The 54,389-nt window shown below is 71.5% G+C and carries 63 protein-coding genes and 1 tRNA gene (2 of these 64 running past the window's edge); 15 read left to right on the top strand and 49 right to left on the bottom strand.

Annotated elements, in window-relative coordinates; translation table 11 throughout:
• From meaB to RQG84_RS09810, 6 genes are all read right to left on the bottom strand, one after another.
• On the bottom strand, positions 1–70 hold the beginning of the coding sequence (gene meaB, locus RQG84_RS09835) for a methylmalonyl Co-A mutase-associated GTPase MeaB (RefSeq protein WP_311209887.1). 890 nt of this gene lie to the left of the window's left edge; the window shows 70 of its 960 coding nt (coding positions 1–70); it begins with the start codon at positions 68–70; the stop codon falls past the left edge of the window.
• Between the two features lie 31 nt (positions 71–101).
• Positions 102–1,292 (bottom strand): acetyl-CoA C-acetyltransferase, encoded by a 1,191-nt coding sequence (locus RQG84_RS09830; protein WP_055967055.1) that lies wholly within the window; start codon positions 1,290–1,292, stop codon positions 102–104.
• An 83-nt stretch (positions 1,293–1,375) separates the two neighbouring features.
• Entirely contained in the window at positions 1,376–1,555 is a 180-nt protein-coding gene (locus RQG84_RS09825) for a hypothetical protein (RefSeq protein ID WP_311209886.1), read from the bottom strand.
• Complete coding sequence (locus RQG84_RS09820) at positions 1,552–2,193, bottom strand: hypothetical protein (protein ID WP_311209885.1); 642 nt, start codon at positions 2,191–2,193, stop codon at positions 1,552–1,554. Before RQG84_RS09820 ends, RQG84_RS09825 begins: the two co-directional genes overlap by 4 nt.
• Positions 2,194–2,356: 163 nt before the next feature.
• Positions 2,357–2,665, bottom strand: a complete 309-nt coding sequence (locus RQG84_RS09815) for a LysR family transcriptional regulator (RefSeq protein ID WP_311209884.1) — start codon at positions 2,663–2,665, stop codon at positions 2,357–2,359.
• A gap of 107 nt (positions 2,666–2,772) precedes the next feature.
• On the bottom strand, positions 2,773–3,111 hold the full coding sequence (locus RQG84_RS09810) for a LysR family transcriptional regulator (protein WP_311209883.1): 339 nt from the start codon (positions 3,109–3,111) through the stop codon (positions 2,773–2,775).
• Between the two features lie 90 nt (positions 3,112–3,201).
• Here RQG84_RS09810 and mce point away from each other — a divergent pair, with 90 nt between their 5' ends.
• From mce to RQG84_RS09795, 3 genes are all read left to right on the top strand, one after another.
• Positions 3,202–3,678 carry a methylmalonyl-CoA epimerase gene (gene mce, locus RQG84_RS09805; protein WP_311209882.1) on the top strand — a complete coding sequence of 159 codons (477 nt, stop codon included), beginning with the start codon at positions 3,202–3,204 and terminating at the stop codon, positions 3,676–3,678.
• A gap of 135 nt (positions 3,679–3,813) precedes the next feature.
• A complete protein-coding gene (ccrA, locus tag RQG84_RS09800) occupies positions 3,814–5,154 on the top strand; it encodes a crotonyl-CoA carboxylase/reductase (protein ID WP_055967040.1) in 1,341 nt (446 codons plus the stop codon).
• Between the two features lie 274 nt (positions 5,155–5,428).
• Positions 5,429–6,583 carry a DivIVA domain-containing protein gene (locus RQG84_RS09795; RefSeq protein WP_311209881.1) on the top strand — a complete coding sequence of 385 codons (1,155 nt, stop codon included), beginning with the start codon at positions 5,429–5,431 and terminating at the stop codon, positions 6,581–6,583.
• A 346-nt stretch (positions 6,584–6,929) separates the two neighbouring features.
• Here RQG84_RS09795 and RQG84_RS09790 read toward each other — a convergent pair whose 3' ends face one another.
• The 3 genes from RQG84_RS09790 to RQG84_RS09780 all read right to left on the bottom strand — a co-directional run bounded on the left by RQG84_RS09790 (position 6,930) and on the right by RQG84_RS09780 (position 9,027).
• Positions 6,930–7,313 (bottom strand): hypothetical protein, encoded by a 384-nt coding sequence (locus RQG84_RS09790; protein ID WP_311209880.1) that lies wholly within the window; start codon positions 7,311–7,313, stop codon positions 6,930–6,932.
• A gap of 87 nt (positions 7,314–7,400) precedes the next feature.
• Positions 7,401–7,748, bottom strand: coding sequence for a hypothetical protein (locus RQG84_RS09785; protein WP_311209879.1), 348 nt, complete (start codon positions 7,746–7,748; stop codon positions 7,401–7,403).
• Positions 7,749–7,833: 85 nt separating this feature from the next.
• Positions 7,834–9,027 carry a 3-hydroxyacyl-CoA dehydrogenase NAD-binding domain-containing protein gene (locus tag RQG84_RS09780; protein WP_311209878.1) on the bottom strand — a complete coding sequence of 398 codons (1,194 nt, stop codon included), beginning with the start codon at positions 9,025–9,027 and terminating at the stop codon, positions 7,834–7,836.
• An 82-nt stretch (positions 9,028–9,109) separates the two neighbouring features.
• On the opposite strand from RQG84_RS09780, the gene RQG84_RS09775 reads away from it, so the two are divergent.
• Positions 9,110–9,502: a lipocalin family protein gene (locus RQG84_RS09775; RefSeq protein WP_311209877.1), complete on the top strand. Its 393-nt coding sequence runs from the start codon at positions 9,110–9,112 to the stop codon at positions 9,500–9,502.
• Positions 9,502–10,179, top strand: coding sequence for an endonuclease NucS (nucS, locus tag RQG84_RS09770; RefSeq protein ID WP_055967019.1), 678 nt, complete (start codon positions 9,502–9,504; stop codon positions 10,177–10,179). Before RQG84_RS09775 ends, nucS begins: the two co-directional genes overlap by 1 nt.
• Positions 10,180–10,315: 136 nt before the next feature.
• Here the strand turns inward: nucS and RQG84_RS09765 are convergent, their stop codons facing one another.
• Together RQG84_RS09765 and RQG84_RS09760 are read right to left on the bottom strand one after the other, a co-directional pair.
• Complete coding sequence (locus RQG84_RS09765) at positions 10,316–10,750, bottom strand: SSI family serine proteinase inhibitor (protein ID WP_311209876.1); 435 nt, start codon at positions 10,748–10,750, stop codon at positions 10,316–10,318.
• On the bottom strand, positions 10,743–11,267 hold the full coding sequence (locus RQG84_RS09760; RefSeq protein ID WP_311209875.1) for a ferritin: 525 nt from the start codon (positions 11,265–11,267) through the stop codon (positions 10,743–10,745). Before RQG84_RS09760 ends, RQG84_RS09765 begins: the two co-directional genes overlap by 8 nt.
• 55 nt (positions 11,268–11,322) lie before the next feature.
• Here RQG84_RS09760 and RQG84_RS09755 point away from each other — a divergent pair, with 55 nt between their 5' ends.
• Entirely contained in the window at positions 11,323–11,622 is a 300-nt protein-coding gene (locus RQG84_RS09755) for a hypothetical protein (protein ID WP_311209874.1), read from the top strand.
• A gap of 60 nt (positions 11,623–11,682) precedes the next feature.
• Positions 11,683–12,456, top strand: a complete 774-nt coding sequence (locus RQG84_RS09750) for an isocitrate lyase/phosphoenolpyruvate mutase family protein (protein WP_311209873.1) — start codon at positions 11,683–11,685, stop codon at positions 12,454–12,456.
• Between the two features lie 54 nt (positions 12,457–12,510).
• On the opposite strand, the gene RQG84_RS09745 is transcribed toward RQG84_RS09750, so the two are convergent.
• Positions 12,511–14,502: a protein meaA gene (locus RQG84_RS09745; protein WP_055967008.1), complete on the bottom strand. Its 1,992-nt coding sequence runs from the start codon at positions 14,500–14,502 to the stop codon at positions 12,511–12,513.
• A gap of 106 nt (positions 14,503–14,608) precedes the next feature.
• On the opposite strand from RQG84_RS09745, the gene RQG84_RS09740 reads away from it, so the two are divergent.
• Entirely contained in the window at positions 14,609–15,181 is a 573-nt protein-coding gene (locus RQG84_RS09740; RefSeq protein WP_055967005.1) for a cob(I)yrinic acid a,c-diamide adenosyltransferase, read from the top strand.
• Positions 15,182–15,321: 140 nt separating this feature from the next.
• Here the strand turns inward: RQG84_RS09740 and RQG84_RS09735 are convergent, their stop codons facing one another.
• The 27 genes from RQG84_RS09735 to RQG84_RS09605 all read right to left on the bottom strand — a co-directional run bounded on the left by RQG84_RS09735 (position 15,322) and on the right by RQG84_RS09605 (position 37,925).
• Positions 15,322–15,495, bottom strand: a complete 174-nt coding sequence (locus RQG84_RS09735) for a hypothetical protein (RefSeq protein WP_311209872.1) — start codon at positions 15,493–15,495, stop codon at positions 15,322–15,324.
• Positions 15,496–15,661: 166 nt separating this feature from the next.
• Entirely contained in the window at positions 15,662–16,108 is a 447-nt protein-coding gene (locus tag RQG84_RS09730) for a DUF2550 domain-containing protein (RefSeq protein WP_311209871.1), read from the bottom strand.
• A gap of 35 nt (positions 16,109–16,143) precedes the next feature.
• Positions 16,144–16,518, bottom strand: a complete 375-nt coding sequence (locus RQG84_RS09725; RefSeq protein ID WP_055966999.1) for a F0F1 ATP synthase subunit epsilon — start codon at positions 16,516–16,518, stop codon at positions 16,144–16,146.
• Positions 16,518–17,960 (bottom strand): F0F1 ATP synthase subunit beta, encoded by a 1,443-nt coding sequence (gene atpD, locus RQG84_RS09720; RefSeq protein WP_055966996.1) that lies wholly within the window; start codon positions 17,958–17,960, stop codon positions 16,518–16,520. Before atpD ends, RQG84_RS09725 begins: the two co-directional genes overlap by 1 nt.
• A gap of 7 nt (positions 17,961–17,967) precedes the next feature.
• Complete coding sequence (locus RQG84_RS09715; protein WP_056553950.1) at positions 17,968–18,900, bottom strand: F0F1 ATP synthase subunit gamma; 933 nt, start codon at positions 18,898–18,900, stop codon at positions 17,968–17,970.
• Positions 18,901–18,905: 5 nt separating this feature from the next.
• Positions 18,906–20,546, bottom strand: a complete 1,641-nt coding sequence (gene atpA / locus RQG84_RS09710; protein WP_055966991.1) for a F0F1 ATP synthase subunit alpha — start codon at positions 20,544–20,546, stop codon at positions 18,906–18,908.
• Between the two features lie 59 nt (positions 20,547–20,605).
• A complete protein-coding gene (locus RQG84_RS09705) occupies positions 20,606–21,406 on the bottom strand; it encodes a F0F1 ATP synthase subunit delta (protein ID WP_055966988.1) in 801 nt (266 codons plus the stop codon).
• On the bottom strand, positions 21,406–21,945 hold the full coding sequence (locus RQG84_RS09700; RefSeq protein WP_055966985.1) for a F0F1 ATP synthase subunit B: 540 nt from the start codon (positions 21,943–21,945) through the stop codon (positions 21,406–21,408). The genes RQG84_RS09705 and RQG84_RS09700 overlap by 1 nt, the downstream gene beginning before the upstream one ends.
• A 22-nt stretch (positions 21,946–21,967) precedes the next feature.
• A complete protein-coding gene (locus RQG84_RS09695; protein WP_055966982.1) occupies positions 21,968–22,180 on the bottom strand; it encodes an ATP synthase F0 subunit C in 213 nt (70 codons plus the stop codon).
• Positions 22,181–22,257: 77 nt separating this feature from the next.
• The gene (atpB, locus tag RQG84_RS09690) at positions 22,258–23,064 is read right to left on the bottom strand and encodes a F0F1 ATP synthase subunit A (protein WP_082481874.1); all 807 of its coding nucleotides are present in this window, start codon (positions 23,062–23,064) and stop codon (positions 22,258–22,260) included.
• A 137-nt stretch (positions 23,065–23,201) separates the two neighbouring features.
• Complete coding sequence (locus tag RQG84_RS09685; RefSeq protein ID WP_311209870.1) at positions 23,202–23,639, bottom strand: hypothetical protein; 438 nt, start codon at positions 23,637–23,639, stop codon at positions 23,202–23,204.
• Entirely contained in the window at positions 23,636–24,763 is a 1,128-nt protein-coding gene (locus RQG84_RS09680; protein ID WP_311209869.1) for a glycosyltransferase family 4 protein, read from the bottom strand. Before RQG84_RS09680 ends, RQG84_RS09685 begins: the two co-directional genes overlap by 4 nt.
• On the bottom strand, positions 24,756–25,400 hold the full coding sequence (locus RQG84_RS09675) for an L-threonylcarbamoyladenylate synthase (RefSeq protein WP_055966975.1): 645 nt from the start codon (positions 25,398–25,400) through the stop codon (positions 24,756–24,758). Before RQG84_RS09675 ends, RQG84_RS09680 begins: the two co-directional genes overlap by 8 nt.
• 85 nt (positions 25,401–25,485) lie before the next feature.
• On the bottom strand, positions 25,486–25,971 hold the full coding sequence (locus RQG84_RS09670; protein WP_311209868.1) for a VTT domain-containing protein: 486 nt from the start codon (positions 25,969–25,971) through the stop codon (positions 25,486–25,488).
• A 72-nt stretch (positions 25,972–26,043) separates the two neighbouring features.
• The gene (locus tag RQG84_RS09665) at positions 26,044–26,571 is read right to left on the bottom strand and encodes a hypothetical protein (RefSeq protein WP_311209867.1); all 528 of its coding nucleotides are present in this window, start codon (positions 26,569–26,571) and stop codon (positions 26,044–26,046) included.
• Positions 26,568–27,659 (bottom strand): MlaD family protein, encoded by a 1,092-nt coding sequence (locus tag RQG84_RS09660; RefSeq protein ID WP_311209866.1) that lies wholly within the window; start codon positions 27,657–27,659, stop codon positions 26,568–26,570. Before RQG84_RS09660 ends, RQG84_RS09665 begins: the two co-directional genes overlap by 4 nt.
• Positions 27,656–28,861 (bottom strand): MCE family protein, encoded by a 1,206-nt coding sequence (locus RQG84_RS09655; RefSeq protein WP_311209865.1) that lies wholly within the window; start codon positions 28,859–28,861, stop codon positions 27,656–27,658. Before RQG84_RS09655 ends, RQG84_RS09660 begins: the two co-directional genes overlap by 4 nt.
• Positions 28,858–29,922: an MCE family protein gene (locus RQG84_RS09650; protein WP_311209864.1), complete on the bottom strand. Its 1,065-nt coding sequence runs from the start codon at positions 29,920–29,922 to the stop codon at positions 28,858–28,860. Before RQG84_RS09650 ends, RQG84_RS09655 begins: the two co-directional genes overlap by 4 nt.
• On the bottom strand, positions 29,919–30,893 hold the full coding sequence (locus tag RQG84_RS09645) for an MCE family protein (protein WP_311209863.1): 975 nt from the start codon (positions 30,891–30,893) through the stop codon (positions 29,919–29,921). The genes RQG84_RS09650 and RQG84_RS09645 overlap by 4 nt, the downstream gene beginning before the upstream one ends.
• A complete protein-coding gene (locus RQG84_RS09640; protein WP_311209862.1) occupies positions 30,890–31,894 on the bottom strand; it encodes an MlaD family protein in 1,005 nt (334 codons plus the stop codon). Before RQG84_RS09640 ends, RQG84_RS09645 begins: the two co-directional genes overlap by 4 nt.
• Entirely contained in the window at positions 31,891–33,120 is a 1,230-nt protein-coding gene (locus tag RQG84_RS09635; protein WP_311209861.1) for an MCE family protein, read from the bottom strand. Before RQG84_RS09635 ends, RQG84_RS09640 begins: the two co-directional genes overlap by 4 nt.
• 7 nt (positions 33,121–33,127) lie before the next feature.
• Positions 33,128–33,967 carry an ABC transporter permease gene (locus tag RQG84_RS09630; protein ID WP_311209860.1) on the bottom strand — a complete coding sequence of 280 codons (840 nt, stop codon included), beginning with the start codon at positions 33,965–33,967 and terminating at the stop codon, positions 33,128–33,130.
• Complete coding sequence (locus RQG84_RS09625; protein ID WP_311209859.1) at positions 33,964–34,815, bottom strand: ABC transporter permease; 852 nt, start codon at positions 34,813–34,815, stop codon at positions 33,964–33,966. The genes RQG84_RS09630 and RQG84_RS09625 overlap by 4 nt, the downstream gene beginning before the upstream one ends.
• Before the next feature lie 210 nt (positions 34,816–35,025).
• Positions 35,026–35,883 (bottom strand): peptide chain release factor N(5)-glutamine methyltransferase, encoded by an 858-nt coding sequence (gene prmC / locus RQG84_RS09620; protein ID WP_396135268.1) that lies wholly within the window; start codon positions 35,881–35,883, stop codon positions 35,026–35,028.
• Positions 35,880–36,947 carry a peptide chain release factor 1 gene (gene prfA, locus RQG84_RS09615; protein WP_311209858.1) on the bottom strand — a complete coding sequence of 356 codons (1,068 nt, stop codon included), beginning with the start codon at positions 36,945–36,947 and terminating at the stop codon, positions 35,880–35,882. The genes prmC and prfA overlap by 4 nt, the downstream gene beginning before the upstream one ends.
• A gap of 116 nt (positions 36,948–37,063) precedes the next feature.
• Positions 37,064–37,270, bottom strand: a complete 207-nt coding sequence (gene rpmE / locus RQG84_RS09610; RefSeq protein WP_055966938.1) for a 50S ribosomal protein L31 — start codon at positions 37,268–37,270, stop codon at positions 37,064–37,066.
• Between the two features lie 172 nt (positions 37,271–37,442).
• A complete protein-coding gene (locus tag RQG84_RS09605; RefSeq protein ID WP_311209857.1) occupies positions 37,443–37,925 on the bottom strand; it encodes a glutathione peroxidase in 483 nt (160 codons plus the stop codon).
• A 165-nt stretch (positions 37,926–38,090) separates the two neighbouring features.
• Between RQG84_RS09605 and RQG84_RS09600 the strand changes: the two genes are divergently transcribed.
• Both RQG84_RS09600 and RQG84_RS09595 read left to right on the top strand, forming a co-directional pair.
• Positions 38,091–38,276, top strand: a complete 186-nt coding sequence (locus RQG84_RS09600; protein ID WP_311209856.1) for a DUF1059 domain-containing protein — start codon at positions 38,091–38,093, stop codon at positions 38,274–38,276.
• Positions 38,276–39,349, top strand: coding sequence for an EAL domain-containing protein (locus RQG84_RS09595; RefSeq protein ID WP_311209855.1), 1,074 nt, complete (start codon positions 38,276–38,278; stop codon positions 39,347–39,349). Before RQG84_RS09600 ends, RQG84_RS09595 begins: the two co-directional genes overlap by 1 nt.
• A gap of 48 nt (positions 39,350–39,397) precedes the next feature.
• Here the strand turns inward: RQG84_RS09595 and rho are convergent, their stop codons facing one another.
• The 5 genes from rho to RQG84_RS09570 form a co-directional block, all read right to left on the bottom strand.
• Positions 39,398–41,290: a transcription termination factor Rho gene (gene rho, locus RQG84_RS09590; RefSeq protein WP_311209854.1), complete on the bottom strand. Its 1,893-nt coding sequence runs from the start codon at positions 41,288–41,290 to the stop codon at positions 39,398–39,400.
• A 186-nt stretch (positions 41,291–41,476) separates the two neighbouring features.
• Positions 41,477–42,367, bottom strand: a complete 891-nt coding sequence (gene thrB / locus RQG84_RS09585; protein WP_311209853.1) for a homoserine kinase — start codon at positions 42,365–42,367, stop codon at positions 41,477–41,479.
• A 7-nt stretch (positions 42,368–42,374) separates the two neighbouring features.
• Positions 42,375–43,439 carry a threonine synthase gene (gene thrC / locus RQG84_RS09580; RefSeq protein ID WP_055966919.1) on the bottom strand — a complete coding sequence of 355 codons (1,065 nt, stop codon included), beginning with the start codon at positions 43,437–43,439 and terminating at the stop codon, positions 42,375–42,377.
• Between the two features lie 13 nt (positions 43,440–43,452).
• A complete protein-coding gene (locus RQG84_RS09575; protein ID WP_311209852.1) occupies positions 43,453–44,772 on the bottom strand; it encodes a homoserine dehydrogenase in 1,320 nt (439 codons plus the stop codon).
• 80 nt (positions 44,773–44,852) lie between these two features.
• Positions 44,853–46,253: an MFS transporter gene (locus RQG84_RS09570; protein WP_311209851.1), complete on the bottom strand. Its 1,401-nt coding sequence runs from the start codon at positions 46,251–46,253 to the stop codon at positions 44,853–44,855.
• Positions 46,254–46,308: 55 nt separating this feature from the next.
• Between RQG84_RS09570 and soxR the strand changes: the two genes are divergently transcribed.
• The 4 genes from soxR (at position 46,309) to RQG84_RS09550 (ending at position 48,445) form a co-directional block, all read left to right on the top strand.
• The gene (gene soxR, locus RQG84_RS09565) at positions 46,309–46,749 is read left to right on the top strand and encodes a redox-sensitive transcriptional activator SoxR (RefSeq protein ID WP_055966911.1); all 441 of its coding nucleotides are present in this window, start codon (positions 46,309–46,311) and stop codon (positions 46,747–46,749) included.
• 179 nt (positions 46,750–46,928) lie between these two features.
• Positions 46,929–47,396 (top strand): hypothetical protein, encoded by a 468-nt coding sequence (locus RQG84_RS09560; protein ID WP_156364747.1) that lies wholly within the window; start codon positions 46,929–46,931, stop codon positions 47,394–47,396.
• 33 nt (positions 47,397–47,429) lie between these two features.
• Positions 47,430–48,134, top strand: a complete 705-nt coding sequence (locus tag RQG84_RS09555; protein ID WP_311209850.1) for an AzlC family ABC transporter permease — start codon at positions 47,430–47,432, stop codon at positions 48,132–48,134.
• Positions 48,131–48,445, top strand: a complete 315-nt coding sequence (locus RQG84_RS09550) for an AzlD domain-containing protein (protein WP_055966904.1) — start codon at positions 48,131–48,133, stop codon at positions 48,443–48,445. Before RQG84_RS09555 ends, RQG84_RS09550 begins: the two co-directional genes overlap by 4 nt.
• A 4-nt stretch (positions 48,446–48,449) precedes the next feature.
• Here RQG84_RS09550 and lysA read toward each other — a convergent pair whose 3' ends face one another.
• From lysA to RQG84_RS09535, 3 genes are all read right to left on the bottom strand, one after another.
• The gene (gene lysA, locus RQG84_RS09545; RefSeq protein WP_396135267.1) at positions 48,450–49,862 is read right to left on the bottom strand and encodes a diaminopimelate decarboxylase; all 1,413 of its coding nucleotides are present in this window, start codon (positions 49,860–49,862) and stop codon (positions 48,450–48,452) included.
• Positions 49,859–51,523: an arginine--tRNA ligase gene (gene argS / locus RQG84_RS09540; RefSeq protein WP_311209848.1), complete on the bottom strand. Its 1,665-nt coding sequence runs from the start codon at positions 51,521–51,523 to the stop codon at positions 49,859–49,861. Before argS ends, lysA begins: the two co-directional genes overlap by 4 nt.
• A gap of 65 nt (positions 51,524–51,588) precedes the next feature.
• Positions 51,589–51,981, bottom strand: coding sequence for a response regulator (locus RQG84_RS09535; RefSeq protein ID WP_311209847.1), 393 nt, complete (start codon positions 51,979–51,981; stop codon positions 51,589–51,591).
• Between the two features lie 81 nt (positions 51,982–52,062).
• Between RQG84_RS09535 and RQG84_RS09530 the strand changes: the two genes are divergently transcribed.
• Positions 52,063–52,134: transfer RNA gene (locus tag RQG84_RS09530), tRNA-Arg, on the top strand.
• A 31-nt stretch (positions 52,135–52,165) separates the two neighbouring features.
• Here the strand turns inward: RQG84_RS09530 and RQG84_RS09525 are convergent.
• A complete protein-coding gene (locus RQG84_RS09525) occupies positions 52,166–53,488 on the bottom strand; it encodes a cytochrome P450 (protein WP_311209846.1) in 1,323 nt (440 codons plus the stop codon).
• A 337-nt stretch (positions 53,489–53,825) separates the two neighbouring features.
• Positions 53,826–54,389 carry the 3' end of an EAL domain-containing protein gene (locus RQG84_RS09520; RefSeq protein WP_311209845.1) on the bottom strand. It continues 564 nt past the right edge of the window, so the window shows 564 of its 1,128 coding nt (coding positions 565–1,128); the start codon falls outside the window, past its right edge — the gene reads right to left on this strand; its stop codon occupies positions 53,826–53,828.

Below are 54,389 nucleotides of genomic sequence, written 5' to 3'. Positions count from 1 at the left end.
CGACCGCCCGCGGCTGCCCCTCCTGGAGCCGCGCGACGAGGTCGGCGACGTCGGGAGTGGGGGCAGACACGGGCGGTCGGTTGCGCTGGTGAGGGTGACCGTCAGGCGGACGGCACGGTGATGAGCAGGGCGTCGCCCTGGCCGCCGCCACCACAGAGCGCGGCAGCGCCGAGCCCACCGCCGCGTCGCTTCAGCTCGAGCGCGAGGTGCAGCACGATGCGCGCGCCGCTCATCCCGATCGGGTGCCCGAGGGCGATCGCACCGCCGTTGACGTTGACGATGTCCTCGGAGATGCCGAGCTTGCGGGCCGACTGGATGCCGACGGCCGCGAAGGCCTCGTTCAGCTCGACGAGGTCGAGGTCGGCCGCGGTCCTGCCCTGCTTCGCGAGCGCCTTCTCGATGGCGTTGGCCGGCTGCTCCTGGAGCGTGGAGTCGGGTCCGGACACGTTGCCGTGCGCGCCGATCTCGGCGATCCAGGTGAGGCCGAGCTCCTCGGCCTTGGCCTTGCTCATGACCACCACGGCGGCGGCGCCGTCGGAGATCTGGCTGGCGGTGCCGGCGGTGATGGTCCCCTCCTTGTCGAAGGCGGGGCGCAGTCGGCCGAGAGACTCGGCGGTGGTGTCGCCGCGCACGCCCTCGTCGGCCGAGACGACCACCGGGTCGCCCTTGCGCTGCGGGATCTCGACGGGGACGATCTCCTCGTCGAAGACGCCGTTCTTCTGCGCCGTGGCCGCGAGCTGGTGCGAGCGGGCTCCGAACGCGTCCTGCTCCTCACGGGTCAGTGCGTCGACGTCGGCGTTGCGCTGCTCGGTGAGCGAACCCATGGCCTGGTCGGTCAGCGCGTCCCACAGTCCGTCGTACTCCATGTGGTCGAGCATCGTGGCCTTGCCGTACTTGGTTCCCTCGCGCGAGCCCGTGAGCAGGTGCGGCGCCTGGGTCATCGACTCCTGACCGCCGGCCACGACCACGTCGTACTCGCCGGCGCGGATCAGCTGGTCGGCGAGCGCGATGGCGTTGATGCCCGACAGGCAGACCTTGTTGATCGTCAGGGCCGGCACGTCGAGCGGGATGCCGCCCTTGAAGGCAGCCTGCCGCGCGGGGACCTGGCCGGCTCCGGCGCCGAGCACCTGGCCCATGATCACGTAGTCGACCTGGTCGCCGGAGATCCCGGCCTTCTCGAGCGCGCCCTTGATGGCGAGGCCACCGAGGTCGGATCCGGACAGCGTCTTGAGGCCGCCGAGCAGACGGCCGATCGGCGTGCGGGCGCCGGCGACGATCACGGACTGGGTCATGGGGTTGCTCCCTTGCATGGACACAGGTGGTGGGGTGCCCGTCACTGTACTCGCGGGTCACTTCGCCCAGGAGCGGATGTGGGTCACGTCACCCGAGGCCGCGCCCAGGTGAAGAACAGCACGCCCAGCACCACCAGCACCACGAGGGCCAGACCGACCTCGAGGGGCCCGACCTGGCGCTGCAGCCCCGCACCGGCGAGCGCCGTCGGGAGGAGCAGGACCACCAGGGCAGCCAGCAGGATCCCCCAGCGGCGCGCCGTCACGAGACCCCCGAGGTCGACCAGGCGTAGGTGCCGTTGGCGTAGGACCGGATCACGTTGGTCGGATAGGTGGTCTGGACGCAGCCGTACTTGAAGACGCAGTTCTCGAAGCGCCCCTGCCGGTAGTGGTAGAACGCGCTGCGCGGGTGGCCGTCGTTCGCACCTGCGTCGTAGAAGTACCGGTTGGACGCCACCTGGCCGCGCCAGTACTGGAACGCGTCGGCCTCGGAGACGAAGAAGCCGTTGCTGCCACCGGCGTGGATGTGCTGGGTCGACCTGGTCCAGCACCAGCGGGTCCACGTGTTGTAGCGGTAGGCCGTCTTGCCCGTGTACGTCGTCGCACGGTTCGAGATCGTCACCTTGCGACACCCCGAGCCGGTGCTCGACCCGCCCTTGCCCGACCCCTTGACGGCCGACGGCCCGTCGGGGGCCGGCGCTCGGCTCGCCGTGGCGGTGATCGGGGTCGTGACGGTGGAGATCGGGGTGCCATCGAGCGCCGAGAGCTCGTCGACGACGTAGTCGCCCTCGGCGGTGTCGACGACCCAGAGGTCACGCGGCACCGGACCGGGGTCCTCCGAGGCCGACGCGGCGACCGGCGCCGACACCATCCCCGCCACGCCCAGGATCGTTGCCGTCACCATGGCGATCGCACCCCTGGCCCTCGCGATCGACCCTGACCCCGTCATCGAGCTCGCCCTCGTGACCGACCCTGCTCGCCTCACGTCGTCCCCTTCGTCGGCCGCCGCCGTCTCGTGTCGCGTGGGACGAGACTCTCGGGAGGGCCGCGGCGACGACCACCCTTCCTCAGACTTCGTGCGGGAGGTGTTGACGAGGAGCGCTGCCACCGGGTAGAGCGCCGCGCGCCGCCGGCCCGCGGTCGGCGACGCCGCCCAGCTCCTCCGCGGCCGCCAGGATGAGCCGGGCGATCGGCACGGCCCGACGTCCCTCCTCGGTGAGGCGCACCCCGGCGCCCTCGCGCCGGACGAGGCGGACACCGCACTCGCGCTCCAGGGCCTGCAGGTGAGCACTCACGGCCGGTGCCGAGAACCGCAGGACCCGGGCGGCGTCGGTGATCGAGCCGCTGCGCTCGACCATCACCAGGGCGCGCAGCATCCGTAGATCGAGATGCACCCGGACCAGCTCCCCCCGCAGGCGCGACGTACGTGCCCGACGCTCGACGACGCGTCTGCCGACAGCCTCGCGGCGCGGGAGTGGGCCGATCAACGAACCTCACGATCTCTGTGGTTGCTCTTGATCGACGACGGTCCAGGCGGTACGGCACCGCTGCGGCTCGGGCTCGCGCGCCGGCCGAGCCGCTCCAGCTCGACGGCCGCGGCGAGCATGAGCCGGGCGATCGGCACGGCTCTGCGCCCCTCCTCCGTGAGTGCCGTGCCGGACCCCGTGCGCTCGACCAGACGCACCCCGCACTCCCTCTCGAGCGCTCGCAGGTGCTCGCTCACCGCGGCGGGCGAGAAGGCCAGGCCGTCCGCGGCGCGGGTGACGGAGCCGCTGGCCTCGACCATCACCAGGGCACGCAACATCCGCAGCTCGATGTGCACGAGACCTCCGACGGGTAGGGGAAATCGACCATACGTGCGATCTCCGACGGGCCTCGGCGGGCGGCACGGACCTCCCCTACCCTGCTTCTCATGACCACCTCGACCCCATCGTCGGACGCCCCCGCCGACGCCACCGTCCCCGAGCACCTCCTCGTCGCCATCGACCACGTCGGCATCGCCGTGCCCGACCTCGACGACGCCCTCGCCTTCTACTCCTCCGTCTTCGGGCTCCGGTCCGTGCACGAGGAGGTCAACGAGGAGCAGGGTGTCCGCGAGGCGATGCTGGCCGTCGGCGACTCCGGCTCCTGCATCCAGCTGCTGGCCCCGCTCAACGACAGCTCCACGATCGCGAAGTTCCTGGACCGCAACGGCCAGGGGATCCAGCAGCTCGCCTACCGCGTGCTCGACATCGACGCGGTCTCGGCGATCCTGCGCGAGCGCGGCGTCCGGCTGCTCTACGACCAGCCGAAGCGCGGCACGTCCGACAGCCGCGTGAACTTCGTGCACCCCAAAGACGCCGGCGGCGTGCTGGTCGAGCTCGTCGAGCCGTCCTCGACGTCGCACTGAGCACGAGGCCCGCCCTCGGGCGTGACCCGACCCACACTCCCGAGCCGGGACGTAGAACGCTACGGATCGGTAACATCGCCGAAACCCCGACCCCGCGCCGGACCGAGCGCCGGAACACCCCACCTTGGAGGCCCCGTGCAGCACATCCTCGATGCGATCCTCGCCGGAGACACGGCGAGCGAGGACTTCGCCCACCTGGACATCCCCGACCACTACCGCGCCGCCACTGTCCACAAGGACGAGGTGGACATGTTCGAGGGCGTCGCCAGCCGCGACAAGGACCCGCGCAAGTCGATCCACGTCGAGGACGTCGCGCTCCCCGAGCTGGGTCCGGGCGAGGCCCTCGTGGCCGTCATGGCGAGCGCCATCAACTACAACACCGTCTGGACGTCGATCTTCGAGCCCGTCTCCACGTTCGGCTTCCTCGAGCGCTACGGCCGACTCTCCCCGCTCACCAAGCGCCACGACCTGCCGTACCACGTGGTCGGCTCCGACCTCGCCGGAGTCGTGCTGCGCACGGGCCCGGGCGTCACCCAGTGGAAACCGGGTGCCGAGGTCGTCGCGCACTGCCTCTCCGTGGAGCTCGAGGACCCCGCCGGCCACGACGACACGATGATGGATCCCCAGCAGCGCATCTGGGGCTTCGAGACCAACTTCGGCGGACTGGCCCACATCGCCCTGGTCAAGTCCAACCAGCTGCTGCCCAAGCCCGACCACCTCACGTGGGAGGAGGCCGCCTCGCCCGGGCTGGTCAACGCGACCGCGTACCGGCAGCTGGTCTCGAAGAACGGCGGCAACATGAAGCAGGGCGACAACGTCCTGATCTGGGGCGCCTCCGGTGGCCTCGGCGGCTTCGCCACGCAGTACGCCCTGAACGGCGGCGCGAACCCGATCTGCGTGGTCTCCAACGAGGAGAAGGCCAAGATCGTCCGGAGCATGGGCGCCGAGCACGTGATCAACCGCTCCGAGGAGAACTGGAAGTTCTGGAACGAGGAGGGCACCCAGCAGAACCCGAAGGAGTGGCAGCGCCTCGGCAAGAAGATCCGCGAGCTCACCGGTGGCGAGGACATCGACATCGTCTTCGAGCACCCGGGCCGCGAGACCTTCGGCGCCTCGGTCTACGTCACGCGCAAGGGCGGCACGATCACCACCTGCGCGTCGACCACGGGCTTCATGCACGAGTACGACAACCGCTACCTGTGGATGAACCTGAAGCGGATCGTCTCGAGCCACTTCGCCAACTACCGCGAGGCGTACGAGGCCAACCGCCTCATCGCCCAGGGCAAGATCCACCCCACCGTCTCGCGCACGTACACGCTCGAGGACGTGGGCCAGGCCTCGCTCGACGTCCACCACAACCTCCACCAGGGCAAGGTCGGCGTGCTCACCCTCGCCCCCGAGGAGGGCCTGGGCGTCCGCGACGAGGAGTTCCGCGCCAAGCACCTCGACGCCATCAACCGGTTCCGCGGCATCTGACGCAGGACCGACCAGCACCACCGCTCGACCGAGGGGCCCGGACGATCCGTCCGGGCCCCTCGGCACGTCCGCGTCCGTGGCGTGCCGGTTCCTCCGGCGTGTCCGCGCCGCCCGGGGCGCGGGGAGACCGGACGAGCGTCCGGCACGCGGTCGCGGCAGCGCGGGGGCGTCGGCCCACCTGGGTATGGTGGGACCCACCGCGAGCGAAGTCGACGCGTCGTCGTCCGATGCAGGCTCGCGCACCAGTCGATCCAGCCAGAGGGAGTACCGCGGCATGTCCGAGGAACAGTCCGGATTGTCCATCTTCGACGCGGCACGCAAGTCCGCCGAGGTCTCGTTCCCCTTGGCCCGACGAGGCGGCTACGACAGCGACGCGGTCGACGCCTGGGCCCGCACCCAGTCCGCCGAGCTGCAGAAGGCCGCCGACGCGGTCCAGTCGCTGCAGGAGGAGAACGACGAGCTGCACGACCTCGTCGAGCAGCTGCGTGAGCGGGTCGAGGCCATCGACCGGCCCACGTACTCCGGGCTCGGCGGCCACGCCGCCCAGCTGCTGCAGCTGGCCGAGCAGGAGGCCGACGAGGTGCGCTCGCGTGCCCGCCGCGAGGCCGACGAGGTGCTGAAGGTCGCCGAGGAGGAGGCCGCCCTCGTCCGCACCGCTGCGGCCAAGGAGGCCGAGGACCTGCGCACGCGAGCGGTCAGCGAGCTCGAGGAGAAGCGGCGCGAGCTGCTCACCGAGGCCGAGGCCGGCCGTGCCGACGCGGCTGCACACGCCGACGACGTGCGCGCCCAGGCCGACCGCGAGGCCGCCCAGATCCGTCTCGCGGCCGAGCAGGACGCCCAGAACATGCGCCTCGGCGCCACCCGTGAGGTCGAGCAGGCTCGCGCGGCCGCCGACCGGGAGGTCACCGAGGCCCGTCGCGTGCTGGCGGTCGAGAAGGAGCGTCTGGCTCGCGAGGCCGCCGAGAACCACGCGGCCGCCACCGAGCAGACGTCCAAGCTGGTCACGGACGCCGAGACGCGTGCCGCGGCCGCCGACGAGCGAGCCCGAGGTCTCATGAGCAAGGCCAACGCGGCGCGCGAGTCGGCCAGCACGGACGCGTCGTCGATCGTCGACAACGCGCGCAAGGAGGCGGCAGCCCTGGTGGCGAACGCCAAGGCCGAGGCCGACCACCTGCGCGCCTCCGCGACCACCGACGTGGAGCGCGAGACCCGCTCCCTGCGCACCGAGGTCGAGGACCTGCAGCGTCGACGCGAGGGGATCCTGGCGCAGATGGGTCAGCTCCGCGACATCGTCGCGTCCTTCGCGGGCGACTCGGCCGCGAGCACCGCGTCCGCGTCCGCCCCGCAGGACCGGGCCGACGACCCGGCCCCGCAGGACGCCTCGGACGACGACACGGACGACACCGTCGAGGCTCCGGCGGCCCGCTGATCGACGGCCCTTCGCCGGTCCGGACCGCCCGAGGGTGGCCGGGTCCGGCGAGGTTCGCGCGGGTCAGGGCTTGCGGCGCCAGCAGGCGGTGTGCCAGTGCCGGCGCTCGTCGACGGCTGCCGCACTGAGCAGCGGCTTCTCGACGGGCCAGACCACCACGTGAGGAGTCCCGGGCGGAATGGGACGGTGGCAGTCGGGGCACGTGTAGCTGCTGGTCGCACCGGCACCCGTCAGGCGTCGCACGTGCCAGCCGCCGTCGGCCTTCGGCTCGACAGGGGGTGGGCCGGCCGACGGTTGTCCCTGCCGCGGTCGTCGGGGCGGCCGTCGTCTGGACACCCGGGTGACCTTATCGTCCGGCGACGTCCTCGACGCAGTAGGAGCGGAGCCAGCCCTCCCGGTGGGCGGCGACCTCGAGCGCACGGTCGAACACGACGACCTCGGCCTCCCCCGTCATCCGCTCCACCACGACGACGTCGGTCAGCCGGGGCGCCGAGCTGCACACGAGTCCCTGCTCCGTGAGCCGGGCGACGAGCGCGGTGGCCGCGGAGGACATCTCCCGGTCACAGGAAGCGGCGCCGCAGCGCATCACCTGCTTGACGTCCTCCGTGGCCGCCGGCGGGTCGACCAGATGCTGGACGACCGCCAGGGCCGGCAGGAACGAGAGCCCGAACGACAACGCCGCGATGCGCACGACCCGACTCGCCTGCTGGGCGGTCTGCATCGTCGACACAGGGGCTCCGGATCCGTCGGCCCCCGAGGCGACGGCCGGATGACCGCCACGACCACCTCAACGAGCGGGTGGGGTCGGGGTTACCGCTCAGCGGCAGTAGACGACCGTGCGATGTGTCATGCCGACGCTCGTGGCCACGACGTCGGCGAGCGAGCTGAGGGTGGCGCCGCCGCGACCGTCGTCGACGGCCACCACGTCGCTCAGTCGTGGCGTGCTGGTGCAGTGCATCCCGAGCGCCTGCTGCGACTCGACCAGCTCGGCGAGTGCCGGCGCCATGGCGGGACAGCCCGCGACGGCGCAGACGTCCTCGTCCGTGGTCCCGTACCCGCGGTCGAACGCGTGCAGCGACACGAGCGTGAGCACGGCGGACGCCACGCTCACGAGCGTGAGCCGCCGCAGCGCCGCAGCGATGCGCAGAACCCCCCTGGTCCGCATGTGCTCTGCCTTCCTGTCCCCTGCCCAGGCCAACGAGAGGAGGGCGCCCGGGTTACCCCGGGCGCCCTCCTCTCGTCGGATCGGTTCAGTAGGTGTGGAAGCCCTCGCCGGTCTTGCGGCCGAGCTTGCCCTCGGCGACCAGGCGCTCCAGGGTCGGCGCGGGCGTCCAGCCCTCGTGACCGAAGGTGGACACCAGCGTCTGCTGGATCGCCAGCGAGACGTCGTTGCCGACGACGTCGAGCAGCTCGAACGGACCCATGGGGAGCTTGGTCTCCTTGAGCGCGGTGTCGATCTCCTCGAGCGAGGCCGCACCAGACTCGTGCAGCGTCACGGCGTCGTTGAGGTAGGGGAACAGCAGCGCGTTCACGATGAACCCGGCGCGATCACCGCAGGAGACCGGGTGCTTGCCGACGTCGAGGCACAGCGCCTTGACGGTCTCGGCGACCTCGGGCGACGTCGAGTCCGCGGAGACGACCTCGACGAGCTTCATGACCGGGGCGGGGTTGAAGAAGTGCATGCCCACGACGTCCTGCGGACGCGACGTGGCCTCGGCGCACGACGCGATGGAGAGCGACGACGTGGTGGTCGCGAGGATCGCCCCGGGCTTGGTGATGCGGTCGAGGTCGCGGAAGAGCTCGAGCTTCACGTCGAGGTCCTCGGCGATGGCCTCCACCACGATGTCGACGTCGTCGAGCGCGTGCCGGTCCGTGGCGGCGGTCAGCCGACCGATGACGTCGGACTTCTCGTCCTCGGTGAGCCGGCCCTTCGCGATCGCCCGGTCGAGGTTCTTCTCGATCCGGGCCTGGACGGCGGCGACCTTGTCGTCGGAACGACCGACGAAGACCACGTCGTGCCCGGCCTTGGCGAAGACCTCGACGATGCCGGAGGCCATGGTGCCCGTGCCGACGACGCCGACCTTGGCGACCGGGTGGTGCTTCTGGGGAGCCGCGTCGGCGCCCGCGTCGGCGGCGGCCTCGAACGTCTCGGAGGACTCCGCGAGCTTCACGAGCACGGGAGCCGGCTCGTGGAGCGGGTCACCGGTGCCGGCGTGCTGGGCGCGCAGGCCCTCGACCACGGTGGCGGCACCGAGGGCGTCGACCAGGGCCAGCGGGCCGATCGGGTAGCCGCAGCCGAAGCGCATCGAGGCGTCGATGTCGTCCTTGGTGGCGTAGCCGCTCTCGTACATGGTGGCGGCGTGGTTGAGGTACGGGTACACCAGCGTCCGGGCGATCTCGGCGCCGCGGTCGTCGGCCGTGAGACGGTCCACGATCTCCTGCATGCCTACTCCTAGGTAACTTCGGGGTCGTGACACACTAGCGTCCGATCCGCACCAACGGGAGGGCTGTCACATGAATCGTCGTATGAGCCTGGCCACGGGCGTCGCCGCCCTCGCGCTGAGCACCCTCGCCGCCTGCGGGTCCGACGACGGACCGGGGACCCCCGACGGCTCCTCGCCGTCCCCGTCGACCTCCGCCTCCGCGTCCGAGTCCCCCTCGGCGGCGCCCACCGGCGATCCGGCCGACGCGGCCGACCTCGCCGGCACGTGGCGCGACGACGAGGCCGACTGGACGGTGACCTTCAAGGCCGACGGCACCTTCTCAGAGGACTTCCAGGGCGTGCCGGAGTTCCGGACGGGTGACTACGAGGTCGCCGACGGCGTCGTGACGCTCCAGGGTGGCGACGGCAACGACGACGAGGGCACCATCAAGGACGGCACGCTGGTGTTCAAGCTCGGGACGTTGGTGCGTCAGTAGTGCGTCTGGTCGTCGCACGCTGCCAGGTCGACTACGCCGGGCGGCTCACCGCACATCTGCCCATGGCCACCCGGGTCATCATGGTCAAGGCCGACGGCTCGGTGCTCGTGCACTCCGACGGTGGCTCCTACAAGCCGTTGAACTGGATGAGCCCGCCCTGCAGCCTCAAGGAGGGCACCGCCGACGACGGTCGCCTCGAGTGGGTCGTGCAGGCCGGCAAGACCGACGACACGCTGCGCATCCTCATCGACGAGGTCGTGTCCGACTCCAGCCACGACCTGGGTGTCGATCCCGGCCTGCGCAAGGACGGCGTCGAGAAGCACCTTCAGGAGCTCCTGGCCGAGCACACGAGCACCTTCGGCGTCGGCATGTCGCTCGTGCGCCGTGAGTTCATGACCGCGATCGGCCCGGTCGACCTGCTGTGCCGCGACGACGCCGGCGCCGCCGTGGCCGTCGAGATCAAGCGGCGCGGCGACATCGACGGCGTCGAGCAGCTCACCCGCTACCTCGAGCTGATGAACCGCGACCCGAAGCTGCGCCCCGTGCGCGGCATCTTCGCCGCCCAGGAGATCAAGCCCCAGGCCCGCGTGCTCGCCGAGGACCGCGGCATCGAGTGCGTCGTCGTCGACTACGACGCCCTCCGCGGCATCGACGACCCCTCCCTGCGCCTGTTCTAACTCCCCCGAGCGGTGACTTCTCCACCGAATGGACTCGAGCGGTGCAGATTCCACCGTCCCAGCGCTGGGACGGTGGAATCTGCACCGCTCGGTCCGGTTCAGACCCTTTCGGTGGAGAAGTCACCGCTCGTGGGGGTCACTGGAGGGGGACGTCGAAGAAGGTGGTGCCGAGCGTCTCCCAGCGGTCGACCTCGCAGCCGTTCTCGCGGGTGAAGGTGGCATCGACGTCCGCGCCGTCGACCGTGCCCTTCACCGTGGCGGTCTGGGGGCCGCCGTAGATCATCGTGCAGACCTGGTCGGCCGGCACGGGCTCGAGGACGTCCGCCCCGGCCGACGCGAGCGCGGCGCAGGCCTCCTGGGCCTGGGGGTGGTCGCCACCTGCCGGGTCGCACTCGAGGGTCATGACGTTCGGCTCGGCGTCGGCGTCGGTGCGCACCTCGATGGTGATCGACGTGGCCGCGACCGAGCCGCCGCCGGCCCCGGCGTCCGTACCGGGCCCGTCGTCGGAGTCCTGGCCGCAGCCGACCAGGAGTGCCCCGACGAGGACGATGAGCGGCAGGGCCCTACGCACCGGCGATCCTGGGCGCCGTCGGGTCGGAGGACTCCCCCGTGTCCTCGCGGGCGACCCAGTCCTCGATGCGGTCGACGTCGTCCTTCGCCCGCGTGACCACGGCCAGCAGGTCCCCCATCTTGGCGACCTCCTCCACCTGCTCACGGATGAACCACTGCATGAACTGCTCGGACGCGAAGTCGCCGTCGGCCCTCGCGATCCGCGTCAGCTCGTTGACCTGCTCGGTGACCTTCTTCTCCTGCTCGAGCGCAGCGCGGACCGGCTCCACGACGTCGCCGAACTCCCCCACCGGCGCCGGCAGCGCAGGGATGTGCGGCGTCTCGCCGGCGTCCAGCAGGTACTGCACCATCATCATGGCGTGGTCGCGCTCCTCGGCCGCCTGGTCGTAGAAGAGCGCCGCCATCCGCGGCATCGTCTGGGCGTCGTAGTACGCCGCGATCGCCACGTACTGCTGGTGCGCCCCGAACTCGTGCCCGAGCTGCTCGTTGAGCTTCTCCACGAACGCCTGTGACGTCATCGTCGTCCTCCATCGTCGCCGGGTGACTTCATGGGCCCGATGCTACGGTCTGCTCGTGTCCAAGGAGCCGAAGCGCAAGTGCTGCGTCAGCAAGAACCGCTGCAAGCGCTGCCCGATCCGGATGCTCAAGGAAGGCACCCTCCCCGACGGCTACGGCGTGAAGAAGAGGCGGCTCGTCCGCATCGGCGCCGACGGCACCGTCGTCCCGGTGGAGAAGAAGGACAAGAAGTCAAAGAAGAGCAAGAAGGGCAAGAAGTCCGGCTCGAAGAGCACGAAGTCCCAGGGCAAGAAGTCCGGCTCGAAGAACACGAAGACCCAGGGCAAGAAGGCCAAGAAGCACGCCCTGGCCGCCTGAGTCCATCCCGGGGCGGCATTCGTCTGGTGGGTCCCGACGTCGTGCCCTAGCGTCGGCGTCATGGACCTGAAGACACGCGCCCAGACGCTGCTCGACCTGCACACCGCCCCGGAGCTGCTCACCGTCGTGAACGTGTGGGACGCCATCACCGCCCGCATCGTCACCGAGGTCGAGGGCACCAAGGCCCTCGCCACGGCGAGCCACTCCATCGCCGCGTCGCACGGCTACGAGGACGGCGAGAACATCCCGGTCGACGAGATGATCGCCGCCGTCGGGCTCATCGTCGCGAACACGCACCTGCCGGTGACGGCCGACCTCGAGGCCGGCTACGGCGATCCCGGCGAGACCGCCCGCAAGGCGATCGGCGTGGGCGCGGTCGGTGCCAACCTCGAGGACCAGGTGAAGCCGCTGGCCGAGGCCGTGGCCGCGGTCGAGGCCGTCGTGAAGGCCGGTGAGGCCGAGGGCATCCCGTTCGTGCTGAACGCCCGCACCGACGTCGTCGCGAAGGCCGGCGACCGCCCGCACGACGAGGTCATCGCCGACGCGATCGAGCGCGGCAGGGCCTTCATCGAGGTCGGCGCGCCGATCGTCTTCGTCCCGGGCCCCCTCTCGGAGGACGACGTCAGAGCGTTCGTCGACGCCTGGGGCCCGCAGCGGCTCACCACCATCGGCTACCCCGGATCCATCCCCCTCGCGCGCCAGCAGGAGCTCGGCGTCGCTCGCGTGTCGTACGGCCCGTTCACGCAGTCCGTCGCGCTCATGGCCCTGCAGGACCTGACCCGCGACATCCAGTCCGGCGGCGCGCTGCCCGAGGACTTCCGCGTCCTCAACTGACCCGCGGACGACGAAGGGCCCGGGACCGTGTGGTCCCGGGCCCTTCGCACGCGGTCAGGCCTCGAGGCCCTTGGCCTTGCGGATCTCGTCGACGATGCGACCCATGATGTCGGTCATGCCGAAGTCCTTCGGGGTGAACACCGCGGCCACGCCGTCCGCCTCGAGACGACGACCGTCGGAGTCGGGGATGATGCCACCGACGATGAGGGGCACGTCGTCCATGCCGGCCTCGCGCATGCGCTGCTGCACGTCGGGCACGAGCTCCATGTGCGACCCCGACAGGATCGACAGACCCACCACGTGCACGTCCTCGGCCACGGCGGCGGAGACGATCTGCTCGGGAGTCAGCCGGATGCCCTGGTACACGACCTCGAAGCCGACGTCGCGGGCGCGCACGGCGATCTGCTCGGCCCCGTTGGAGTGGCCGTCCAGGCCCGGCTTGCCGACCAGGAAGCGCAGCCGCGTGCCGAGCTCGTCACCCGTGCGCTTGACCTTCTCGCGCACGGCGGTCAGCTCGGCGCCGGCCTCCGCCACGCCGACGGCACCGGAGACGCCGGTGGGTGCCCGGTACTCGCCGAACACCTCGCGCAGCGCACCCGACCACTCCCCCACGGTCGCACCGGCCCGCACGGCCGCGAGCGTCGCCTCCATCAGGTTCGTCTCGGTCTTGGCCTCGGACTGCAGCCTCTCGAGAGCCGCGTCGACGGCACCCTGGTCGCGCTGCTCGCGCCACGCCTGCACGTCGGCGACGGCGTTGGCCTCGGCCTGCGGGTCGGCCACCATGATGGCGCCGTCGAGGTCCGCGGTCAGGGGCGACGGCTCGGTCTCGACGTAGCTGTTGACGCCCACGACCTTCATCTCGCCGGACTCGATCTTCGAGCGGCGCGCGGCGTGTGAAGCGACCAGCTCGGACTTCATGTAGCCGGACTCGACGGCCGCCACCGCACCGCCCATGGCCTGCACGCGGTCGATCTCGGCCTGCGCACCCTCCACGAGCTCGGCCACCTTGGCCTCGATGACGTGCGAGCCCTCGAAGATGTCGTCGTACTCGAGGAGGTCGGACTCGAAGGCGAGGACCTGCTGGAGGCGCAGCGACCACTGCTGGTCCCAGGGGCGGGGCAGGCCGAGCGCCTCGTTCCAGGCGGGCAGCTGCACCGCACGGGCACGGGCGTTCTTGCTGAGCGTGACGCCGAGCATCTCGAGCACGATGCGCTGCACGTTGTTCTCGGGCTGGGCCTCGGTGAGTCCCAGGGAGTTGACCTGCACGCCGTAGCGGAAGCGGCGCATCTTGGGGTCGGTGACGCCGTAGCGGTCCCGGGTGATCTGCTCCCAGAGCTGCCCGAAGGCACGCATCTTGCAGGTCTCCTCGATGAAGCGGACGCCGGCGTTGACGAAGAACGAGATGCGCCCGACGGTCTTCTCGAAGTCGGCGTCGTCGACCTGGCCGGAGTCCTTCACGGCGTCGAGCACCGCGATGGCGGTGCTCAGCGCGTAGGCGATCTCCTGCGTGGGCGTGGCACCGGCCTCCTGCAGGTGGTAGCTGCAGATGTTGAGCGGGTTCCACTTGGGGATCGTGTTGACCGTGTAGGCGATCATGTCGGTCGTCAGCCGCAGCGACGGGGCAGGACCGAAGACGTAGGTCCCGCGCGACAGGTACTCCTTGATGATGTCGTTCTGGGTCGTCCCGGCGAGCGCCGACGGATCGACGCCCTGCTCCTCGGCGGCCACCTGGTACATGGCGAGCAGCCACATGGCGGTGGCGTTGATCGTCATGGAGGTGTTCATCTCGCCGAGCGGGATGTCCTGGAACAGCCGTCGCATCGACCCCAGGTGCGGGATCGGGACGCCGACCTTGCCCACCTCGCCGCGAGACAGCACGTGGTCGGGGTCGTAGCCGGTCTGGGTGGGCAGGTCGAAGGCCACCGAGAGCCCCGTCTGGCCCTTCGCCAGGTTCTTGCGGTACAGCGCGTTGGACTCGGCCGCCGAGCTGTGTCCGGCGTACGTGCGCATCACCCAGGGACGGTCGGGCGCAGACTTGTCAGGCATGCCGGTCAGGTTACCGCGCCGTAACGTGACGCGGCAGACTCTGTGAGCCACGCGACCCGCCTCAGGTGGCCCGGCCGCCTCCAGCGACACGCCCTAGGGTGAGGTCATGGTCAACCTGACACGGATCTACACCCGGACCGGCGACGACGGCACGACCAACCTGGTCGACTTCAGCCGCACCTCGAAGAACGACCTGCGGCTCGTGGCCTACGCCGACGTCGACGAGGCCAACAGCCAGCTGGGGCTCGCCCTGGCGTTCGACGAGCTGGACGACGAGGTCACCGCGGTGATCCGGCACGTGCAGAACGACCTGTTCGACGTCGGCGCCGACCTCGGCGCTCCGGTCGTGGAGAACCCCGAGCACCCGCCGCTGCGTGTCGAGCCCGACTACGTCGACCGCCTCGAGGGCTGGTGCGACCAGTACAACGACCGGCTCGAGAAGCTGCGCTCGTTCATCCTGCCCGGCGGCACCCGCTCGGCATCGGCCCTGCACGTCGCGCGGACGGTGACCCGGCGCGCCGAGCGCTCCGCCTGGGCCGCGATCGAGGTGCACGGCGACACGATGAACCCGTTGACGGCCCGCTACCTGAACCGGCTGAGCGACCTGCTGTTCATCCTCGGTCGCTACGCGAACCGCGAGGCCGGCGACATCCTCTGGGTGCCCGGCGGCGAGCGCTAGCGAGCCGACCCGACGGCACAGCGGCGAGCGCTGGCGAGCCGACCCGACGGCACAGCGGCGAGCGCCGGCGAGCCCACCGGAGACGCAGATCGCCGCCGTCCACGCGGGACGACGGCGATCTGGTCACGTGCTGGTGGGGGTCACTCCCAGTCGATGGCTCGCTGGGTGGTGACGGTGCCGCCGGACTTGACCTTGGTCACCTTGGTGACGGAGGACGTGGAGTCGACGTCAGCCTGGGCCGGCGACGACAGCGGCAGGAACGCGAGGGCCGACGCGAAGGTGGCGACGACGATGCGCTTGGCAATACGGTTCATGGGGCTACCTGTTCCATCGGGGGGCCCGGTCGACCGGGCATGGTCCATCGGGACCATGGTCCCGTAGTCCTCGCACGATCGTCAATGGAAACGCCGAGACGCGTTCGACTTCCGCAGGTCTCACCCATGCCGCGGCGGCTCACGACCGGACGCCGTACGCGTCGGCTCACAGGACCGTGCTGACCCGCTGCCCCGGGGGTGATGCCTCGAGCCAGGCCAGCAGCCCCGTCAGGGCCGCCGGGGTCAGGGCGAGCTGCTGCACCGGTGTCGGGTTGCGCGTGGTCACGACCACGTGCCCGTCGTGGACCGCGTGCACCTCACCGCCCACGGGGTCGCGACGACCGTCGACGGCCATGGCGTCCCGCGAGAACCGGTACGCCGGACGCAGCCGCAACGAGAAGGTCCGGTACCACTCCAGCGTGCTTCCGCGGTACACCGCGAGGCCCAGGGTCCACCCCTGGGCCGACGCGCCGTCCCGCTTGTTGATGCTGAGGTCGAAGGCGCCCAGCGTGCGCGCCAGGTACCGACGGCGCAGCACGAGGACGGCCAGCAGGACGACGGTGAAGGCGATCGCGGCGAGGACGAGGTCCACGGCCCACAGCCACAGCGGCACCCCGCCCTCCCTCCTCCGGCAGACGGCCGAGAACCCTAGGCCAGCTCGATGCCGCGGAGCTTGGCCTCGGCACGCTGGACCGCAGCGTCGTCGTCGTCGGACCGCGCCTGCTCCAGCTCGGCCTGCACCTGGTCCCGGTCGAGCTCGGACACCAGGTGGGTGTCCTCGCTCAGGATCGAGACGCGGTCGTCGGCGACGGACAGGAACCCGTCCTCGACGACCGCGACGACCGTCTCGCCGTCGGCCTTGATCTTGACCACGCCGGGCACGAGCACCGACAGCAGCGGCGCGTGCCCGACGAGGACGCCGAGGTCACCCTCGACGGTGCGGGCGACGACCTCGTGGGCCTCCCCCGACCACACCACGCGGTCGGCGGCGACCAGCTCGACCTGGAGCGTCGTGTCCGCCATCAGGAGTTCTTCTGGATCTCGGCCCACTTCGCATCGACGTCGTCGAGACCGCCGCACATGAAGAAGGCCTGCTCGGCCACGTGGTCGTACTCGCCGTCGCAGATCTTGGTGAAGGCGTCGATCGTCTCGTCGAGCGGGACGGTGGAGCCCTCGATGCCGGTGAACTGCTTGGCCACGTACGTGTTCTGGCTGAGGAAGCGCTGGATGCGACGGGCGCGCGAGACGATCGTCTTGTCCTCCTCGCTCAGCTCGTCGACACCGAGGATGGCGATGATGTCCTGGAGCTCCTTGTTGCGCTGCAGGATGCCCTTGACCCGGTTGGCCGTCGTGTAGTGGTCGTCGGCGATGTAGCGCGGGTCCAGGATGCGCGAGGTGGACGTCAGCGGGTCGACCGCGGGGTAGATGCCCATGGAGGCGATCTCACGGTTGAGCTCGGTGGTGGCGTCCAGGTGCGCGAACGTGGTGGCGGGCGCCGGGTCCGTGTAGTCGTCGGCCGGCACGTAGATCGCCTGCAGCGACGTGATCGAGTGACCACGCGTGGAGGTGATGCGCTCCTGCAGCACGCCCATCTCGTCGGCCAGCGTCGGCTGGTAGCCCACGGCGGACGGCATGCGCCCGAGCAGCGTGGAGACCTCCGAGCCGGCCTGCGTGAACCGGAAGATGTTGTCGATGAACAGCAGCACGTCGCGGTTCTGGACGTCGCGGAAGTACTCCGCCATCGTCAGGGCCGACAGCGCCACGCGCAGACGCGCTCCGGGCGGCTCGTCCATCTGGCCGAAGACGAGGGCGACCTTGTCGAGGACGTCGGCCTCCTCCATCTCGGCGATGAGGTCGTTGCCCTCGCGGGTGCGCTCGCCGACTCCGGCGAACACCGACACACCGTCGTGGTCCTTGGCCACACGGGCGATCATCTCCTGGATGAGCACCGTCTTGCCGACGCCGGCGCCGCCGAACAGGCCGATCTTGCCGCCGAGGACGTAGGGCGTCAGCAGGTCGATGACCTTGATGCCGGTCTGGAACATCTGCGTCTTGGACTCGAGCTGGTCGAAGGCGGGGGCCTTGCGGTGGATGCCCCAGCGCTCGGCCGCCTCGAACGTCTCGCCCTCGGGCATGTTCATGACCGCGCCGGTGGTGTTGAACACCCGGCCGAGCGTCTGGTCGCCGACCGGCACCGAGATCGGCTCGCCGGTGTCGGTGACGACGCTGCCGCGCACGACACCGTCGGTCGGGCGCAGGCTGATGGCGCGCACCAGGCCGTCACCGATGTGCTGGGCGACCTCGAGGGTGAGGGTCTCCTCGCTCCCGGGGATGCTGGTCTCCACGGTGAGCGCGTTGTAGATCTCCGGCATCGAGTCCGACGGGAACTCGATGTCGAGGACCGGGCCGATGACCCGCGCGACGCGACCGGTGGTCGTGGTCTTCTCTTCGGCAGTGGCAGTCATAGCTCTCTCACTCCTGACCAGCGGTGGCGTCGGCGAGCGCGTTGGCGCCGCCCACGATCTCGCTGATCTCCTGGGTAATGCCGGCCTGGCGGGCCTGGTTGGCAATGCGGGTGTACTTCTCGATGAGGTCCTGCGCGTTGTCGGTCGCGGACTTCATGGCCTTCTGGCGGGCGGCGAGCTCGGAGGCGGCCGCCTGCAGCTGGCAGTAGTAGATGCGGCTGTTGACGTACTTCGGCAGCAGCGCGTCGAGGACCTCGTGGGCCGAGGGCTCGAACTCGTACAGCGGCAGCAGGTCCGACTCCTCGGGAGCCTCCGTGCCCTCGACGACCTCGAGCGGGAGCAGACGGATGACGTCCGGCTCCTGCGTGAGCATCGACTTGAACCGCGTGAACACGATGTGCAGCTCGTCGACGGCGCGGGACGGGTCGATCGCTTCCTCGTCCGTCTCGTCCTGGGCGAACAGGCTCGTGAGCGCGTCGCCGATCTCGCGGGCGTTGGCGTACTCCGGCTTGTCGGAGTACCCGGTCCACGACGAGACGAACTCGCGCTGGCGGAAGGAGAAGTACGTCACGGCCTTGCGACCGGAGAGGTAGAAGTCGACCTCCTTGCCCTCGGACCGGAGCTTCTCGGTGAGCCGCTCCGCCTCCTTGAGGACGCTGGAGGAGTACGACCCCGCGAGGCCGCGGTCGCTCGTGATGACGAGCACCGCCGCCCGCGTGGGGTTCTCCTTCTCGGTGGTGAGCGGGTGGTCGACGTTGGAGAACGTCGCCACCGCCGACACCGCCCGGGTCAGCTCACGGGCGTACGGGGCCGCCGCCGCCGCGTGCTGCTGCGCCTTGATGATGCGCGAGGCGGCGATGAGCTCCATGGCGCGCGTGATCTTCTTGGTCGCCTGGGTCGACCTGATCTTCGCTCGTAGCTCTCGTACCGACGCTGCCATGTGGGTCAGCCCCGCTTCTGCTTGACGATCTGCTCCTGCTCGACGTCCTCGTCGTCCAGAGCGTCGAACTCCTCGCGACCGACGGAGATGCGTCCGCCCTCGCTGGTCTCGAACTGCTCGAGGAACGACGTGTACGCCGACTCCAGGGAGGACGCCGTGTCGTCGTCGAACTTCGCCGTCTCGCGGATCGTGGTGAAGATGCCCTCGTGCGAGCGCTTCACGTAGTCGAGGAACTCCTCCTCGAAGCGGCTGATGTCCTCGACGGGGACCGGGTCGAGCTTGCCCTGGGTACCGGCCCAGAGCGAGACGACCTGCTGCTCCATCGGGAACGGGGCGTACTGACCCTGCTTGAACAGCTCCATGAGGCGCTGTCCGCGGGCGAGCTGCGCCTTGGACGCGGCGTCGAGGTCGGAGGCGAACATGGCGAACGCCTCCATGGCGCGGTACTGAGCCAGGTCGACCTTGAGCGAGCCCGTGACCGCCTTCATCGCCTTGGTCATGGCCGCACCACCGACGCGCGAGACGGAGATGCCGACGTCGACGGCGGGGCGCTGGTTGGCGTTGAACAGGTCCGACTGCAGGAAGATCTGGCCGTCGGTGATCGAGATGACGTTGGTCGGGATGTAGGCCGAGACGTCGTTCGCCTTGGTCTCGATGACGGGCAGACCCGTCATCGAGCCCGCGCCCAGCTCGTCGTTGAGCTTGGCGCAACGCTCGAGCAGCCGGCTGTGGAGGTAGAAGACGTCTCCGGGGTAGGCCTCGCGGCCCGGCGGACGACGCAGCAGGAGCGAGACCGCACGGTAGGCCTCGGCCTGCTTGGAGAGGTCGTCGAAGATGATCAGGACGTGCTTGCCCTGGTACATCCAGTGCTGGCCGATGGCCGAACCGGTGTACGGGGCGAGGTACTTGAAGCCGGCCGAGTCCGAGGCGGGGGCCGCGACGATCGTCGTGTACTCCAGCGCACCCGCGTCCTCGAGGGCGCCGCGGACGCCGGCGATGGTCGAGCCCTTCTGACCGATGCCGACGTAGATGCAGCGGACCTGCTTGGTCGGGTCGCCGCTCTCCCAGAACTCCTTCTGGTTGATGATCGTGTCGATGGCGATCGCCGTCTTGCCGGTCTGGCGGTCACCGATGATCAGCTGACGCTGGCCGCGACCGATGGGCGTGAGCGAGTCGATGGCCTTGATGCCGGTCATGAGCGGCTCGGAGACCGACTGACGCTGCACCACGTTGGGGGCCTGGAGCTCGAGGGCACGACGGCCGTCGGTCTCGACGTCGCCCAGACCGTCGATCGGCTGGCCGAGCGGGTCGACCACGCGGCCGAGGTAGCCGTCGCCGACGGGCACGGAGAGCACCTCGCCGGTGCGCTTGACCTTCTGGCCCTCCTCGATGCCGGAGAAGTCACCCAGGATGACGACACCGATCTCGCGGACGTCGAGGTTCAGCGCGAGGCCGAGCGTGCCGTCCTCGAACTCGAGCAGCTCGTTGGCCATGGCCGAGGGCAGACCCTCGATCCGTGCGATGCCGTCGCCGGCCTCGGCGACGATGCCGACCTCTTCGGTCTTGCTGGCGCTCGGGGAGTAGTCGGACACGAACTGCTGCAGCGCGTCGCGGATCTCCTCGGGACGGATGGAGAGTTCCGTCATGTCTTCTGCCTGCCTTCTGTGGGTCTGGTGGCTGGGTGGTGCCGGATGATCAGGGGACGTCAGCCGGCGAGCTGCCGGCGGGCGGCCTCGAGTCGGCTGGACATGGTTCCGTCGACGACCTCGCCCTCGACGGAGACGGCGATGCCTCCGACGACCGACGGGTCGACCACGATGTTGAGGTGGACGTCGCGTCCGTACTTGCCGGCCAGCGCGGCCGCGAGTCGGGAACGCTCGTCGTCGGACAGCTCGTAGGCCACGCGCACGACCGCGACGAGGCGGTCGCGACGCTGGGCCGCCACCTCTCCGAACGCGGTCAGGACCTTCTCGAACGATCCGGTGCGTGCCACGACCGCCTGCTGCGCGAGCTCGAGGGTCTCGGTCGAGACCTTGCCCTCGAAGATCGAGGCGAGCAGGGACGCCTTGGCCTTGGCCGGGACCGAGCGATCGGCCACGACGCCACGGAGCTCGACGTCGCCGGCGACCGTGCGACCGAGCTCGAACAGCTCGGTCTCGACCCGCTCGAGGTCACCGGCGGCGTCGGCACGCCCGACCAGGGCGGCCGCACCGGCGGTCTCGAGGGCGTCGGCCAGGTCACGCCCGGCGTTCCAGCGCGACGCTGCCGCGGCCTTGACCACGTCGAGGGTCGCGCCGTCGACCTGCGAGCCGAGCACGGTGGCCGCGAGGCCGGCCTTGGCCTCGGGCTCGGTCGACGGGTCCGTGAGCACGCGGCGCAGCGCCGGGTTGGCGTCGAGCAGCGCCACCACCCCGAAGAGCTGGCTGCCGAGCGCCGCCGAGGAACCCTGGGCCGACTCGACGGCCGACAGGACCTCGTGCTGGGACCTCGCGGAGATGCCTCGCATCAGTTGGCCGACCCCTCCAGCTCCGTGATGAAGCGCTCGACGGTGCGACGCTGACGCGCCTCGTCCTCGAGCGACTCACCGACGATGCGTCCGGCGAGGTCCGTGGCGAGCGAGCCCACCTCGGCCTTCAGCTGGGCGAGGGCCTGCGACCGCTCGGCCTCGACCTGGGCGTGCGCCGTGGCCGTGATGCGGGCGGCCTCGTCCTGGGCCTGGGCCCGGAGCTCGGCGATGATCTGCGCGCCCTGCTCCTTGGCCTCCTCGCGGATGCGCGAGGCCTCGTGCCGGGCGTCGGCCAGCTGGGCGTTGTACTTCTCGAGCGCGGCCTGCGCCTCCTTCTGGGCAGACTTGGCCTCCTCGATCCCGCCCTCGATGGCGGCGGTCCGCTCGGCGAACGCCTGCTCGAAGTTGGGCACGACGAACTTGCGGACCAGCAGGAAGAGGATGCCCAGGACGACGAGGCCCAGGACGATCTCGGGCAGCTCGGGGACGAGCGGGTTGTGCTCCTCGCCCTCTGCTGCGGCGACCAGGATCGCGCTCATGGTGAATCTCCCTTAGCGAGGATCAGTTGTAGCCGAAGACGAAGGCCAGGGCCAGCGCGATGATGAAGAACTGCTCAGCGAGGACGAAGCCGAAGATCGCGATGCCCTGGAGCTTGCCCTGCGCCTCGGGCTGACGGGCGACGCCCGTGACGTAGGCGGCGAAGATCAGGCCGACGGCGATGGCCGGGCCGACAGCGGCCAGTCCGAGGCCGACGGTGGCGATGGAACCAGTCATGACGGTTCTTTCCTTTCGTGGTGACGCAGGAGGCGTCGGGTGCGGGTCGAGAGGTGGTCAGGTGGTACCGAGCGAGCTCAGTGCTCGTCGGCGATCGCGCTGCCGATGTACATCGCGGTCAGCAGCGTGAAGACGTAGGCCTGCAGGAACATGATCAGCATGTCGAGGAAGCTGACCCCGATGCCGAGCAGGAAGGACACGATCCCGGCGGGGATGCCGATGGCGGCGTTCGCGTAGTCGGTCACCAGGTACGCGGCGCCGAGCGAGAACAGCAGGATCAGCAGGTGCCCCGCGAACATGGTCGCGAAGAGTCGCAGCGCGAGCGTGAACGGTCGCACGATGATGTTGGAGAGGAACTCCAGCGGCACCAGGGCCAGCAGGATGGGGCCCTTGGCCCCGGCCGGCACGGTCTGGTGCTTGAGGTAGCCGAAGAAGCCGTGCTTGCCGATGCCCGCGACGTTGTAGATCAGCCAGGTCACGAGGGCCAGGGCCACCGGGAAGCCGAACTTCGACATCGACGGGAACTGGATGACCGGGATCACGCCGTAGAAGTTGTTCACCAGCACGAACAGGAAGACCGTGAACAGGTACGGCACGTACTTCATGAAGTCCTGGCTGCCGATGTTGTCGCGGGCGATGCCGTTGCGGATGAAGCCGTAGACGTACTCGCCTGCGAACTGCAGTCGGCCGGGGACCACCGCGGCCTTGCGGCTCGTCGCGTAGGCGAAGCCGAAGACGATGACGATGGAGAAGACGAGGAAGAGCTCGGGCTTGTTGACCTCCCAGCCGCCGATCGTGAACGTCGGCGGGAGCAGGAAGCTCCCGGGGCCGGGCTGCGGCGGGCCGTCAGCGGCAGCCGCCAGGGCGGTCGAGGCGAGGGTCACTCGGTCACCTTTGTCTCATGGCGCGGTCGATTCCGACTGGGAAGTCGGCGATCCGGCATACGGCCAGCGTCATCGTTCACGTCGTGACCGACCGGGAACCGGCTGGGCTTCGACGCACTCGAGAGGCTACCAGGAGGTCACGACGGGGTGTCGTCCAGGTCATACGTGAGGACCCGACGGCGGCGGAACGCCCGGACCTGCAGGGCCGTCCACACCAGGCTGCACGCCACGGCCGACAGGCCGAAGGCACGGCGGTCGACGTGCTCGGCCACCCCGCCGACGTCGAAGAGCAGCAGCAGCACCGCCATGGCGGCGAACGCCTTGACGAGGAAGAACAGCACCGCCGCGGGCAGGGCGAGCACCGGGCTCGAGCGCGCGACCGGGTTCATCACCAGCGGCGTGGAGCCGAGGAAGGCCACCACCACGATCCCGGCCAGGAGGGCGCCGAGCACCCCCGGCCACCCGTGGGTGGCGCCGGCGACCGTCGCGCACAGCAGCACGGCGACGACCATCGGGACGGCGACGGGGACCACCCGCCGGACGGTGGGCCGGGGGTCCGGCGCCGAGCCGCTCACGTGCGGTTCCACACGCGACCCTCGAACCGAGGCAGCACGAAGGCCGAGGCGGCCGTGAGCAGGGCGAGCACGACGAATCCGACGATCGACTGCCACCCGCTGAACAGGCTCACCACGACGCTGCCGAACGCCACGAGCCCGGCCGCCGCGTACATGAGCAGGACGGCACGGCGGTGCGAGTGGCCGATCTCGAGCAGCCGGTGGTGGATGTGCATCTTGTCCGGGCTGAACGGGGAGCGTCCGGCCCGTGTGCGGCGCACCACGGCGAGCGCCAGGTCGAGGAAGGGGACGAGCAGGATCGCGAACGGCAGGAACAGCGGCAGCAGGGCGGGCAGGAAGCTCGCCGCTCCCCCACCCACACCCTCGGAGAGGCTCGTGGCCGGGAACTGGCCCGTCAGGCTGATCGAGGAGCAGGCGAGCATGAAGCCGATGAGCATCGAGCCGGAGTCGCCGATGAACATCCGGGCAGGGAAGAAGTTGTGCGGCAGGATCCCGATGCACGCGCCTGCCAGCGCCGAGGTCAGGAGGGCCGCGGCGATGGCGCGCGTCTCGCCGTTGACCACGGCGAGCGAGAACGCGTAGGAGAAGAACGCGATGGCGCCGATCGCGACCATGCCGGCAGCGAGGCCGTCGAGGCCGTCGACGAAGTTCACCGCGTTGGCCGTGGTGACGATCAGCAGCACCGTGAAGATGATCGACTGCGCGTTGTCCAGGCCCAGGTAGTTGTTGTAGAGCGGCAGGTACAGGAACTGCACCCCCATGGCCACCACCACGACCCCGGCGAGCACCTGGCCGGCGAACTTGCTGAGCGCGTCGAGCTCGAACAGGTCGTCGATCACGCCCACGACGCAGATCACCGCTCCCCCGACGATGACCGCCTGGGCGTCGCCGAAGACCGCGTCGTCGTTGCGCGACAGGAACGGCAGGTGGGTCGCCACGAGGTAGGCCGACACGAGCCCGCCGAGCATCGCGGGACCGCCGAAGTACGGAGTCGGGATGGCGTGGACGTCGCGGTCGCGCACGCGGGCCACGGCCCCGAAGCGCACCGCGAGCATCCGCGCGATCGAGGCGAGGAGGTAGGTCACCCCGAGGGCGACCCCGAAGACGACGAGGTACTCACGCACCGAACGGCTCCACGGTGTTGTTGTAGCGGTGGAGGACGTCGAGGGTGACCGGTCCCTCGCGCAGGATGCGTGGCGAGCTGCCGGTCACGTCGAGGATCGTGGAGGCGGTGCCGCCGGGGCTGGTCCCGGCGTCGAGGTAGACGGCCACCGCGTCGCCCAGCATGCGCTCGGCGTCGTCGACGGTCACGGCAGCGGGCTCGCCGGTGAGGTTCGCGCTGCTCACCGCGAGCGGGCCCGTCTGCTTGAGCAGCGTGAGCGCGACGGGGTGGTCCGGCATCCGCACGGCCACGGTGTGGTGCGTCTCGCCCAGGTCCCACGTGAGGGACGGCTGCTGGCGGCAGATGATCGTGAGCGGCCCGGGCCAGAGCTCGGTGGTCATGGACCGGAGCCATCCGGGGACGTCGGTGGCGAGCGCCTCGAGGGTCGTGGGGGCGCCCACGAGCACGGGCGGGGGCATCTGCCTCGTCCGGCCCTTGGCGTCGAGGAGGCGCTGCACGGCCTCGGGCGAGAACGCGTCGGCGGCGAGCCCGTACACCGTGTCGGTGGGCACCACGACCAGCTCACCGGACTCGAGCACGCCCTGGGCGGCGTCGATCCCGGTCTGACGTGTCTCCTCGTCGGCGCAGTCGTACCTCACCGGGACACCCTAACGGCCACGCCAGCGCCGACGCAGCGCCCACGCGGTCGGCCCACGCCGTCTGACACGCCGTCTGCCCAGGGCCTCACAGCACACCGTGGATGACGAAGGCGATGGCGAGGAACTGGATGGTCCGACCCAGGAAGACCATCGCGAGGAAGACCCAGAGCCGCTGGCGGGACAGCGGTGCGAGGAGCGTCACGACCGCGAGCGGCGGCACGGCGGCGAGCGCCGAGAGGAACACCGTGGCCGCGCCGGCCACCGGTCGGTCGAGCCAGGTGAGCAGGAGGTCGCCGGTACGGCGCAGCCACGCGGTCACCCGGTTCCGCGGCGGTCGGCGCTCGGCCTGCTTGCGGTAGCGGGCGGACCCGGTGCGCACCAGCTGGAACACGATCGCCTTGCCGGCCACCGTGCCGACGCTCAGCGTGAGGATGACCAGGGCGAGGTCGAACCGGCTGTCGACGAGGGCGCCGAGGCTCAGCACGTAGATCTCGGCGTTGAGGAACATCGGCAGGATCGCCGAGCCCACGCCGAAGGCGAAGGCGGCCGCGTGGACCAGGACGACTGCCATGGTCCGGGAGCCTATCGGCAGGCGGACGCCCTGCGAGCACACCCGTCGCCGAGAACCTCCTGGCGCGCCGGGTCAGCGCAGCACGACGTCGCCCACCAGCCAGGCACCGTCCTGGCGGACCATGGTCATGACCACCCGGCTCCGCTCGGTGCGCTGGGTGCCGTCGCTGCCCCGGGTGATGGTCTGGTCGACGAACAGCAGTACCTCGACCTCGTCGGCGGAGACGGCCCTGCCGACCGCCTCGACGACGTCGCCGACCGCACGGGCCTCGACCCGGCGCGCCACCTGGGCGACGGGCTCGTTCGCCTCGGCGTACTCCCGCGCGAACTGCGGGGTCGCACCGGTGCGCGCCCACGCCGTGTCGGCGTCGAAGGTCTCGCCGGTGTAGCTCGTGAGCTGGACCGCGCGGTCGCGCGCCACGGCCGTCGCCTCCGCCGCGGCGTCCGCACGCTGCTGCACCGCCCGTCCGGACAGGACGAGCCACGCCGCACCGACGACTACGGCCAGCAGCGCCACCGCCAGCGCGAGGGCCACGACACGAACCCGTCGGTCCCCGCCCGACGACAGACGCTCCACGGCACTGCCGCGCGAGGTCGTCACCGTCGGTCCTGCGGCAGGGGCGCGTTGGACGACCCGCGCTGCTGGCCCCCGAAGGACGTCGGGCACGAGCGGTCCGGATCGATCGGCCGGCGCTCCGCGTGCTTGGGGCTCGGGTCGGCGACGCCGTAGGAGCACACCCCACCGGGCGAGACCAGCATGTTGGTCTGGAGTCGCCCGTCCTTCACGGCCTCGGCGAACCGGTCGAACCCGCTGGGGAACACCCGGAGGAGCTCGCGCAGGTGCTGGTCGCGCGGGATCGTCATGTCGGCGAAGACGATCATCTCGTCGAGCACCCGCGGCAGCTTGAGTGCGACGAGCGACGTGAGCTCCCTCAGGTCCTGCACCCGCGCCGGGAGGGCCTCGATGCTCGTGCGGAGGGTCGGGTCGTAGTCAGCGAGCCAGGCGGTGAACGACTCGGCGGACCGGGCGAACTCCCGGAACTCGTCCTCCACGTCCACCCCGGTCCGCAGCACCGTGCGCCCGTTGACCAGGAGCCGCTCGGTCTGCGGCCAGGTGCGGTCGAGGGTCTCGACGATCCGCGATCCGGAGTCGAGGACGCGACGCAGGTCGTCGGGGTCCTCGAAGGCCACGCGCAGCTCCTGCAGCGTGGTCCGCAGGGCGGCGGTGTCGACGTCGGACATGAGGTCGTCGACGGAGCGCAGGGTCTGCGCGACCGTGGTCGGCGTGGTGGTCGCCGACGCCGCGATGCGGTCGCCGTCGTCCAGCCACGGCGCCCGGTGCTGCTCGGGCTGCAGGTCGAGGAACTGCTCACCGGCCGGGGAGAGCGAGCGCACGACCGCCCGGGCCGTGGCCGGGACCTGGGCACCGGGGTCGAGCGACAGGGTCGCGACGGCTCCGGACCCCTGGGCGCGGACGGTGTCGACCTTCCCGATGCGCACCCCGCGATAGGTGACGCCCGAGCCCTCGAACAGCCCGCCGGTCGTGGCGAGGTCGACCTCCACACGATCCTGGCGCTGCCCGACCGTCCCGCCCAGGACGGAGGTGTAGAGGTGCATCGAGACCAGGACCAGCACGGCGAGCAGCGCGAACGCGCTCGTGCGGTACCTCATGGGCATGGGACGGCTCATCGTGACCCTCCCAGCAGTCCGTCGAGACCCAGGCCGGAGAGGCCTCCACCGGGCTGGGCGGCGGCGCCCGCTCCGGGCGAGGCGCCACCCGGGGGCACGAGGCGGTCCAGGCCCGGGAGCGACCCCACCAGCGACTCGATCCCGTCGACCAGCCCGTCCCCGGACAGGCCACCGGTGTCGGGTGTCTCGATCCGCGGCAGGTCGAGGTCGCCCACTCCCGGCAGCGACGGCAGCCCGACGCTCACGGAGGTCTGGAAGTACAGGTACGTGTTGAGGTACTCCGCCGGCACGGCCTCGTCGATGAGCCTCGAGAAGCCCACCAGGGTCCGCAGGCCCGGCTCGAACTCGTCCGCCGTCGTGTTGAGCGACTCGAACACCGGCCCCGCCTGGGCGAGCACCGTGGTGAGGTCGTCGCGCGAGCGGCCGACCACGTCCACGACGTCGGCGCCGAGCCGGTCGATCCCGCTGAGCAGGTCCACGAGCTCGTCGGTGTTCTCCCGGACGACCTCGGCGGCCGGGCGCAGGTCGGTCAGGGCCGCGTCGACCACGTCCTCGCGCTCGTCGAGGACCCGCGAGACCTCGGCCAGCGCGGTGAGGGCGGCATCGAGCTCGTCGTCGGAGGCGTTGAGGGCCGACGCCGTCCCCGCCATCCTGCGCAGCGCGGTGCGCACGGCCGGTTCGCGGCCCCCGAGTGCCGCGTTGGCCTCCTCGACGATGGTCTGGACCTGGCCGAGCCCACCACCGTTGATGAGCATCGAGGCGGCCGACATGGTGTCCTCGATGGTGGGCGCGCTCGACGCGTCGCCCGCGGCCAGCACGGAGCCCGGCGCCAGGAACGGACCGTCCGCGTCCTCCTCGCCGACGTCGACGAAGAGTTCACCGAGCGGCGTCGTGGCGCGCAGCCGCACCGTGGTGCCCTCACGGAGCCGGCGGTCCGCGAGCACGTCCATCGTGACGCGGGCCCGGAAGTCACGGACCGAGATCTCCCGCACGCGCCCGACCAGCACACCGCCGCTCTTGACCGGCGCGCCGACCGCCAGGTTGAGCGCGTCGTCGAACTCCGCCGACAACGGGTAGGAGTCGCCGCCCAGTCGGCTCCCGGGGAGCGGCAGGTCCGAGGCCGTGGTGCTGCACCCGGCCAGGGCCACGGCCAGCAGCACGCCCACCACGGCACGGCCCAGGCGTCGCGTCGGGCCGGTCATCCCTCGCTCACCCCCGCCAGCGTCAGCAGGACGGTCCACAGCGGGAGGTCGAGCAGGCCCAGTCGCTCGCACGCGTCCTGCGGCGCGCGCTCGCAGAGGTCGGCGACCACCGTCCTGCCGGGCACGAGGTCGAGCGGACGGGTGCGGAAGCTGAGCCGGTCGTTCTCGTCGATCGCCCGGACCAGGTTCTGCAGCATGAGCGGGCCGGTGTCGAGGAGCTGCTGGTACTCGGCCTGGTGGTCGGCGAGGTCCTGGGCGAGCGCCACGAAGTCATCCATCTGCGAGCTGATGCGCCCGCGTTGGTCGCGCACCACGATCCCGACCTCGCGCACCATGGCCGTGACGGCGTCGAACGTCGCCTCGATCGACTCGTGCTGCTCGTCGAGCATCGTGGCGGCCTCGGCGACCTGGTCCACGAACTGCCGGACCACCTGGTCGTCGTTCGCCACCGCCGTCGTCAGCTGGTCGAGCCCGGTGATCGTGCCCTCGACGTCGCCCAGCTGGGCGTCGATGGTGCCCAGCACGTCGGCCAACCCGGCGAGCCCGTCGCGGATCGCGCCACCGTTGCCGTCGAGGTTGGCCGCCGACGACGTCAGCAGGCCGTTGAGCGCGTCCCCACCGTCCGCACCCAGGGCCGACGACGTGGACTCCAGGGTCGAGAGCAGCTCGTCGAACTCCACCGGAGTCCGCGTGCGTTCCAGGGGGATCACGTCACCGTCGCCCAGCGTCGCTCCGCCGCGGTAGACCGGTGTGAGCTCGACGTAGCGATCCGTGGCGACCGACCGCGACACCACCACCGCGGCGGCGTCGGCCGGGACGTCGATCCCGTCGTCCAGACGCAGGGTGACGTCGACGTGTCCGCCGCGCGGGCGCACCTCGACGACCTCACCGACCCGCACGCCCAGCACGCCGACGTCGTTGCCCTCGAAGAGTCCTGCGGCGTCGCGCAGCTGCACGGTCACGGTCCGGCCACCGGAGCCGACGCAGCTCGAGAGCAGCGGGACCACGAGCGCCACCGCGAGCAGGGGCAGGAGAGCCCGCCACCACCGCCGGGTCCTCATGAGCACTCGTCCGGGCTCGCGAGGCACGCGAGGTTGTCGTTGATGGCGACCGGCACGTGCAGGTCGAGCCAGGGTCCGTTGCCCGAGGCGTTGGCGACGTACTTCGTCATCGTGGCCAACGACGACAGGGCCTTCGTCACGTCGTCGCGGGCGTCCTCGAGACCGTCGAGGGCGGTGGTGAGGTCACGCAGCATCGGGTCGAGGTCCTCCTCGGTGTCGTCGAGCAGACCACGCACCTGCACGGCCATGCGCAGCGCGTCGGACAGCATCTGGTCGATCACCTCACGACGGGAGGTCAGCTCGCCGAGCACGAGCGTCGACTGCTCCAGCAGGTCGAGCACGGCGTCGGCGTTGCGGTTGAGCGTCCCCGTCACGTCGTTGCTGGCCGCCAGGAGACGGGACAGCTGGTCGCTGCGCCGCGACGCGACGCGCGCGAGGTCGGCCACGCCCTCGACCGCGGCCCTCGTCTCGTCGGGGGTGCGACCGAGCACGTCGGCCATGACGTTCATGGAGCGCGCCAGCCCCTCGGCGTCGAGCGTCTGCAGGGCGTCGGTCGAGGCGTCGACGACGTCCTGCAGGTTGTAGGGCACCGAGGTCCGCTCCAGCGGGATCCTGGCATCGGCGAGGTCACCGGTGCCGCGCGGTGCCACCTCGAGGAAGTGGCTCCCGAGCAGCGTCGCGACCTTGACGGCGACCCCCGAGGACCGACCGAGCCGCACGTCGCGGTCGGCGGTGAAGGTCACGACCACGCGGTCCTTCGCCAGTCGGATCCCGGTCACCTCCCCCACGCCGACGCCGGCGACCTGGACCTCCTCGCCGACCCGCAGGCCGGCCGTGTGCTCGAGCTCGGCCGTGTACGTGCGCTGGCCGAACGGGATGACGCTGAGCGCCAGGACGAGCAGGCCGAGGACCCCCAGTCCGACGACCCCGACCATGCCGACGCGGCGTGCGTGCGTCCGTCGATCGCTCATCGGCAGACCTCCGAGTAGGGGCCGTCGGTGGAGCCGAGGTTGATCAGCTCGCCACCGACCTCCACCCCGAGGTTGCAGATGTACATGTTGAGCCAGGTGCCGTAGGACATCGGTCGGGCGAACGCGCCGGTGGCGGTCGGCACGGCGGCCAGCATGGTCTGCAGCTCGCCCATGTTGTCGGCGAACAGCGCCGCGGTGGTGCGCAGCGCCGTGGTCACCCGGGCGACGTCCGGGCGGGTGTCCTCGACGAGGTCGGCCGTGACCCGGGAGAGCTCGGAGATGCCGTCGATGGACTCACCGATCGTGGTGCGCTGCTCGGCCAGACCGGTCATCAGCGCCCGCAGCTCCCCGACCGTGGCGGTGAGGTCGTCCTCGCGGTCGACGAGGTTCTCGAGCACCGGGGTGAGGTGGGTGAGGACGTCGGTGACGACCGCGTCCTTGTCGGCCAGGTTGCGCGTGAGCGTCGCCGTCTCGTCGAGCAGGCTCTCCACCGTGCCGCCCTCCCCCTGGAGCACCTTGACCACCGACTCAGCGAGCTGGTTCACGTCCTCGGGCCGGAGCGTCTCGAAGAGCGGCTCGAAGCCGTTGAGCAGCGCGGTGAGGTCGAAGCCGGCACTCGTGCGCGACGTCGGGACGACGCTGCCCGGCTCCAGGGCCGTGCCCCGCTCACGGCCGGGCAGCAGCGCCAGGTACCGCTGGCCGAGCAGGTTCTGGTAGCGGATCACCATGCCCGTGGTGTCGGTCAGACGCTGCCCCTCCCCCACGGACACCCGCACGCGGGCGGTGTCACCACCGACGAGCTCGATGCCGTCGACGCGACCGACCCGGACACCGGCGGCACGCACGTCGTCACCGACGCGCAGCCCGCTGACCGACGTGAAGTCCGCCGCGTAGGTCCGGGTGGTCCCCTCCGTGCTGTTGAGCATCGTGTTCGCGAGCACCACGAGGACGAGCACGCACACGGTGGCGAAGGTGACGAGCTTGACGACGGTGGCCCTCATCGGTCGTCGCCCTCCAGGTAGGGGCGTCCGAGGAGCTCGGCGACACCACCCTGGGGGGCGGCCTCCAGCTCGTCGAGCATGCCGCGGAGCTCGGCGACCAGGGCGTCGTCGTCGGACGTCGCGGCGTTCGTGCCGCTGCCTGTCGAGCCCGGCGAGCCACCGCACCGCGGGCCGCGGGCCGTCCCGTAGGTGGGGCAGTCCGACGCGGTGTACGGCGCGTCGTCGCCGGTCTTGATGAAGACGTTGGTCGACATGTAGGAGCCCTGCGAGAACGTCTCGGCCTGCTTCGCGGCGAAGTCGACGAACGAGGTGAAGCTGTCGGGCAGACCGGCGCGCTCGTCGTACATGGCGTCGACCACGACCGCGGCACCGTCGAGCGCCTCGACGAACGGGTCCCCGACGGCGTCGAGCGCCCGACGCCCCTCGCCCACGAGGGCGTTGCTCCCGGCGAGGAGCGTGGTGAGCTGCGCCCGCTTCTGCACGATCGTGCGGCTCGTCACGAGCGCGTTGCGCGTGGCGTCGAGCAGCTGCGGCGACGTCTCGGCCAGCGTCGTCATGTTCTGCGCGAACAGCTCGAGGTCCTCGCGCAGCAGCGGCAGCCGGGGCTCCAGGCGGCCGAGGTAGCCGGAGACCGTCTCGATCGCGCCGCCGAGCTGCTCGCCGCGGCCGTCGAGCGCCGTCGCGAGCGCACCCAGGGTGGCCGACAGCTCGGCCGGCTCCACGGCGGTGAGGATGCGGTAGGAGCTGTCGAGCGTGTCCTGCAGCTCGAGCGTCTCGGCGTCCCGGGCCTGCTCGATGGCGGCACCGGCTCGCAGGGTGCCGCGCTCGCTCCGGGGTCGGACCAGGTCGACGTAGGTCGTGCCGAACACCGTGGCGGGCAGCACGCGCGCCGTCACCTGCGCCGGGACCTCACGTGCGTGCCGCTCGTCGATGCGCAGGTCGATCCGCACCGAGGGGTCGGCACCGTCGACCGTCGTGCCCGGCTCCTGGGTGATCGAGGTGACGCGTCCGACGATCACGCCGTCGAGCTTGACGTCCGAGCCCGGGACGAGCGACCCGCCGGCGTCGTCGACGAGGGCGTGCGCCGTCGTGTCGTCAGCCAGGGCACCTCGCGACACCGCGGCCAGGGCCGCGCCCACGAGCACCAGGAGCACCACGAGCACGAGGCCGCGACGCACGAGGACCGCGCGGCCGGGGTCGTCGGGATCGATCGTCGTCAGGTCCATCGCCGCATCACCCCGCGATCCGGACGCCGGGGTCGCCGCCCCAGAAGAGCAGGGTCAGCACCATGTCGAGCAGGACGACAACGACGATGCTGGCCCGGATGGCGCGGCCCGTCGCCTCGCCGACACCCTGCGCCCCGCCGCTCGCGGTGAACCCGAACCAGCAGTGGATGAGTGTCACGGCCGCGGCGAACACCAGGATCTTGACGACGGACAGCAGCACGTCGCGCAGGGCGACGAAGGACGTGAAGTAGTGCTCGAACGTGCCCGGCGGCTGTCCGAAGATGAACGTGACGGAGAGCTGGGTCGCCAGGTACGAGCCCGCCAGCCCGATCAGGTAGAGCGGAAGGATCGCCGCCATTGCCGCGATGAGCCGGGTGGTGACCAGGAAGTGCAGGGGCGGGACCGACATGACCGCGAGGGCGTCGACCTCCTCGTGCACCCGCATCGATCCGAGCTGTGCGGTGAAGCGACAGCCGACCTGGGCGGCCAGGGCGAGCGCCGCGATGAGCGGTGCGAGCTCGCGCGTGTTCACGACCGCGGACACGAAGCCGGTCAGGGGTGCCAGGCCGATGGTCTCCAGCCCGTTGAAGCCCTCGATGCCCAGGGAGGTTCCGGCCGACAGGGACAGCAGCACCATGACGCCGACCGTCCCGCCCCCCACCAGCAGCGCACCGGTCCCCCAGCTGATGTCGGAGAGGATGCGGAACGTCTCGAGCCGGTAGGTGCGCAGCGTCGCGGGGATCGCCCCCACCACCTTCGCGACGAAGGTCAGCTGGGCCCCCATCAGCTCCAACGCGTTCCCCGGCGCCGCCATGGCGCGCCGGCCCGCGCGTTCCAGGCTGCTCATGCCATCCTCTGCGGCACGAGCATGACGTAGCCCTGGGTGATGACGACGTTGACGACGGCCAGGGCGATGACGCTGATCACGACGCTGGCGTTGACGGCGTCGGCCACGCCCTTGGGGCCGCCCTGCGCCGACAGACCCTTGTGGCACGCCACGATCGTGGCGATGAAGCCGAAGATCGCGGCCTTGGCCTCGGCGAGCAGCAGGTCGGAGGGCTGGGCGAAGCTCGTGAAGGACCCGATGTAGGTGCCCGAGCTGACGTCGCCGGACCCGACGTTGAGCGCGTAGCCGGTGGTCATGGCGGTGGCGGCCACCACCACGTTGAGGAGCAGGCCGACCGTGACCGCTGCGACCATGCGCGGTGCCACGATGCGCTGCGTCGGGTTGAGTCCCATGACCCGCATGGCGTCGATCTCCTCGCGCACGGTCTGCGAGCCGATCTGGGCACAGATGGCCGAGCCGACGGCTCCGGCCATGAGGAGCGAGGTGACGAGCGGCGCGCCCTGGCGGAGCACGCCGATGCCGTTGACCGCCCCGGAGAACGAGACCGCACCGATCTGCGACGCGACCGCACCGACCTGCACCGCCACGATCACGCCGAACGGGATCGCGACGAGGATCGTCGGCAGCAGGGCCACACGCGTCATGAACCAGGCCTGCTCGACGTACTCGCGCCAGGCGAACCGTCCGCGCAGGATGTCGACGACGGCGAAGCGCAGGGACCCGAGGCCGAGGAGGATCATCTCGCCGAAGGTCTCGAGGCCGGCATTGCCGGAGGCACGCAGGCCCGTGGCGGTGCGCGCCAGGCGTCCGGAGCCCGCGCCTGGGGGCACCGACGTGTCCGCGCTCATCCGACCTCCCTCACCGCCGCAGATGATACCTGTACGAAGGTACTAGTTCAGGGCCTCTCGGGGAAGAGAACGAGCCAGGAAGGCGTGGGTCACGTCACACCGCTCGGCGCGGAGGACCGGTCGGGCAGGGGTGGACGCCCTGAGGACACGGTCGAGGCCGTCGGCGGCGGCGGAGCGCCGTGAGCGGGAGCGCCGCCGGCGGGGCGAGCCTCAGGGGCGACGGGCGGTGAGGAAGCGGGGCCGGTCCGCGAGGTCCACGTGGTCACGCACGTCGGACCAGCGTCCGGCGAAGACACCGGGGGCGGACTCGCCCTGTGCGTCGGCGTGCTCGGCCCCGACCGAGCCGCCCGGGCGCAGCAGCCGCCACGCGGCCTGCTCGAGCGCACGCATGGCGTCGAGACCGTCGTCACCCGACCACAGCGCGAGCGACGGGTCGTGGTCGCGTGCCTCGGGGGCGACGCTCTCCCAGGCCTCGAGCGGGATGTACGGCGGGTTGCAGACGACCACGTCGACGGTGCCGTCGAGGTCCGCGAACGCCTCGAAGGCGTCACCGAGACGGAGGTCGACGCCGGTGTCCCCCAGGTTGCGCTCGGCCCAGCCGTAGGCGGCTTCGTCGAGCTCGACGGCGTGCACCCGGGCCCGCGGCACCTCGTGCACGATCGACAACGCGATGGCGCCCGAGCCGGTGCACAGGTCGACGACCACCGGCGGCTCCTCGCGTGCGGCGACGACGGCGGCCGCCTGCTCGACGGCCCACCCCGCGAGCAGCTCGGTCTCGGGACGGGGGACGAAGACCCCCGGGCCGACCTCGAGGTCGACGTAGCGGAACCCGGCCGAGCCGGTGAGGTGCTGCAGCGGGACCCGCCGGGCCCGCGCCTGGACCATGTCGCGGTACACCTGCGCCTGGGGACCCTGCGGCCGTGCGGTCAGGAGAAGACCGCGTGGCGTCCCGGTCACGTGGGCGAGCAGGATCTCGGCATCGACCCGCGGCGACGCGACGCCTCCGGCCGTCAGCGTGTCCGTGGCCTCGTCCAGGAGCCGCTCGGCCTGGCTGCGCACCCGGCTCACGCTCTCGTCCCGTCGACCGACTCGAGTCGTTCGGCGAGGTCGGAGTCGACGAGGGAGCCGATCACGTCGTCGAGCGCGCCGTCCATCACGGCATCGAGGTTGTAGGCCTTGTACCCGGTGCGATGGTCGGAGATCCGGTTCTCGGGGAAGGTGTAGGTGCGCACCCGCTCCGAGCGGTCCATGGTGCGGATCTGGGACCTGCGGGCGTCCGAGGCCTCGGCGTCCGCTGCGGCCTGGGCCGCCTCGAGCAGTCGCGCCCGGAGGATCCGCAGGGCCTGCTCCTTGTTCTGCAGCTGGCTCTTCTCGTTCTGGCAGCTCACCACGAGGCCCGACGGCAGGTGGGTGATGCGCACCGCCGAGTCGGTCGTGTTCACGCTCTGACCACCCGGGCCGGAGGACCGGAAGACGTCGATGCGCAGGTCGGCGTCGTGGATCTCGACGTCGACGTCCTCGGCCTCGGGCAGCACCAGGACGCCGGCCGCCGACGTGTGGATCCGTCCCTGCGACTCGGTGACGGGGACGCGCTGCACGCGGTGCACCCCGCCCTCGAACTTGAGCAGCGCGTACGGCGCCTGACCGGGCTCCGGCGTGCCCTTCGCCGCGACCGAGGCGGTGACCGACTTGTAGCCACCGAGAGCGGACTCCGTGGCGTCGATGATCTCGACCCGCCAGCCCTTGCGCTCGGCGAACCGGGTGTACATGCGCAGCAGGTCGGCGGCGAAGAGTGCCGACTCCTCGCCACCCTCCCCGCCCTTGACCTCCAGGATCACGTCCTTGCCGTCGGCGGGATCCCGCGGGACGAGCAGGCGCTGGAGCCGCTCGGCGAGGGCTGCACGCGTCGCCTCGAGCTCGGCCGCCTCGTCGTCGAGCTCGAGCTCACGTGCGGCCTGCAGGTCCTCGACCGTCTGCTGCCACTCGCGGTAGGTGCCCACCACGGCGCCGAGCTCGGCGTACCGTCGGCCGACGCGCTTGGCGCGGCCGGCATCGGCGTGCAGGGCGGGATCGGCCATCTGCCGCTCGAGCTCGGCGTGCTCGGCGACCAGGCCCTCGACAGCCTCGAACATGGCGATCCTCTCGTGCCCTCGGCGTCTCGACGAAGCGTCCGGTCCCTGGGCCGGCGGCCCGGGGACGACGACGCCGACCCGATCCCTCGAGGGATCGGGTCGGCGTGTCGGAGGAGCTACTTCTTGCCGTAGCGCTTCTCGAACCGGGCCACGCGGCCGCCGGTGTCGAGGATCTTCTGCTTGCCCGTGTAGAACGGGTGGCAGGCCGAGCACACGTCGGCACGGAGGGATCCCTCGGTGGCGGTGCTGCGGGTGGTGAACGAGTTGCCGCAGGTGCAGGTGACCTGGGTCTCGACGTAGGTGGGGTGGATGTCGCGCTTCATGATGTCCTCTCGTCGGTACTGGGTCGGACCGCGGCGCGGGCCGTGAACCAGGACCAAGGCTGGATTCTGCCAGGGGCACCCTGGTCAACCCAAATCGTGCCCCGTCTGTTCCCCACCCCGATGCTCGTGCCCGGCGCGCCGCGCCGGCCGGTGCGTGGGGTGGAGGGCCCGCTCAGGAGGCGAGCAGCGCCTCGACGTCAGAGGCGATCTTCTCGGGCTTGGTGGTCGAGCCGTACCGCTTGACCACGTTGCCCTCGGTGTCGATGAGGAACTTGGTGAAGTTCCACTTGATCTTGTTCCCGGCGAACCCGCTCTTCTCGCTGCGCAGCCACTGGTAGAGCGGGTGCGCGTCGTCGCCGTTGACCTCGACCTGGGAGAACATGGGGAAGCTGACCCCGTAGTTCCGCTCGCAGAAGGCGGCGGTGTCGTCGTCGGAGTCGGGGTTCTGCCCGCCGAACTGGTCGCACGGGAAGCCCAGCACCACGAGGCCACGGTCGGCGTAGCTCGCGTAGAGCTCCTCCAGACCGGCCAGCTGGGGGGTGAAGCCGCACTGGGTCGCCGTGTTCACGACGAGCAGCACCTTGCCCCGGTAGTCGGCGAGCTCGCGCGGGGTTCCGTCGATCGCGTTCGCGGTGAAGTCGTATGCAGTGGTCACGCGCTCATCCTAGGTTCACGGCCCGAGCGCCGCAGGAGTCCTCGATCCTGCACGCACCTCCCGATCCCGCCAAAGCCCGGCGAGGCGGCGCACCCCGCCCTACGATGTCGGCACGGCGGTGGATGGGGAGCCATCCAGCAGGGACGCCGGGACGAGGGAGTCGTCATGAAGTCGTTCGCCTGTGGGGACGTCGTCCCCGGGTGCACCGCCCGGTGGGAGGAGCCGTCCGACGAGGCCGTTCTCGCGCGCGTGGCCGACCACGCTGCGGAGGTCCACGGACTGGTGGAGGTCCCGGCCGAGCTGGTCGCGGCCGTCCGGGCCTCGATCCGCACCACACCCGCACCCGTCTGATGTCCGTCGCACCCTGGGTCGTCTCGACGCCCCAGCGGATCGATGCCGACGTCGCCTTCAGTCCGATCCTCGACCTCGCGCGCGGCGTGGTGGCCGGCTACCAGACGGTGGCCTCCCCGGTGGGCGCACGCCGGTCCCAGGACGTCGTCGACGACCCGTGCTCGATCATGACCGCCGCTCTCGCGGCCGCGGCGACGTTGCCCCCCGACACGTTCCTGACCGTCCCCCTGGGGCTGGGTGACGGAGGCCCCGGCGACCTCGACGACCCGGCGCTCATGTCGGTCCTGACGTCCCGCGGCGACCTGTCCGGCGTGGTGCTGGACCTGCGCGCCGTCCCCGAGGACGTGGGCGCCGCACCGACAGCCCGCCTCGAGGGTCTGCGCGAGGCGGGCGCCCTGGTGGCTCTCGGTGGCGAGCAGGCGGCCCAGCCCACGCTGCGCAGCATCACCCGGCTGCGTCCCTCGATCGTCCGGCTCGGCCGTGCCTGGGTCGAGGGGATCGAGCACAGCGCGGAGAAGCGCGACGCCATCGAGGTGACAGGCACGATGGCCGCCCAGCTGGACGCCTGGCTGCTCGCCGAGGGGGTCAGCACGGCCGGGGAGCTCCGCACGCTCTCCGAGCTCGGGGTCCCGCTGGCGCAGGGACCGCTCGTCGGCCCGGCCCGACGGGTGTGGCAGAACGCCGCGCCCCAGGCTCATCGAGCCCTGCCCCGGGACCGGGCACCGGCCGGGGACGGCGTCCTTCGCGACCTGGTCCGCCGTGCCTACACGACCGACGACGTCGGCTCGGCCCGCTCGGTGCTGGCGGAGACGGTCGGCTTCGAGGTCGTCGTCGCCGTCGACGAGCACCGGCGTCCGCACGCGGTCCTCGTCAAGGACGACCACGGGCGGTGGCAGTCCAGCGACGTGCTGGCCGTGCACGTGGACACCCCGCTCGGCGACGCCGTCGCCCGGGCGATGGCACGGCCGCGCAGCACCCGGTTCGGGCCGCTGGCGTGCACCGACTCCGCGGGCGGGTTCCTCGGCGTCCTCCACCTGGAGGACCTCATGACCCACCTGGCCGGCCGGGCCTGAGCGGGCCCGCGGACGCATCCGCGAGCCCGCCCGGCAGACGACCGGCGCTCAGGCCAGCGGCGTGCGCGAGAGCTGGAGCAGCAGCTCGCCGTTGCTCCCGGTCGCACCGACCCGCTCGGCCACGGCGTCGAGGGCCTCGCGCGGCTCGCGACCGGCCAGGGCGCGACGCAGCCCGGCGACGATCTCGAGCTCCTGCGGGTCGAGGAGCAGCTCGTCGTGGTGGGTCCTCGAGGCGATGACGTCGACGGCCGGGAAGACCGTCCCGCGGTCGTCGACGACGAGCCGCAGCGTGCTGTTGGCCGCACCGTCGAGCTCCTCGAGCACCGTCTCGTCCACGGCCGAGCCGGTCTCGACGAGGGCGGTGGCGACGACGGTGAGCGATCCGCCGTCCTCGGCGTTGCGGGCGGCCCCGAAGAGCGCCTTGACCGGGTGCAGGGCCGACGCGTCGACGCCTGCGGTCACCCGTCCGGAGGCCGGCGTCGCCTGGTGGTAGGCGCGACCGAGCCGCGTGATGGAGTCCAGCAGCACCACGACGTCGTGACCGAGCTCGACCAGACGCTTGGCCCGCTCGACGGCGAGCTCGGCGACGATCGTGTGGTCGGTGGCCGGCCGGTCAAAGGTGGAGGCGATGACCTCGCCCTTCACCGCACGCTGCAGCTGCGTGACCTCCTCGGGCCGCTCGTCGATGAGGACCACCATGAGGTGGCACTCGGGGTTGTTCGTCGTGACGGCCTCGGCGGCCGCGCGCACGAGCGTGGTGCGGCCGGCCCGCGGCGGCGCGACGACGAGGCTCCGCTGACCCTTGCCGATCGGCGCGAAGAGGTCGACCAGCCGCGTGGTGACCAGCGTCGGGTCGGTCTCCAGGCGCAGACGCTCGTCGGGGTGCACCGGGGTCAGACCGGCGAACTCGACCCGGCCACGAGCGTCCTCCAGGGGCATCCCGTTGACCGTGTCGACCCGCACCATGGGGTTGAACTTCTCCTTGCGCTCCCCCTCGCGGGGCTGGCGCACCTGACCGGTGACGGCGTCGCCCTTGCGAAGGCCCCACTTGCGCACCATCGACAGCGACACGTACACGTCGTTCTCGCTGGGCAGGTAGCCCGTGGTGCGCACGAAGGCGTAGTTGTCGAGGATGTCGAGGATGCCGGCCGCGGGGACCAGCACGTCGTCGTCGGCGTAGGTGGGCTCGCCGTCGGCGCCTCGGCCACCACGGTTGCGGCCGCGTCGGTTGCGGCGGCGACCACCGTTCTCGTCGTCGAGGTCGTTCTGGCCCCGGTCGTTCTGGTTCTTGTCATTCTGGCCCCGGTCGTTCTGGCCCTTGTCGTTCTGGTTCTTGTCGTTCTGGCCCTTGTCGTTCTGGTTCTTCGCGCCCTGGTTCTTCGGTCCGCCGGAGCGCTGGGCGTCGTCCTGGCCCTGCCCGCGGCCGCCCTGCTTCGGGCCGTCCTGGTTCTTCTGGCCGTCGTTCTTCTGCCCGTCCTGGTTCTTCGGGGCGTCCTGCTTCTTCGGGGCGCCCTGGGCCCGCTGGCCCTCGCGCTTCCGGGATCCGTCCTGGTCCTGGGGAACGCCCTGGTCCTGAGGGGCGTCGTCCTGGCCACGGCGGTCCTGCTCGGTCGGTGCCTGCTCCGTCGCGGGCTCACGGCGCGCACCGGCCCGGGTCCGCGGTCCGCGCTCGTCCTTCGCCTCGGCTGCGGGCGCCTCGACCGGTGCGGCCTGGACCGCGCTGGTGGCCGTCTCGCCACGGGCCTGCTTGATGGCGTCGATCAGCTCGCCCTTGCGCAGCTTGGCAGCGTCGGCGATGCCGAGGCCGGACGCGATCTCGCGCAGCTCGGCGAGCACCTTGCCGCCGAGCGCGCCGCCCGCACGGCGGGCGGGCTTGGTGGTCGGTTCAGCCGCGGCACCGGAGGTGTCGGGCGCGGCCTGGTCGTTCGGGGAGTCGGTCACGTGGGTGCTTCCTGGGTGGGAGGGGCGCCGGGCACTCTCCCGGCGAAGACCGGGGCACCACGGCCACCCGCCGACGGCGGGTGATCGAACAACGGTGTCGGGGAGCGGACTCCACACCGACGATCGCCACTCTAGCAGCGCTGCCGGCCCCCGACCTCCTGCCCCGATCACGCGCTCCCGTGCGGGTCAGGGGGTGTCGACGACGTGCGCACCTCGGTCCGCGACCTCGACCTCGAGCACGCGCCAGCCGTCGGGGCAGGCCCCGGCGACACCACGCGCGAAGGCGAGCACGGTGGGCCCGGCACCCGAGATGACCGCCGGCACACCGTCGACGCGCAGGCTCCGCACGAGCTGGTAGGAGTCGGGCATCGCGGACGCCCGGTACTGCTGGTGCAGCAGGTCCTCGGTGGCCGCCGCGAGCCGCTCCGGGGCCTGGGTGAGCGCCGCCACCAGCAGCGCTGCACGCCCCGCGTTCGCGGCGGCGTCGGCGTGGGGCACGGCGTCGGGCAGCAGGCCGCGGGCCGCCTCGGTGGACACGGGGCTGTCCGGCACGAACAGGGTGACGGGGACCGCGACGTCGAGGCGGAGCGCCTCGGCGGCGAACCCCTCCGTCCAGGCGATCGTCAGGCCGCCCAGCAGCGCGGCCGCCACGTTGTCGGGGTGACCCTCGAGGTCGTGGGCGAGCTGCAGCGTGGCCCGGTCGTCGAGCACCTCGACCCCCTCCACGAGGGCCTTCGCCAGCACGATGCCGCCCACGATCGCGGCGGACGACGAGCCCATCCCGCGGCCGTGGGGGATCACGTTGCGGCAGGTGAGTCGAAGGCCGGGACGCCTCAGTCCCATGAGGTCGAGCGCGGCGTCGAACGACCGGACGACCAGGTGTCCCGCGTCGCGGCTCACCTCGTCGGCACCCTCGCCCTCGACCACGATCTCGAGGGCGTCGCCGGGCAGCACCTCGGCGGTCAGCTCGTCGTGCACGTCGAGGGCAAGGCCCAGGGCGTCGAAGCCCGGGCCCAGGTTGGCGCTGCTCGCCGGGGTGCGCACGGTCACCGGCCGGCCGACGAAGGGTGAGGTCATCCCGCCCTCAGGCCAGGCCGGCAGCGGCGGCGGCGTCGTGCACGTCGGCGTCGATCACGGAGTCGACCACCGAGCCGACACCGGACAGCGCCGTCTCGACGTCCTTCAGGCCGTGCCCCGTCACCGTGACCGTGATGGTGAGGCCCGGCTCGACCTCGCCCGCCTCGGCGGCGGCGAGGAGACCGGCGACTCCCGCGGCCGACGCCGGCTCGACGAACACGCCGTCCTGCGAGCCGAGCCTGCGCTGGGCGTCGAGGATCTGCTCGTCGCTCACGGCGTCGATGCGACCGCCGGAGGAGTCCCGAGCCGCCTCCGCGAGGTGCCACGACGCGGGGTTGCCGATCCGGATGGCCGTGGCGACGGTCTCGGGGCGGGGCACCACCGCACCGCGCACGATCGGTGCGGCGCCCTCCGCCTGGAAGCCCCACATGCGGGGACGCCGCGTGGCGAGGCCGGCGTCGGCGTACTCGGTGAAGCCCATCCAGTAGGCGGAGATGTTGCCGGCGTTGCCGACGGGGAGCACGTGCAGGTCGGGGGCGTCGCCGAGCACGTCGACGATCTCGAACGACGCCGTCTTCTGCCCCTGCAGACGCACCGGGTTGACCGAGTTCACGAGGGCGACCGGGTACTCCTCGGCGAGCCCGCGCGAGAGCTGGAGGCACTCGTCGAAGCCCCCACGGACCTGGATGACCTCGGCGCCGTGCATCACCGCCTGCGCCATCTTGCCGGTGGCGATCTTGCCGTGCGGGACGAGCACGATCGGGGTCAGGCCCGCACGCGCGGCGTAGGCCGTCATGGAGGCCGACGTGTTGCCGGTCGAGGCGCACACCACGGCCTTGGCGCCCTCACCGACGGCGACCGAGATCGCTGCGGTCATGCCACGGTCCTTGAAGGACCCCGTGGGGTTGTCCCCCTCGACCTTGAGCCAGACGTCGCCCTTGACGAGCGCCGACAGCCAGGTGGAGTGCACGAGAGGTGTCCCGCCCTCACCCAGCGTGATCACGGGGGTGTGCTCGTCGACCGGGAGCCACTCGCGGTACTCCTCGACGACTCCACGCCACGGCTGTGCCATCAGTGTGTTCCCTTCACTGGTCGAGACCCTCCACGCGCATGACCGAGGTGACGTCGCGCACCATGTCGAGCGCGCGCACGGCCTCGACCGTGGCGGCCAGGGCGGCGTCGTCGGCCTCGTGGGTCACGATGACGAGCTGTGCGTCGGACCCGTGGCCCTCCTGGCGGACCGTCTTGATGGAGACGTCGAAGCCGGCGAACGCGTCGGCGACGGACGCGAGCACGCCCGCGCGGTCGTCGACGTCGATCGACACGTGGTAGCGGGTGCGCGCCCGGCCGACGTCGAGCACCTCGAGGTCGGCGTGGGAGGTCTCGCCCGGGCCGTGCACGCCCTGGCGGCGGTTGCGCGCCACCGAGACGACGTCGCCCAGGACCGCGCTCGCGGTGGGCGCTCCCCCGGCCCCCGGGCCGTAGAACATCAGACGTCCGGCCGACTCGCTCTCCACGAACACGGCGTTGTAGGCGCCGCGCACGCTGGCGAGCGGGTGGCTCTTCGCGATCATCGCGGGGTGGACCCGCGCCGAGACGGCCGGGCCGTCGGGGGTCTGGATCTTCTCGCAGATGGCCAGAAGCTTGACCACGCAGCCCATCTCGTCGGCGGAGCGGACGTCGCCTGCGGTCACGTCGGTGATGCCCTCACGGTGCACGTCGCCGATGGTGACGCGGGTGTGGAAGGCCAGCGAGGCGATGATCGCGGCCTTCGCCGCGGCGTCGAAGCCCTCGATGTCGGCGGTCGGGTCGGCCTCGGCGTAGCCGAGCCGCTGAGCCTCGTCGAGCGCCTCGGAGAAGCCGGCTCCGGTGGTGGTCATGGCGTCGAGGATGAAGTTGGTCGTGCCGTTCACGATCCCGAGCACCCGCTGCACGGCGTCACCGGCCAGGGACTCCTGCAGGGGGCGGACGATCGGGATGGCGCCGGCGACGGCGGCCTCGAAGGCGATGTCGCGCTCGGCCTTCTCGGCGGACTCGAACAGGTGTGCCCCGTCCTCGGCCAGCAGGGCCTTGTTGGCCGTGACCACGGAGGCTCCGTGCTCGAGTGCGGCGAGGATGAGCTCGCGGGCCGGCTCGATGCCCCCGATCACCTCGATCACGACGTCGAGGTCGCCCCGGGACACGAGCCCGAGGGCGTCGGTCGTGAAGAGGTCGGTCGGGAGGTCGAGGTCGCGGTCGCGCCCGAGGCGCCGGACGGCGATGCCGACGAGCTCGATCGGCGCACCGATCCGCCGGGCCAGCTCGTCGCCGTCGCGGGTCAGCAGGCGTGCGACCTCGGAGCCGACGACGCCGCAGCCCAGCAGGGCGACCTTGAGGGGTCGGGCGGCGGCGGGTGCGGTAGTCACGCAGACAGCCTATCGGCGCCGCACCGCGCCCCGGGCCGCAGTGGGTCGCGGTGAGACCCGACCCCGCACGGACGGCCCCGTCAGGAGGTGAAGCCGCGACGCAGGACCACGAGGGCGGCGACCGCACAACCCACCGGGACCACGAAGGCCGCGAGCACGGCGGCGCCCACGCCGTGCACCACGACGGACGCGAACACCGCCGACCCCAGCGCCAGCGCGGTGGACTCCGCGACGGAGTCGCTGGTCTGCAGCGACGCGCTGCTCGATGCCTGCTCCCCCGGCGCCGACCGCGCCAGGACCTCGGTGACGAACGACGTCATCGCCGCACCCATGCCGAACCCGCCCACGGCCCAGGCGGCGACCACGAGCACGACCGGGACCTGCGGCAGCAGCACGAGGGGCACCGCCAGGATGCCCAGGCAGATGGCGCCGGCGCCGAGGGCGGCCCGGCGCTGCGTGGTCGCCAGGAAGGGCCCGAGACGCTCCGGACGCGAGACGGCCCACGCCCCGGCGAACCAGGTGAAGGCGGCCACGGACAGCACGGCACCTGCCAGACCCACCGGCACGTCGTGCAGGTCCACGAGGGCGAGCGGCACGTAGACCTCGGCGGCGAAGTAGGCCGAGGCGAGCAGGGACCTGGCACCCATGAGCGACGGCAGGCCCCGTCCGCCGGTCCAGGTCCGTGGCGGGACGAGCTGCCGGACCGCCACCGCGAGCAGCACCGCCGAGCCCACGAGCAGGAAGGGCCACCACGCGACCGCGCGCTGACCGGCGACGGAGAGCAGGAGCACCGCACCGCCGGCCGTCGCGGCGGCCGCCACCGGGACACGTCGTGCGGCCGGGCCGGCCTGGTCGGGGGTCTCGACGGCTCCACCGAGGTCCCGGACGGGCCGCCAGGCGACGGCGAGACTCACGACCGCGAGGGCCGGGGCCATCAGGAAGACTGCACGCCAGCCGAGCAGGTGGGCGAGCCCTCCCGCGATGGCTGGTCCGACGACGGCGGGCAGCGTCCATGCGCTCGTCATGACAGCGAGCGCCCGGGGCCGCAGGTCGACCGGGTACGCCCGCGCGACCACGACGTACAGACCGACGCCGATCGCCCCCATGCCCAGGCCCTGGACGGCGCGCCCGACGAGGAACCAGGTCATGGTCGACGCCGTCCCGCACGCGAGGAGCCCGAGGGCGAAGACCGCCACGCCCCCGACGAGGGCCGGGCCGGGGCCGGAGCGGTCGATCCACGGCACCGCGACGGTGCGCGACAGGATGCTCACGGCGATCGGCGCGGCGAAGGCGACGGCGTACGCGCCGAGCCCGTCCAGGTCCCGTGCCACCTCGGGCATCACCGTGATGACCGCCAGCGACTCGAAGGCCACCAGGAACGCCAGGGCGAAGAGCCCGACCGTCGTCCGGCCCAAGGGCCCCGTCCACAGCGCGACGGGCTTCCCCGTCGGCGCTCTCCCCACCCCTGCTCCGATCGCCATGCCCTGATGCAACAACCTCGAGTATGGTTGAGGTCAAGCCGAACGAGGAGACCCTGTGCGTCCCACCGACCAGCTCACGCCCCAGGAGGTGTCGCAGCGCTCCGGCGTGGCCGTCTCGGCGCTGCACTTCTACGAGTCACGTGGACTCATCAGCGCAACGCGGACGAGCGGCAACCAACGGCGCTACCGGCGCGAGGTCCTGCGTCGCCTCGCCTTCGTCCAGTTCTCCCAGCGACTGGGCATCCCCCTCGCGGAGGTGGGTGCGGCGCTCGAGACCCTCCCGGCCGACCGCACGCCCACCAAGCGGGACTGGGCGCGCCTCACCGCCCGGTGGCGCGAGGACCTCGACCGACGGATCGAGCGCCTCCAGCGCCTGCGCGACGACCTCGACGGCTGCATCGGCTGCGGCTGCCTGTCCCTGCGCAGCTGCGCCGTCTACAACCACGACGACGAGCTCGCCGGACTGGGGTCCGGACCGCACCGCGGTCTCGTGTGACCGACGCGGGCCCCGCCCCCGATCGAGTCGCCCACTCCCCCCCATCGGTGGATCCTCAACCGCAGGCCGACGTCTGCGGTTGAGGATCCACCGATACGGGCCCTGATGTTGCGGATCCACCGATGACTCGGAGCCCCGATCGGGCCCGATGCCGTCCCGCGGTCGCCTACTCTGTCCGCGTGTCCTCTCGATCCAGCCGCCTGAAGCGTCGACTTCGTGGGCTCGGGGCGATTCCCCTGGTGGGTCTCGTGACCATCGTGGTGGTCGCCGTGATCCTGGTCTGGGCGGTGCTCGACGTGCGGTCGCTGCTGGCCGACCGCCCGGCCACCGTGGCCGCCCCGGCGCAGGACACGACCGGGACCCGGGAGGCCACCACCGCGGTCCAGGTCGCCGTGCGGGTGACGTTCTCGTCGGACGGACCGTTCACCGCCACGGTCGTGGACGCCGCGAAGAAGGAGCGGACGTTCACCTCCGCCGGCGAGGACGTCGTGTTCACCCGCGTGTACGAGGGAACGGGACCGTACGTGTTCGCGAGCGCCCAGACCTCGGCCGACGCCACGATCCGCTGCCGCATCGACGTCGACGGCCGCAAGGCGTCGTCGAACGAGGAGTCCGGGCTCTACGCCCAGACCATCTGCGCCGACTGACGGCTCTCCGCGCACCGGTGACAGACTGACGCGGTGACCCCGGCCGAACGGTCCTCCTTCCGAGAGGGCCTGAGACTCGGCGTGCCGTTCGGACTCGCCTCGTTCCTGCTGTCGATGTCGTTCGGCGTGGTGGCCCGTGAGGCCGGCTTCAGCCTGGCCGCGGCCGTCGTGATGTCACTGGTGGTGTTCGCCGGGTCCGCCCAGTTCGCGGCCGTCGCCGTGATCGCGACCGGTGGCGGGGCCGGCGCGGCGGTCGCCGCAGGCACGCTCATGAACTCGCGGTTCCTGCCCATGGGGGTGGCGCTCGCACCGTCGCTGCCCGGTCGCGCCTGGTGGCGCGGCCTGCAGGGCCAGGCCGTCGTCGACTCGTCGTGGGCGGTCGCCGCCCGCGGGGACGGGACGTTCGACCGCTGGCGGCTGTTCGGGACGACGGCACCCCAGCTGGTGGCCTGGCAGCTCGGCACGGTGGTCGGCGCGTTCGGCGGCGACCTCATCGGCGACCTCGAGCGGTTCGGGCTCGACGCGATCTACCCCGCGTTCTTCCTCAGCATCCTGCTGCCGGAGCTGCGCGACCGGAACCGGCTCGGCGTGGCCGTCGTCGGCGGGCTGCTGGCCCTCGCCCTCGTGCCCTTCGCCCCGCCCGGGGTGCCGGTGCTGGCAGCCGGGCTCGCGGCCCTGTGGGGGCTGCGCCGTCGGGACCAGGGACCCTCGGACCCGGATCGGCAGGACCCGGCATGAGCACGGTGTGGTGGACGATCCTCGGTCTCGCCCTGGCCACGGCCGCGGTGAAGGGCGTCGGACCCGTGCTGCTGGGCGGGCGGGACCTGCCGGAGCGGTTCACCGGGGTCATCGTGCTCATGGCACCCGCCCTGCTCACCGCCCTGGTGGTCACCAGCGTGCTCGCCGACGGCGACCGCTGGCACGCCGGCGCCGACACCGTCGGGGTCGCGACGGCCGGCGTGGCGGCCTGGCGCGGGGCGTCGGTGATCACGACCATCGGCATCGCCGTGGTCCTCACCGCGCTGCTCAGGCTCGCGGGGCTGCCGTAGCCGCTCAGCCGACGTCGAGCGTGAAGAGGTCGTCCTCGGTCTCGCGGCGCAGCACGAGGCGAGCCTCGCCGTCGCGGACGGCGACGACGGCCGCCCGCGGCACGTGGTTGTAGTTGCTGGCCAGCGATCGGCAGTAGGCGCCGGTGCCGGGCACCGCGAGCAGGTCGCCGGCAGCGACGTCGGACGGGAGGTACTCGTCCTTGACCACGATGTCGCCGCTCTCGCAGTGCTTGCCGACGACGCGGCTCAGCACCGGGTGCGACGCGGACCGACGCGACGCGAGGGTGCAGGAGTAGTCGGCGCTGTACAGCGCGGGACGGATGTTGTCGCTCATCCCGCCGTCGACGGCCACGTAGCGACGCGAGGCGCCGCCGTCGAGACCGACCTCCTTGGTGGTGCCGACCTCGTAGAGCGTGAACGTGGACGGGCCGGCGATGGCCCGGCCGGGCTCGATCGAGATGCGCGGGACCTCCAGACCCATCGCGGCGCACTCGTCGTCGACGATCTTGAGCAGGCCGCCGGCGAGATCCTCGGGCGAGCGCGGGTCGTCCTGGGTGGTGTAGGCGATGCCGAACCCCCCGCCGAGGTCGAGCTCGGGCGGCGTGACGCCGAGCTCGGTGGCGATCTGGGCGTGCAGCCGCAGCACGCGCCGCGTGGCCACCTCGAAGCCGTCGGTGACGAAGATCTGGGACCCGATGTGCGAGTGCAGGCCGAGCAGCCGCAGGCCCCCGCCCTCAGGACGCTGCGCGGAGAGCACACGACGGACCGCGGCGAGCGCGGCACCGTCGGCGATCGAGAAGCCGAACTTCTGGTCCTCGTGCGACGTGGAGATGTACTCGTGGGTGTGGGCCTCGACCCCGGCGGTGACGCGGACCATGACGGCGGCCTCGCGCCCGGTCTCGGCGGTCAGCGCCTCGAGACGGTCGATCTCCTCGAGCGAGTCGACGATGATCCGCCCGACCCCGACCTCGAGCGCACGGCGCAGCTCGGCGACCGACTTGTTGTTGCCGTGCAGGCCGATGCGGGCCGGAGGGAAGCCGGCGCGCAGCGCGACCGCGAGCTCACCACCGGTGCAGACGTCGAGGTTGAGGCCCTCCTCGTTCACCCAGCGGGCGGTCGCGACGCACAGGAACGCCTTGCCGGCGTAGTAGACGTCGGCGTCGGGGAACGCGTCGCGGAACGCCCGGGCCCGGGCCCGGAAGTCGTCCTCGTCGATGACGTAGAGCGGGGTCCCGAACTCCTCGGCGAGGTCGGTGACGGGCTCCCCCGCGACGGTGACCACGCCGTCGACCTTCGACACGTTCTGGGCCCACAGGTGCGGAACGAGCGCGTCGGCGTCGTCGGGCTTGCGCAGCCAGGCGGGTCCGCGGTCTCCGGCCTGTCCGTGCAGCGCGCCTGCCTCGTGGGACCTCATCACATGCGCTCCGGGGCCGAGACGCCCAGCAGCGCCAGACCGTTGGCGACCACTTGGCGCGTGGCGTCGACGAGGACGAGGCGCGCGCGGTGGACGTCGCTCACGTCCTCGTCGCCCTGGGGCAGCACCCGGCAGACGGCGTAGAACGCGTGGAACGCCGCCGCGGTCCGCTCGAGGTAGCGGGCCACCCGGTGCGGCTCCCGCAGCTCGGCGGCGCGTGCCGCGACCTCCGGGAAGCTGGCGAGCGCCCGCAGGAGGTCGCCCTCCTTCTCGTGCTCGAGCAGACCCGGGTCGAACCGGTCGAGCCCGTGCTCGATGCCGAGGTCGGTGGCGTTGCGCAGGATGCTCGACAGGCGGGCGTGCGCGTACTGCACGTAGTAGACGGGGTTGTCGTTCGTGGTGCTCGCCCACAGGTCCAGGTCGAGGTCGATCTGGGAGTCGGTGGAGTACCGCGCCAGCGCGTACCGGGCGGCGTCGACACCGATGGCCTCGACCAGGTCCTCGAGCGAGATCACCGTGCCGGCCCGCTTGCTCATCCGCAGCGGCTGGCCGTCGCGCAGCAGGTTGACCATCTGCCCGATGAGCAGCTCGAGGTTGACGCCCGGCTCGTCACCGAAGGCCGCGCACATCGCCAGCATCCGGGAGACGTACCCGTGGTGGTCGGCGCCGAGCATGATCAGGCACCGGTCGAAACCACGCTCGCGCTTGTCGAGGTAGTAGGCGAGGTCGCCGGAGATGTACGCGGCCTGGCCGTCGGACTTGACGACCACACGGTCCTTGTCGTCGCCGTAGTCGGACGTGCGCAGCCAGCGAGCGCCGTCGCGCTCGTACATCTTGCCCAGCTCGTCGAGGCGGGCGATGGCGCGATCCACGGCACCGGACTCGTGCAGGTCGTTCTCGTGGAAGTAGACGTCGAAGTCGACGCCGAAGTCGTGCAGCGACGCCTTGATCTCCGCGAACATCTGGTCGACGCCCTCGGCGCGGAACAGCTCGACGGCCTCGGCGTCGGGGAGCGAAGCGGCGTCGGGGTGCTTGGCGACGACGTCGGCGGCGATGTCGTGGATGTACTGGCCGCCGTAGCCGTCCTCCGGTGCGTCCTGTCCGCGGGCGGACGCCAGGAGGGACCGGGCGAACCGGTCGATCTGTGCCCCGTGGTCGTTGAAGTAGTACTCGCGGGTGACGTCGGCGCCGGCGAAGGAGAGGAGTCGGCCGAGCGAGTCGCCCACGGCGGCCCAGCGCACGCCGCCGATGTGGATCGGACCGGTGGGGTTGGCGCTGACGAACTCGAGGTTCACCTTCTGGCCGGAGTAGAGGTCGCTGCGGCCATAGGAGGCTCCGCCCTGCAGCACCTTCTCGGCCACCTGTCCCTGGGCGGAGGCGGCGACCCGCAGGTTGAGGAACCCGGGCCCGGCGACCTCGGCCGCGCTGACGCCGTCGTGCTCGGCAAGGACGGCGGCCAGGTCGGTGGCCAGGTCGCGCGGGTTCAGCCCGGCCTTCTTGCCCAGCTGCAGCGCGATGTTCGTGGCGTAGTCGCCGTGCTCCTTGACCTTCGGACGCTCGACGCGCACCTGTGTCGGCACGCCGTCCGGCAGGCTCAGACGACCCTCGTCGGCGAGCCGGGAGAGGGCGGACACGATCACGTCGCTGAGCTGCTCGGGAGTCACCCGGCCAGCCTATCGAGCAGCGACGCCCCGCCGCGCCGCGGGAACGACCCGCAGGTGCGGCCCCGTCAGTCCTGCGCGCGCTGGCGGATGACGTCGCGGACCGTGGCCACGAGGAAGTCGGGGTCGAAGGGCTTCGTCACGTAGGCGTCGACGCCGGCCTTGACGCCCCGCTGGACGTCGGCCGGGTGGTTCTGGGTGGTCACCATCACCACGCCGAGGTGCCGCAGCCGGGGGTCCGACCGGATGGCGTGCACGGTGCTCACGCCGTCCTGCCGCGGCATCATCACGTCGACCGTGATCACGTCGGGGAGGCTCCCTCGGTCCGCCGACTCGCGCAGCTTCTCCAGGCAGTCCAGACCGTCGACCGCCTCCTCCACGTCGAACCCGGCGAGCTCCAGGTTCGTCCGGATGAGGAACCGGATCGACTGCGTGTCGTCGGCAACCAGGACGGTGGGCACGGGTCCCACGGTATCGGCCGTGCGGTAGGCTCACACCGCACTCGGCCAGATCGGGTTCCGCCCTCGTGCGGCGCCCAGCAGGCCCCCGTAGCTCAGGGGATAGAGCGCCGCCCTCCGGAGGCGGAAGCGGAGGTTCGAATCCTCCCGGGGGCACTCGTGCGTCGCGGCCGCGGCCTCGGCGCACTCACGGTGCGAGCGTGGCCGGCAGTGTCGCGTAGCCCCGCAGGATGCGAGTGGGTCGGCGGGTGGCCCCCGGCTCGAGCCGCAGGTCAGGGAACCGCTCGAAGATCGTGCGCAGGCCGACCTCGCCCTCCATGCGGGCCAGCGCCGCTCCGAGGCAGTAGTGCCGCCCCGAGGAGAACGACACGTGGTCGCCTGCGTTGGCGCGGGTCACGTCGAAGCGCGCCGGGTCGGTGAAGACCTCGGGATCGCGGTTGGCGCCGGCCAGCAGGGTGGTGATCATCGAGCCGCGCGGCACTCGTTCGCCGGCGATCTCGGTGTCACGCACCGCCATGCGTCCGGTGAGGAGCACCGGCGGGTCGTGGCGCAGCGCCTCGTCGACGGCGTTCGGCCACACGGCGGGGTCCTCGCGCAGCACGGCGAGCTGTTCGGGGTGGTCGTGCAGCAGCCGGATCCCGTTGCCCAGCAGGTTCACCGTCGTCTCGAAGCCGGCCGCCAGCACCAGTCCCGCGGTGGACTTGAGCTCGGCGTCGCTCAGCACCTCCCCGTCGTCGTGCGCGGTCACCAGCTGGCTCAGCAGGTCGTCACCAGGCTCTCGGCGCACCTTCTCGATGTGCTGCTCGAGCCAGCGGTCGAACTCGGTCAACGACGACTCGACCCGACGGAAGACCGACCACGACAGCCCGAGGTCGAGCGAGGGCGCCGCGCCGGTGCCGAAGCGCAGGACCCGGTGCTGGTCCTCCCTCGGCACACCGAGGATCTCGGCGATCACCGTGACCGGCAGCTGCGAGCAGTAGGCCTCGACCAGGTCCACGGGCCGGGTCGGGTCGAGGCCTTCGAGCAGCTCGTCGGCGATCTGCTGGGTGCGCTCCCTCAGGCCCTGCACGGCCTTCACCGAGAAGACACGGGTGACGAGCTTGCGGTACCGGGTGTGGTCCGGCGGCTCGGTGACCAGCAGCGACGGCGGGGTCAGCGGGCCGAGCGGCGCGGACCGGAAGGCCCAGCCACTGACCTTGGCCAGCGGTCCGCCCGGCCCGAAGTCGATGCCGGTCCGCATGTCGGGACTCGTCAGCACCTCCTTGACCACCGGCTGCGTGGCCGTGACGTAGGCGAACCGCGCACGGTGCAGCGGTCCCCCGGCGCGGATCTGGTCGAACAGTGCGAAGGTCTCGGCCTCGTCGGACGCCTCGATCAGACGACCGTGCAGGTCGCCCCGCTTGGACGAGCCACGGATGGCAGCCCGCGGCAGAGCGTGCCCGAGTCCCCACCGCAGGGTGCTGGCCGCACGGGCCCCCGCCTGCGACCTGACCTGGTGCTGGATCGACATGCCGTCTCCTGTCGTGCCGTCAGCGTCGGATACCGCGAGTATCACCACTCCTGGACGCGTGCGCTCCGTCGGCGCGCCTCTTCGAGCTGCGGCGGATCTTCCACGTGAGAAATGTAACTCTCGGTGACATCCTCGCGACAGAAGCCCTCACGGAGGCTCGGAGGCCCTAGTGTCAGCCCCGCGCCGTTCGCGTCATCCCCTGGTAGCGAAGCGGTGGCAGCGCCCCTGCTCTCGTACAAGGAGAGCAGGGGCGCCCCGGGCTCACGCAGGCGCGAGCACCCTTGATCATACGTACGTCCAACTTCTCCGCTCGCCGACGCGACGGCGGGAACCGGGGCTAGGGCTCGCGCACCACGTGGGTGATGCCGAGCTCCTCCATCCAGGCCAGGTCCTGGTCCGACGACACCCCGAGCGCGACGGCGTCGGCCTCGATCTTCGAGGCCAGCGTGGCGATCGACTCCACCAGGACCCGCCGGCTCGGGTCCTCGGCGAGGCCCTGGACGAGGGAGGCGTCGATGCGGATGACGTCGGGCGAGAGCAGCAGGATGTGGCGCAGGTCGGCCGATCCGTCACCGACGCGGTCCACCGCCACCCGGGCCCCCAGCAGACGCAGCGGCTGCAGCAGGCCGGTGAGCTCCTCGTAGTCGTCGATCTTCTCGTCGACGTCGAACCGGAGCATGAGCCGCGAGGGCGGCATGGCCGAGATCAGGGCCTGGAACGCCGGGTCCCGGAGCGCCTCGGCCGACAACGAGGTGCTGACCACCGGGGCGGTCGAGTCCTCCACCGCGGCGAGCGTCTGCGTCAGGACCGAGAGCTCCAGCTCGACCCCTCGACCCAGCTCGCGGGCCTCGGCGAGCCGGCGGCGGAACGGCACCCCGTCGCCGAAACGGGCGACCGCCTC

The sequence above is a fragment of the Aeromicrobium sp. WCS2018Hpa-31 genome, from assembly GCF_031843905.1.
Taxonomy (GTDB): domain Bacteria; phylum Actinomycetota; class Actinomycetes; order Propionibacteriales; family Nocardioidaceae; genus Aeromicrobium.
This window is presented reverse-complemented; position numbering and strand designations above follow the sequence as displayed.

Bases quoted from the DNA above. Each gene is read 5' to 3' on its own strand.
- RQG84_RS09670 (WP_311209868.1), bottom strand. From the start codon at position 25,971: ATGGCAGTCGTCCTGGTCCACGCGGCCGCCTTCGCCTTCGGCGTGGGC.
- RQG84_RS09570 (WP_311209851.1), bottom strand. From the start codon at position 46,253: ATGGCGATCGGAGCAGGGGTGGGGAGAGCGCCGACGGGGAAGCCCGTC.
- RQG84_RS09705 (WP_055966988.1), bottom strand. From the start codon at position 21,406: ATGCGAGGCATCTCCGCGAGGTCCCAGCACGAGGTCCTGTCGGCCGTC.
- mce (WP_311209882.1), top strand. From the start codon at position 3,202: ATGACCACCTCGACCCCATCGTCGGACGCCCCCGCCGACGCCACCGTC.
- RQG84_RS09785 (WP_311209879.1), bottom strand. From the start codon at position 7,748: ATGCGGACCAGGGGGGTTCTGCGCATCGCTGCGGCGCTGCGGCGGCTC.
- RQG84_RS09625 (WP_311209859.1), bottom strand. From the start codon at position 34,815: ATGAGCGCGGACACGTCGGTGCCCCCAGGCGCGGGCTCCGGACGCCTG.
- RQG84_RS09525 (WP_311209846.1), bottom strand. From the start codon at position 53,488: ATGTCGATCCAGCACCAGGTCAGGTCGCAGGCGGGGGCCCGTGCGGCC.
- thrB (WP_311209853.1), bottom strand. From the start codon at position 42,367: ATGACCTCACCCTTCGTCGGCCGGCCGGTGACCGTGCGCACCCCGGCG.
- RQG84_RS09640 (WP_311209862.1), bottom strand. From the start codon at position 31,894: ATGAGGGCCACCGTCGTCAAGCTCGTCACCTTCGCCACCGTGTGCGTG.
- atpD (WP_055966996.1), bottom strand. From the start codon at position 17,960: ATGACTGCCACTGCCGAAGAGAAGACCACGACCACCGGTCGCGTCGCG.
- RQG84_RS09815 (WP_311209884.1), bottom strand. From the start codon at position 2,665: ATGCTGCGCGCCCTGGTGATGGTCGAGCGCAGCGGCTCGATCACCGAC.
- atpA (WP_055966991.1), bottom strand. From the start codon at position 20,546: ATGACGGAACTCTCCATCCGTCCCGAGGAGATCCGCGACGCGCTGCAG.
- RQG84_RS09735 (WP_311209872.1), bottom strand. From the start codon at position 15,495: ATGAACCGTATTGCCAAGCGCATCGTCGTCGCCACCTTCGCGTCGGCC.
- RQG84_RS09780 (WP_311209878.1), bottom strand. From the start codon at position 9,027: ATGCAGGAGATCGTGGACCGTCTCACGGCCGACGACCGCGGCGCCGAG.
- RQG84_RS09695 (WP_055966982.1), bottom strand. From the start codon at position 22,180: ATGACTGGTTCCATCGCCACCGTCGGCCTCGGACTGGCCGCTGTCGGC.
- thrC (WP_055966919.1), bottom strand. From the start codon at position 43,439: ATGGCACAGCCGTGGCGTGGAGTCGTCGAGGAGTACCGCGAGTGGCTC.
- RQG84_RS09775 (WP_311209877.1), top strand. From the start codon at position 9,110: ATGAGCCTGGCCACGGGCGTCGCCGCCCTCGCGCTGAGCACCCTCGCC.
- RQG84_RS09550 (WP_055966904.1), top strand. From the start codon at position 48,131: ATGAGCACGGTGTGGTGGACGATCCTCGGTCTCGCCCTGGCCACGGCC.
- prfA (WP_311209858.1), bottom strand. From the start codon at position 36,947: ATGTTCGAGGCTGTCGAGGGCCTGGTCGCCGAGCACGCCGAGCTCGAG.
- RQG84_RS09715 (WP_056553950.1), bottom strand. From the start codon at position 18,900: ATGGCAGCGTCGGTACGAGAGCTACGAGCGAAGATCAGGTCGACCCAG.
- RQG84_RS09700 (WP_055966985.1), bottom strand. From the start codon at position 21,945: ATGAGCGCGATCCTGGTCGCCGCAGCAGAGGGCGAGGAGCACAACCCG.
- RQG84_RS09650 (WP_311209864.1), bottom strand. From the start codon at position 29,922: ATGAGGACCCGGCGGTGGTGGCGGGCTCTCCTGCCCCTGCTCGCGGTG.
- RQG84_RS09645 (WP_311209863.1), bottom strand. From the start codon at position 30,893: ATGAGCGATCGACGGACGCACGCACGCCGCGTCGGCATGGTCGGGGTC.
- RQG84_RS09660 (WP_311209866.1), bottom strand. From the start codon at position 27,659: ATGAGCCGTCCCATGCCCATGAGGTACCGCACGAGCGCGTTCGCGCTG.
- RQG84_RS09595 (WP_311209855.1), top strand. From the start codon at position 38,276: ATGTCCGTCGCACCCTGGGTCGTCTCGACGCCCCAGCGGATCGATGCC.
- RQG84_RS09740 (WP_055967005.1), top strand. From the start codon at position 14,609: ATGGTCAACCTGACACGGATCTACACCCGGACCGGCGACGACGGCACG.
- RQG84_RS09795 (WP_311209881.1), top strand. From the start codon at position 5,429: ATGTCCGAGGAACAGTCCGGATTGTCCATCTTCGACGCGGCACGCAAG.
- RQG84_RS09600 (WP_311209856.1), top strand. From the start codon at position 38,091: ATGAAGTCGTTCGCCTGTGGGGACGTCGTCCCCGGGTGCACCGCCCGG.
- RQG84_RS09820 (WP_311209885.1), bottom strand. From the start codon at position 2,193: ATGGTGACGGCAACGATCCTGGGCGTGGCGGGGATGGTGTCGGCGCCG.
- RQG84_RS09760 (WP_311209875.1), bottom strand. From the start codon at position 11,267: ATGACGTCACAGGCGTTCGTGGAGAAGCTCAACGAGCAGCTCGGGCAC.
- RQG84_RS09830 (WP_055967055.1), bottom strand. From the start codon at position 1,292: ATGACCCAGTCCGTGATCGTCGCCGGCGCCCGCACGCCGATCGGCCGT.
- RQG84_RS09630 (WP_311209860.1), bottom strand. From the start codon at position 33,967: ATGAGCAGCCTGGAACGCGCGGGCCGGCGCGCCATGGCGGCGCCGGGG.
- RQG84_RS09750 (WP_311209873.1), top strand. From the start codon at position 11,683: ATGGACCTGAAGACACGCGCCCAGACGCTGCTCGACCTGCACACCGCC.
- RQG84_RS09635 (WP_311209861.1), bottom strand. From the start codon at position 33,120: ATGGACCTGACGACGATCGATCCCGACGACCCCGGCCGCGCGGTCCTC.
- RQG84_RS09745 (WP_055967008.1), bottom strand. From the start codon at position 14,502: ATGCCTGACAAGTCTGCGCCCGACCGTCCCTGGGTGATGCGCACGTAC.
- rpmE (WP_055966938.1), bottom strand. From the start codon at position 37,270: ATGAAGCGCGACATCCACCCCACCTACGTCGAGACCCAGGTCACCTGC.
- RQG84_RS09655 (WP_311209865.1), bottom strand. From the start codon at position 28,861: ATGACCGGCCCGACGCGACGCCTGGGCCGTGCCGTGGTGGGCGTGCTG.
- RQG84_RS09725 (WP_055966999.1), bottom strand. From the start codon at position 16,518: ATGGCGGACACGACGCTCCAGGTCGAGCTGGTCGCCGCCGACCGCGTG.